Annotated in this window: 44 protein-coding genes (2 of these 44 only partly in view); 24 read left to right on the forward strand and 20 right to left on the reverse strand. The window is 75.0% G+C overall.

The window, feature by feature from the left end:
- Positions 1-700, forward strand: partial view of a cytochrome P450 gene (locus tag KPF22_RS07540; RefSeq protein ID WP_224401571.1) — the 3' portion only. Its footprint begins 545 nt before the window's first position; 700 of the gene's 1,245 nt are visible here — the last part of the coding sequence; the start codon falls outside the window, past its left edge; its stop codon occupies positions 698-700.
- 58 nt (positions 701-758) lie between these two features.
- On the opposite strand, the gene KPF22_RS07545 is transcribed toward KPF22_RS07540, so the two are convergent.
- Positions 759-1,253 (reverse strand): NUDIX domain-containing protein, encoded by a 495-nt coding sequence (locus tag KPF22_RS07545; protein ID WP_374107486.1) that lies wholly within the window; start codon positions 1,251-1,253, stop codon positions 759-761.
- 87 nt (positions 1,254-1,340) lie between these two features.
- Between KPF22_RS07545 and nucS the strand changes: the two genes are divergently transcribed.
- The 4 genes from nucS to KPF22_RS07565 all read left to right on the forward strand — a co-directional run bounded on the left by nucS (position 1,341) and on the right by KPF22_RS07565 (position 5,873).
- The gene (nucS, locus tag KPF22_RS07550) at positions 1,341-2,000 is read left to right on the forward strand and encodes an endonuclease NucS (RefSeq protein ID WP_208824842.1); all 660 of its coding nucleotides are present in this window, start codon (positions 1,341-1,343) and stop codon (positions 1,998-2,000) included.
- Between the two features lie 62 nt (positions 2,001-2,062).
- Positions 2,063-3,595: an aldehyde dehydrogenase family protein gene (locus KPF22_RS07555; RefSeq protein ID WP_373324022.1), complete on the forward strand. Its 1,533-nt coding sequence runs from the start codon at positions 2,063-2,065 to the stop codon at positions 3,593-3,595.
- Between the two features lie 144 nt (positions 3,596-3,739).
- Positions 3,740-5,524, forward strand: a complete 1,785-nt coding sequence (locus KPF22_RS07560; RefSeq protein WP_224401573.1) for a 3-hydroxyacyl-CoA dehydrogenase family protein — start codon at positions 3,740-3,742, stop codon at positions 5,522-5,524.
- A 31-nt stretch (positions 5,525-5,555) separates the two neighbouring features.
- Positions 5,556-5,873 (forward strand): hypothetical protein, encoded by a 318-nt coding sequence (locus KPF22_RS07565; protein ID WP_062397326.1) that lies wholly within the window; start codon positions 5,556-5,558, stop codon positions 5,871-5,873.
- Positions 5,874-5,955: 82 nt separating this feature from the next.
- Here KPF22_RS07565 and KPF22_RS07570 read toward each other — a convergent pair whose 3' ends face one another.
- From KPF22_RS07570 to mce, 3 genes are all read right to left on the reverse strand, one after another.
- Positions 5,956-7,302, reverse strand: coding sequence for a hypothetical protein (locus KPF22_RS07570; protein WP_224401574.1), 1,347 nt, complete (start codon positions 7,300-7,302; stop codon positions 5,956-5,958).
- Between the two features lie 130 nt (positions 7,303-7,432).
- Positions 7,433-8,764, reverse strand: a complete 1,332-nt coding sequence (ccrA, locus tag KPF22_RS07575) for a crotonyl-CoA carboxylase/reductase (protein ID WP_208824848.1) — start codon at positions 8,762-8,764, stop codon at positions 7,433-7,435.
- 189 nt (positions 8,765-8,953) lie between these two features.
- Entirely contained in the window at positions 8,954-9,412 is a 459-nt protein-coding gene (gene mce / locus KPF22_RS07580; RefSeq protein ID WP_208824850.1) for a methylmalonyl-CoA epimerase, read from the reverse strand.
- A 138-nt stretch (positions 9,413-9,550) separates the two neighbouring features.
- Between mce and KPF22_RS07585 the strand changes: the two genes are divergently transcribed.
- Together KPF22_RS07585 and meaB are read left to right on the forward strand one after the other, a co-directional pair.
- Entirely contained in the window at positions 9,551-10,738 is a 1,188-nt protein-coding gene (locus tag KPF22_RS07585; RefSeq protein ID WP_208824852.1) for an acetyl-CoA C-acetyltransferase, read from the forward strand.
- A gap of 75 nt (positions 10,739-10,813) precedes the next feature.
- Positions 10,814-11,773, forward strand: a complete 960-nt coding sequence (gene meaB, locus KPF22_RS07590; protein WP_208824855.1) for a methylmalonyl Co-A mutase-associated GTPase MeaB — start codon at positions 10,814-10,816, stop codon at positions 11,771-11,773.
- A gap of 13 nt (positions 11,774-11,786) precedes the next feature.
- Here meaB and KPF22_RS07595 read toward each other — a convergent pair whose 3' ends face one another.
- Positions 11,787-12,908: a helix-turn-helix transcriptional regulator gene (locus KPF22_RS07595; protein WP_208824857.1), complete on the reverse strand. Its 1,122-nt coding sequence runs from the start codon at positions 12,906-12,908 to the stop codon at positions 11,787-11,789.
- Between the two features lie 83 nt (positions 12,909-12,991).
- Between KPF22_RS07595 and KPF22_RS07600 the strand changes: the two genes are divergently transcribed.
- A complete protein-coding gene (locus KPF22_RS07600) occupies positions 12,992-13,186 on the forward strand; it encodes a hypothetical protein (protein WP_145983083.1) in 195 nt (64 codons plus the stop codon).
- A 10-nt stretch (positions 13,187-13,196) separates the two neighbouring features.
- Here KPF22_RS07600 and KPF22_RS07605 read toward each other — a convergent pair whose 3' ends face one another.
- Positions 13,197-13,700: a MarR family winged helix-turn-helix transcriptional regulator gene (locus KPF22_RS07605; protein WP_062397315.1), complete on the reverse strand. Its 504-nt coding sequence runs from the start codon at positions 13,698-13,700 to the stop codon at positions 13,197-13,199.
- A 64-nt stretch (positions 13,701-13,764) separates the two neighbouring features.
- On the opposite strand from KPF22_RS07605, the gene KPF22_RS07610 reads away from it, so the two are divergent.
- The gene (locus tag KPF22_RS07610) at positions 13,765-14,079 is read left to right on the forward strand and encodes a thiamine-binding protein (protein ID WP_224401575.1); all 315 of its coding nucleotides are present in this window, start codon (positions 13,765-13,767) and stop codon (positions 14,077-14,079) included.
- Positions 14,076-14,879, forward strand: coding sequence for an alpha/beta fold hydrolase (locus KPF22_RS07615; protein ID WP_224401576.1), 804 nt, complete (start codon positions 14,076-14,078; stop codon positions 14,877-14,879). The genes KPF22_RS07610 and KPF22_RS07615 overlap by 4 nt, the downstream gene beginning before the upstream one ends.
- A gap of 163 nt (positions 14,880-15,042) precedes the next feature.
- On the opposite strand, the gene KPF22_RS07620 is transcribed toward KPF22_RS07615, so the two are convergent.
- The gene (locus tag KPF22_RS07620; protein ID WP_062397308.1) at positions 15,043-15,288 is read right to left on the reverse strand and encodes a hypothetical protein; all 246 of its coding nucleotides are present in this window, start codon (positions 15,286-15,288) and stop codon (positions 15,043-15,045) included.
- Positions 15,289-15,758: 470 nt separating this feature from the next.
- Between KPF22_RS07620 and KPF22_RS07625 the strand changes: the two genes are divergently transcribed.
- The 3 genes from KPF22_RS07625 to KPF22_RS07635 all read left to right on the forward strand — a co-directional run bounded on the left by KPF22_RS07625 (position 15,759) and on the right by KPF22_RS07635 (position 19,443).
- On the forward strand, positions 15,759-16,706 hold the full coding sequence (locus KPF22_RS07625; protein WP_224401577.1) for a tetratricopeptide repeat protein: 948 nt from the start codon (positions 15,759-15,761) through the stop codon (positions 16,704-16,706).
- 117 nt (positions 16,707-16,823) lie between these two features.
- Positions 16,824-18,143 carry a glycosyltransferase family 87 protein gene (locus KPF22_RS07630; protein ID WP_224401578.1) on the forward strand — a complete coding sequence of 440 codons (1,320 nt, stop codon included), beginning with the start codon at positions 16,824-16,826 and terminating at the stop codon, positions 18,141-18,143.
- 43 nt (positions 18,144-18,186) lie between these two features.
- The gene (locus tag KPF22_RS07635) at positions 18,187-19,443 is read left to right on the forward strand and encodes an aromatic acid/H+ symport family MFS transporter (RefSeq protein WP_208823517.1); all 1,257 of its coding nucleotides are present in this window, start codon (positions 18,187-18,189) and stop codon (positions 19,441-19,443) included.
- A gap of 262 nt (positions 19,444-19,705) precedes the next feature.
- On the opposite strand, the gene glgB is transcribed toward KPF22_RS07635, so the two are convergent.
- The 6 genes from glgB to KPF22_RS07665 form a co-directional block, all read right to left on the reverse strand.
- Entirely contained in the window at positions 19,706-22,294 is a 2,589-nt protein-coding gene (gene glgB / locus KPF22_RS07640; protein ID WP_224401579.1) for a 1,4-alpha-glucan branching protein GlgB, read from the reverse strand.
- A gap of 86 nt (positions 22,295-22,380) precedes the next feature.
- Positions 22,381-23,481, reverse strand: coding sequence for a glycosyltransferase family 1 protein (locus tag KPF22_RS07645; RefSeq protein WP_208823512.1), 1,101 nt, complete (start codon positions 23,479-23,481; stop codon positions 22,381-22,383).
- Positions 23,478-24,341, reverse strand: coding sequence for an alpha/beta fold hydrolase (locus KPF22_RS07650; protein WP_208823510.1), 864 nt, complete (start codon positions 24,339-24,341; stop codon positions 23,478-23,480). The genes KPF22_RS07645 and KPF22_RS07650 overlap by 4 nt, the downstream gene beginning before the upstream one ends.
- Positions 24,338-25,585, reverse strand: coding sequence for a glycosyltransferase (locus tag KPF22_RS07655; RefSeq protein ID WP_224401580.1), 1,248 nt, complete (start codon positions 25,583-25,585; stop codon positions 24,338-24,340). The genes KPF22_RS07650 and KPF22_RS07655 overlap by 4 nt, the downstream gene beginning before the upstream one ends.
- Positions 25,573-26,220, reverse strand: coding sequence for a hypothetical protein (locus KPF22_RS07660; RefSeq protein ID WP_208823506.1), 648 nt, complete (start codon positions 26,218-26,220; stop codon positions 25,573-25,575). The genes KPF22_RS07655 and KPF22_RS07660 overlap by 13 nt, the downstream gene beginning before the upstream one ends.
- Before the next feature lie 168 nt (positions 26,221-26,388).
- Positions 26,389-27,744, reverse strand: coding sequence for an aminoglycoside phosphotransferase (locus KPF22_RS07665; protein ID WP_224401581.1), 1,356 nt, complete (start codon positions 27,742-27,744; stop codon positions 26,389-26,391).
- Between the two features lie 394 nt (positions 27,745-28,138).
- Here KPF22_RS07665 and treS point away from each other — a divergent pair, with 394 nt between their 5' ends.
- Positions 28,139-30,457 (forward strand): maltose alpha-D-glucosyltransferase, encoded by a 2,319-nt coding sequence (treS, locus tag KPF22_RS07670; RefSeq protein ID WP_224401582.1) that lies wholly within the window; start codon positions 28,139-28,141, stop codon positions 30,455-30,457.
- 88 nt (positions 30,458-30,545) lie between these two features.
- On the opposite strand, the gene KPF22_RS07675 is transcribed toward treS, so the two are convergent.
- Complete coding sequence (locus KPF22_RS07675) at positions 30,546-32,537, reverse strand: alpha-1,4-glucan--maltose-1-phosphate maltosyltransferase (RefSeq protein ID WP_224401583.1); 1,992 nt, start codon at positions 32,535-32,537, stop codon at positions 30,546-30,548.
- 257 nt (positions 32,538-32,794) lie between these two features.
- On the opposite strand from KPF22_RS07675, the gene glgP reads away from it, so the two are divergent.
- The gene (glgP, locus tag KPF22_RS07680) at positions 32,795-35,368 is read left to right on the forward strand and encodes an alpha-glucan family phosphorylase (RefSeq protein ID WP_224401584.1); all 2,574 of its coding nucleotides are present in this window, start codon (positions 32,795-32,797) and stop codon (positions 35,366-35,368) included.
- Here the strand turns inward: glgP and KPF22_RS07685 are convergent.
- The 4 genes from KPF22_RS07685 to glgX form a co-directional block, all read right to left on the reverse strand.
- Positions 35,365-36,075, reverse strand: a complete 711-nt coding sequence (locus KPF22_RS07685) for a fibronectin type III domain-containing protein (RefSeq protein WP_224401585.1) — start codon at positions 36,073-36,075, stop codon at positions 35,365-35,367. The two genes, glgP and KPF22_RS07685, sit on opposite strands and share 4 nt — an antisense overlap.
- 110 nt (positions 36,076-36,185) lie before the next feature.
- The gene (locus tag KPF22_RS07690) at positions 36,186-36,686 is read right to left on the reverse strand and encodes a hypothetical protein (protein WP_224401586.1); all 501 of its coding nucleotides are present in this window, start codon (positions 36,684-36,686) and stop codon (positions 36,186-36,188) included.
- A gap of 90 nt (positions 36,687-36,776) precedes the next feature.
- Positions 36,777-37,004, reverse strand: coding sequence for a zinc ribbon domain-containing protein (locus KPF22_RS07695; protein ID WP_060713047.1), 228 nt, complete (start codon positions 37,002-37,004; stop codon positions 36,777-36,779).
- Between the two features lie 64 nt (positions 37,005-37,068).
- A complete protein-coding gene (glgX, locus tag KPF22_RS07700) occupies positions 37,069-39,090 on the reverse strand; it encodes a glycogen debranching protein GlgX (protein ID WP_224401587.1) in 2,022 nt (673 codons plus the stop codon).
- 100 nt (positions 39,091-39,190) lie between these two features.
- Between glgX and KPF22_RS07705 the strand changes: the two genes are divergently transcribed.
- The 5 genes from KPF22_RS07705 to mycP all read left to right on the forward strand — a co-directional run bounded on the left by KPF22_RS07705 (position 39,191) and on the right by mycP (position 47,728).
- Positions 39,191-39,961, forward strand: a complete 771-nt coding sequence (locus KPF22_RS07705; RefSeq protein ID WP_178376480.1) for an ABC transporter ATP-binding protein — start codon at positions 39,191-39,193, stop codon at positions 39,959-39,961.
- Between the two features lie 190 nt (positions 39,962-40,151).
- The gene (locus tag KPF22_RS07710; protein ID WP_224401588.1) at positions 40,152-42,035 is read left to right on the forward strand and encodes a hypothetical protein; all 1,884 of its coding nucleotides are present in this window, start codon (positions 40,152-40,154) and stop codon (positions 42,033-42,035) included.
- Positions 42,036-42,051: 16 nt separating this feature from the next.
- On the forward strand, positions 42,052-43,920 hold the full coding sequence (locus KPF22_RS33005) for a MinD/ParA family protein (RefSeq protein WP_224401589.1): 1,869 nt from the start codon (positions 42,052-42,054) through the stop codon (positions 43,918-43,920).
- Between the two features lie 125 nt (positions 43,921-44,045).
- Entirely contained in the window at positions 44,046-46,436 is a 2,391-nt protein-coding gene (locus KPF22_RS07720) for a hypothetical protein (protein ID WP_224401590.1), read from the forward strand.
- Positions 46,433-47,728, forward strand: coding sequence for a type VII secretion-associated serine protease mycosin (gene mycP, locus KPF22_RS07725; RefSeq protein WP_224401591.1), 1,296 nt, complete (start codon positions 46,433-46,435; stop codon positions 47,726-47,728). Before KPF22_RS07720 ends, mycP begins: the two co-directional genes overlap by 4 nt.
- Positions 47,729-47,811: 83 nt before the next feature.
- On the opposite strand, the gene KPF22_RS07730 is transcribed toward mycP, so the two are convergent.
- Entirely contained in the window at positions 47,812-49,245 is a 1,434-nt protein-coding gene (locus KPF22_RS07730) for an aspartate ammonia-lyase (RefSeq protein WP_224402393.1), read from the reverse strand.
- Between the two features lie 116 nt (positions 49,246-49,361).
- On the opposite strand from KPF22_RS07730, the gene KPF22_RS07735 reads away from it, so the two are divergent.
- Genes KPF22_RS07735 through KPF22_RS07745 form a run of 3 tightly spaced genes read left to right on the forward strand, consistent with a single transcriptional unit; the run spans position 49,362 to position 52,365 of the window.
- The gene (locus KPF22_RS07735; protein ID WP_224401592.1) at positions 49,362-50,882 is read left to right on the forward strand and encodes a dicarboxylate/amino acid:cation symporter; all 1,521 of its coding nucleotides are present in this window, start codon (positions 49,362-49,364) and stop codon (positions 50,880-50,882) included.
- Positions 50,882-51,670 carry an aspartate/glutamate racemase family protein gene (locus tag KPF22_RS07740; RefSeq protein ID WP_208823491.1) on the forward strand — a complete coding sequence of 263 codons (789 nt, stop codon included), beginning with the start codon at positions 50,882-50,884 and terminating at the stop codon, positions 51,668-51,670. The genes KPF22_RS07735 and KPF22_RS07740 overlap by 1 nt, the downstream gene beginning before the upstream one ends.
- Before the next feature lie 26 nt (positions 51,671-51,696).
- Positions 51,697-52,365, forward strand: coding sequence for a GntR family transcriptional regulator (locus tag KPF22_RS07745; RefSeq protein WP_178376228.1), 669 nt, complete (start codon positions 51,697-51,699; stop codon positions 52,363-52,365).
- Positions 52,366-52,407: 42 nt separating this feature from the next.
- On the opposite strand, the gene eccCa is transcribed toward KPF22_RS07745, so the two are convergent.
- A complete protein-coding gene (gene eccCa / locus KPF22_RS07750) occupies positions 52,408-56,379 on the reverse strand; it encodes a type VII secretion protein EccCa (RefSeq protein ID WP_224401593.1) in 3,972 nt (1,323 codons plus the stop codon).
- A gap of 137 nt (positions 56,380-56,516) precedes the next feature.
- On the opposite strand from eccCa, the gene eccD reads away from it, so the two are divergent.
- Positions 56,517-57,671: the 5' portion of a type VII secretion integral membrane protein EccD gene (gene eccD / locus KPF22_RS07755; RefSeq protein WP_208823487.1), read on the forward strand. 246 nt of this gene lie beyond the right edge of the window; the window shows 1,155 of its 1,401 coding nt (coding positions 1-1,155); its start codon is at positions 56,517-56,519; its stop codon lies off the right edge, out of view.

Raw genomic sequence — 57,671 nt, forward strand, 5'->3', positions numbered from 1 at the left:
GGTGCTGACCACGATGGACCGCGAGCGGACCGGGCCCGCGCTGCGGGCGGCGATCGCCCACGTGCACGCCCTCATCGACGCCCGCCGGGCCGAGCCCGCCGACGACCTGGTGAGCGCTCTGATCTCCGCCCAGGACGACGACGGCGACCGCCTCTCGGACCGTGAGATGGTCACGATGATCTTCGCGATCGTCATGGCCGGGCACGAGACGACGGCGCACCTGGTCACCAACGGCGTGCTGGCGCTGCTGGGCGCCCCGGACCAGCTCGCCGCGCTGCGGGCCGACCCGGCGGGCTGGCCGGGCGCGGTGCACGAGCTGATGCGCGCCCGCGGCCCGGTGCAGTTCACCCAGTTCCGGTACCCGACCGTCGACGTCGAGCTGGGCGGCACCGTCGTGCCCGCCGGGACCCCGGTCATCGCCGGGCTGCTGCCGGCCAACCACGACCCGCGCGCCTACGACCGGCCCGACGAGCTCGACGTCGCCCGGGAGACCGGGCGGGGCGAGGGACACCTCGGGTTCGGGCAGGGCGCGCACTACTGCCTGGGCGCCGCGCTGGCCCGGCAGGAGGGCGAGGTGGCCTTCCGGATGCTGTTCGAACGCTTCCCCGGCCTGCGGCTCGCCGTGCCGGCCGCGGAGGTCACCTGGCTGCCCCGTCCCGGGTTCAGCCGGGTGGCGGCGCTGCCCGTGCTCACCGGGTGATCGGCAGGAGTGGAGCGCCGGGGGCAGTGCACTGTGTCCTGCGCTCCACTCACGCCGATCATGCCCGCGCGTCGTGCAGGGCCAGCAGTGCCCAGGCGGCGAGCGACTGGGCGTCGGTCAGCTCGCCGCGGCGGACCATCGCCTCGAACCCGTCCGCGGTGAACCAGGCGGCGCGCATGTCCTGCTCGGAGTGCTCGCGGCGCGGCGGGCCCGCGGTCAGCCCGGTCGCGAGGTAGACGTGACCGCGCTGGCTGGACATGCCCGGCGCGCAGTCCAGCGTGCCGAGCAGGGTCATCCGCGCCGCGGCCAGCCCGGTCTCCTCGACGAGCTCGCGCACCGCCAGCTCGGCCGGGTCCACGTCGGCCCGGTCGGGCGCGGTGCCCGCCGGGAACTCCCACCGGCGGCCGCCCACCGGGTAGCGGTACTGCTCGACCAGGTGCAGACGGCCGTCGTCGTCGCGGGGGATCACCAGGGCGTAGGTGGGCTTGTCGACGACGCCGTAGATCCCCCGGGTGCCGTCGGCACGCCGGATGCCGTCCTCCCGGACGGTCATCCAGTCGTTGGCGTACACCTGGCGGCTCGAGGTCTGCTCGATCACCCGCCCAGGATGATCCATCCACCCGGCCTTACAGTGAGCCGGGTGCGTCTCGTCATCGCCCGCTGCCAGGTGGACTACGTCGGACGGCTGACCGCCCACCTGCCCATGGCCCTCCGTCTGCTGCTGGTCAAGCGGGACGGCTCGGTGAGCATCCACGCCGACGACCGCGCCTACAAGCCGCTCAACTGGATGTCGCCACCGTGCTGGCTCACCGAGGAGCCCGGCGTGTGGACGGTGCGGAACAAGGCCGACGAGTCGCTGGTCATCACCATCGACGAGGTGCTGCACGACTCCAGCCACGAACTCGGTGTCGACCCCGGACTGGTCAAGGACGGCGTCGAGGCGCACCTGCAGGAGCTGCTCGCCGCGCACCCGGAGACCTTCGGGGAGGGCCACACGCTGGTCCGCCGTGAGTACATGACCGCCGTCGGCCCGGTCGACCTGCTGCTGCGCGACGGGGACGGCGCGCACGTCGCGGTCGAGGTGAAGCGCCGCGGCGAGATCGACGGCGTCGAGCAGCTCACCCGGTACCTGGAGCTGATGAACCGCGACCCGCTGCTCGCGCCGGTGCACGGGGTGTTCGCGGCCCAGCAGATCAAGCCGCAGGCCCGCACGCTGGCCGTCGACCGCGGGATCCGCTGCGTGACCGTCGACTACGACGCGCTGCGCGGGATGGCGCGCGACGACCTGCTCCTGTTCTGAGGCGGCCCCGCCGGGCCAGCGCGGGCCCGGCCGGGCCCTGCCACGGCGTCTAGCCTGACCACGTGAGTGCCACCGCCGCTGACTCCGCCCCCACGACCGCCGCCGTGCCCGCCTCGGGGGACTTCGCGTCCCTGTCCCCGCGCACCGGGGAGGAGCTCGCCCGCTACCCCGTCCACGACGGCGAGCACGTGCGGGCCGCCGTCCGCGACGCCGGCGAGGCCGGGGTGTGGTGGGACGGGCTCGGGTTCGCCGAGCGCCGTCGCCGGCTCGCGGCCTGGAAGAAGGTGCTGGTCGCGCAGCTCGACCGGGTCGCCGGTGTCGTCGCCGCCGAGACCGGCAAGCCGCTCGACGACGCCCGCCTCGAGGTGGTGCTCGCCATCGACCACCTGGACTGGGCCTCGGCCAACGCCGCGAAGGTGCTCGGGAAGCGTTCGGTGTCCCCGGGCCTGCTGATGGCGAACCAGGCGGCATCGGTGGCGTACCGGCCGCTGGGCGTCGTCGGCGTCATCGGGCCGTGGAACTACCCGATCTTCACGCCGATGGGCTCGATCGCCTACGCGCTGGCCGCCGGCAACACCGTGGTGTTCAAGCCCTCGGAGCTGACCCCGGGCGTCGGGCACGAGATCGCCCGCACGCTCGCCGAGGCCGTTCCCGAGGTGGGCCGCCACCCGCTGCTGACGGTCGTCACCGGGTTCGGGCCGACCGGCGCCGAGCTGTGCCGCGCCCCCGGCGTCGGCAAGATCGCGTTCACCGGGTCCGCCGCGACCGGCCGCCGGGTGATGGCCTCCTGCGCGGAGAACCTGGTGCCGGTGCTCATGGAGTGCGGCGGAAAGGACCCGCTGATCGTCGACGCCGACGCCGACCTCGACGCCGCCGCGGACGCCGCCGTCTGGGGCGGGATGTCCAACGCGGGCCAGACCTGCGTCGGGGTGGAGCGGGTCTACGTCGTCGAGTCCGTCGCGGGCCGGTTCCTGGAGAAGGTGCGGGCCTCGGCGTCGAAGCTGCAGGTCGGCACGGCCACGAACGAGGGTGACCTCGGGCCGATGACGATGCCGTCGCAGACCGAGATCGTGCGCCGGCACGTCACCGACGCCCTGGAGCGCGGCGGCCGCGCGATCGTCGGCGGCGCCGACTCGGTGCCCGCCCAGGGCGGGTCGATCTCGCCGGTCGTCATCGCCGACGTGCCCGAGGACTCCGTCGCGGTCACCGAGGAGACCTTCGGCCCGCTGGTCGTGGTCAACCGGGTGCCCGACGTCGACGAGGCGGTCCGCCGCGCCAACGCCACCGGCTACGGCCTCGGCGCGACCGTGTTCTCCGCGAAGCACGGCGAGCAGATCGCCGAGCGGCTCCGCTGCGGGATGGTCTCGATCAACGGCGTGATCTCCTTCGCCGGGATCCCGTCGTTGCCCTTCGGCGGGGTGGGGGAGTCCGGCTTCGGACGCATCCACGGCGCCGACGGTCTGCGCGAGTTCACCCGCGCCCAGTCGATCGCCCGGCAGCGGTTCGGGATGCCGATCGTGGTCACCAGCTTCCGGCGGACCGCGCGCACGATGCAGACGCTCGTCGGCATCGTGAAGGCCCGGCACGGGCGCTGACAGGCCCCTCCCTCACCCGACGACCAGGACCGTTCCCGCACGTCGGGGTGGTCCTGGTCGCATGTTACCCACTGGTAGCACCTCTGGATGACAGGATGCGCGACGACGCGGAAGACAGGGTTGTCGAATCCAGGAGGTTGCAGCGTGGCACGTGAGTTCCGGACCGTCGGAGTGGTCGGCCTCGGCACGATGGGGGCGGGCATCGTCGAGGTCTTCGCCCGCAACGGTCTCGAGGTGGTCGCCGTCGAGGTGGACGAGGCGTCGGGAGAGCGCGGCCGGGCCCACCTGGCGGCCTCGACCGACCGCGCCATCGAGCGCGGCAAGCTCACCCGGGAGCAGGCGGACGAGCTCCTCGGTCGCATCACCGTCACCACCACCCTGGCCGACCTGGCGCCGGCGCAGCTGGTCGTCGAGGCCATCCCGGAGAGCCTGGACGCCAAGACCGCCCTGCTGGCCGAGGTCGACAAGGTCGTCGCCGAGGACACCATCCTCGCCTCGAACACCTCGTCGCTGTCGGTCACCGAGCTGGCCGTGCGCACCACCCGCCCCGGCAAGGTCGTCGGGATGCACTTCTTCAACCCGGCACCGGTGCAGAAGCTGGTCGAGGTCGTGCGGACCGTCGTCACCGAGCCCGACGTCATCTCCGACGTCCAGGCGTTCGCCGACTCCCTCGGCAAGGTCCCGGTCGTCATCGGCGACCGCGCCGGCTTCATCGCCAACGCGCTGCTGTTCGGCTACCTGAACCACGCGGCGAAGATGTACGCCGAGCGCTACGCCAGCCGCGAGGACCTCGACGCCGGCATGCGCTACGGCTGCGGCTACCCGATGGGTCCGCTGGCCCTGCTCGACCTCATCGGCCTGGACACCGCCTACGAGATCCTCGAGACGATGTACGGCGAGTCGCGCAACCTGATGCACGCGCCGAACCCGGTGTTCAAGCAGATGATCACCGCCGGGCTGCTCGGCCGGAAGACCGGGCGCGGCTTCTACACCTACTCCGCCCCGCACAGCTCCACCGTCGTCGCCGACGGCGAGACCCCGGCCTCGGCCGTGCCCGACGACGTGACCCTGCGCGACGTTCAGCGGGTCGGCGTGATCGGCACCGGCACCATGGCCTCGGGCATCGTCGAGGTGTTCGCCAAGGCCGGCTACGACGTCGTCGTCCGCGGGCGCAGCGACTCCAAGGTCGAGGGCTCGGTCGCGCTGGTGCGCAAGTCCCTGGACAAGGCGGTCGCCCGCGGCAAGCTGGACGAGGCGGGCCGCGACGCCGTCCTCGCCCGGATCAGCGGCACCACCGCGCTGGAGGACATGGCCGAGGTCGACCTCGTCGTCGAGGCCGTCGCCGAGGAGCTCGACGTCAAGCGGGCGATGTTCGGCGCGCTCGACGAGATCTGCAAGCCGGGCGCGATCCTGGCGACGACGACGTCCTCGCTGCCCGTCGTCGAGTGCGCCGCGGTCACGAGCCGCCCCGGCGACGTGATCGGCATGCACTTCTTCAACCCCGCACCGGTGATGAAGCTGGTCGAGGTGGTGTCCACGATCGGCACCTCGCGCGATGTGGCCGCCACGATCCTCGACGTGTGCCAGAAGCTGAAGAAGGTCCCGGTCAGCTGCGGTGACCGGGCCGGGTTCATCGTCAACGCGCTGCTGTTCCCGTACCTGAACGACGCGGTCAAGATGCTGGAGGCGCACTACGCGACCGCCGACGACATCGACGCCGCCATGAAGACCGGCTGCGCGCTGCCGATGGGCCCGTTCGAGCTGCTCGACGTCGTCGGGCTCGACGTGTCGCTGGCGATCGAGAAGTCCCTGTACGCCGAGTTCCACCAGGCCGGGTTCGCCCCCGCGCCGCTGCTGGAGCACCTGGTCACCGCGGGACGGCTCGGGCGCAAGACCGGTCACGGGTTCCGGGACTACACCAAGCGCTGAGGGATCCCGGCACCCCTGGGACACTGGGGGCATGGCAGGACGGCGTGCGCGACGGCCCCGCCCCTCGGAACGGGGGCGGGGCCGTCCCGTCGCGCCGCCGCTGGGCAGCGGCATGACGACCGACCTGGAGAGCGGCCGCGACGGCGAGCACTACGTCCGCCGGGTGCCGGGCGGCACCACCGTGAAGCACTACCGGTGCCCCGGCTGCGACCAGCTGCTGCCCTCGGGGATGCCGCACGTGGTGACCTGGCCCGCCGAGGACGGCCGCGGGGTCGAGGAGCGGCGGCACTGGCACCTGCCGTGCTGGAACGCGCGCGACCGTCGGCGGGCGGGCTTCCGGCGGCACTGAGCGGCGCGGTGCCGGTTCCCGGCGGCCCCGCGCCGCGCGGTGCCGGTTCCCGGCCGTACCGCGCCGCGCGGACGGGTCCCGCTCAGCGGGTGCGTGCGGTGCGCTTGCTGCCGCCGTAGCTGCTGCGGGCCCGCGGCGAGGGCCGGGGGCGGCCGGATCCGGAGCTCCCGCTGCCCGTCGGCCCGGCCGGGGGCTCCGGCTCGCTCCCCGCGGCGGCGGGTCGGCGCTCCGTCGCCGCGACGGCCTCCTCGACCGTGCGGGGCCTGCTCGCGGGGGTGTCGGCCGCGCCCGGCTCCGCGGGAGCCACGGTGGTCGGCGGCTCGGCGATCCCGGCCGCGGGCTGCTCGACGGGGGCCTGCCCCGCGGGCGGCTCGTCGGCGGGCAGGTCGGCTAGGGCCGGGCCCGCATCGAGGTCGTCGACGCCGGACTCGATGAGCGACCGCGCGCCACGCAGCTGCTCGGCGACCCGGGCGCGCAGCCCGATGAGCTGCTCGACGCGGCGCTGGGCGGCGGAGGTGGTCTCCTCGGCGTCCCGGCGGGCGTCGGACCGGATCTTCTCGCCGTCGGTGCGGGCCTGGTCCAGGTCGCGGCGGATCCGCTCCGCGGCCTCGCGCTCACGGCGCGAGATGTCGGCCTCGAGCGCGTCGCGCTCGGCGAACAGCGAGGTCAGCGCCTCGGTACGGCGCTGGTCCATCGCGATCCGGAAGTCGTGCTCGACCTGCTCGCGGTTCTCCCGGGCCTCGGTGTCGGCGCGGGTGATCCGGGCGGTGACGGTGCGCTCGGCCTCGGTGAGCTCGCGCTCGGTGGTGCTGCGCTGCTCGGCGAGCTCGCGCTCGGTCGTCGCGCGCTGCTCGGCCAGTTCGGCCTCGGTGACGCGTCGCCGCTCGGCGAGCTCGGCCTCGGTGCGCTCACGCAGCGCGGCCAGCTCCCGCTCGACGCGGGACTGCTTCTCCTCGGCGGCGCGCTCCCGCTCGGCGGACCGGTGCGCGGCCTCCGCGGCCGTGGCCTCGGCCTGCGCGACCGTCTGCTCGGCCCGGACGCGCGCGTCCTCGACGACGGTGCGGGCGTGCTCCTCGGCCTGGCGGCGCATCTCGGCGATCTCGCGGTTCGCCGCGGCGTGCATCTCGGCGACCTCGTCCTCGGCGAGACGCAGCATCGACCGGAGCCGCTCGCTCATGCCCTGCACGCTCTGCGGCGGGCCGGCGAGCCGGTTGACCTGCTGCTGCATGGCCTCGGCGCGGGTGCGGGCGTCGTCGAGCTCGCGGCTCAGCCGGGTGTTCTGGGCGACCGCCGCGTCACGGTCGGCCGCCAGCATGCGTACCTCGGCGTCGAGCCGGCGCAGGTGGCTGTCGACCTGCGCCTGGTCGTAGCCGCGGCGCGCGATCGAGAAACCGGTCCGGGGTACGGGCACATCGTGGTCACCGGCCATGTCGTTCACCGTACCGTCGCCGACGTTCCACAGCCGTGAGTTCGCACCGAGGGTCACGGGGTTCACCCCGCTATGGACAGAGGCCCCGTCCGTGTGACACGGACGGGGCCTCCGGAGGACCGAACGGGGGTCAGACGCCCCGGAACCGGTTGATACCGGACAGGTGCTTCTCGCGCTTCTCCGGGTTCGTGACGCCGAGTCCCTCCTCGGGAGCCAGCGCGAGCACGCCGACCTTGCCCTGGTGCAGGTTCTGCTTGACGTCGTTGGCGGCCTGGCCGGTCTCGGTCAGCGGGTACACCCGCGACAGCGTCGGATGGATCATGCCCTTGGCGACGAGCCGGTTGGCCTCGTAGGCCTCGCGGTAGTTCGCGAAGTGCGAGCCGACGATCCGCTTGAGGTTCATCCACAGGTAGCGGTTGTCGAACTCGTGCATGTAGCCCGAGGTCGAGGCGCAGGTGACGATCTGGCCGCCCTTGCGGGTGACGTAGACCGAGGCGCCGAAGGTCTCGCGGCCCGGGTGCTCGAAGACGATGTCGGGGTCCTCACCGCCGGTGAGCTCGCGGATCTTCGCGCCGAGCCGCTTCCACTCCTTCGGGTCCTGGGTGGTCTCGTCCTTCCAGAACTTGTAGCCCTCGGCGTTGCGGTCGATGACCAGCTCCGCGCCCATGTCGCGGCAGATCTGGGCCTTCTCCTCCGAGGAGACGACGCAGATCGGGGTGGCGCCGCCGTTGAGGGCGAACTGGGTGGCGTAGGAGCCGAGGCCGCCGGAGGCGCCCCAGATCAGCACGACGTCGCCCTGCTTCATGTCGGCGCCGTTCTTCGACACCAGCTGGCGGTAGGCGGTGGAGTTGACCAGGCCCGGGGACGCGGCCTCCTCCCAGGTGAGGTGGTCCGGCTTCGGCATCAGCTGGTTGGACTTGACCAGGGCCAGCTCGGCGAGGCCGCCGAAGTTGGTCTCGAAGCCCCAGATGCGCTGCTCCGGGTCCATCATCGTGTCGGAGTGCCCGTCCGGGCTCTCCAGCTCGACCGAGAGGCAGTGCGCGACGACCTGGTCGCCCGGCTTCCAGCTGTTCACGCCCGGCCCGGTCCGCACGACGACGCCGGCGAGGTCGGAGCCGACCACGTGGTAGGGCAGGTCGTGCCGCTTGGCCAGCGGCGAGAGCTTGCCGTAGCGCTTGAGGAAGCTGAACGTCGAGACCGGCTCGAAGATCGAGGTCCAGACGGTGTTGTAGTTGATCGCACTGGCCATGACGGCCACGAGCGCCTCACCGGGGCCGAGCTCGGGGACCGGGACGTCCTCGACGCGCAGGCTCTTGCGCGGGTCCTTCTCCTTGGTGGTCAGACCCTCGAACATGTTCGCGTCCTCGGCGCGGACGGTGACGCCCTGGTAGTGCTCGGGCACCTCCAGGCCTCCGACGTCGGTGAACCGTCCGGCGAGGATGGCGTCGCGGATGTCCTTCACTGCTGGCCTCCGATGGCGACGTTGTCAGGGGAGTCGGGTGGGCTCACCCGATGATGCTTGGGATACCACAAGTTACTGCGTAGTATCTTAACCGTAGGTCGCCGGTGAGGGTGATACCCGAAGTGCGCTTCGTGATGCACCCCACCGGACGTCCGTACTGTCCTTCGGGACGGGGTCGTGCGTCGTCCGTCAGTGCGCTTCCGCGGCCGGTTCGACGAGCTCGACCAGCACCCCGCCGGCGTCCTTCGGGTGCACGAAGTTGACCTTCGAGTTCGACGTGCCGCGGCGCGGGGCGTCGTAGAGCAGGCGCAGGCCCTTCGCTCGCAGCGCGTCCGCCGCGGCGGCGACGTCGGTGACCCGGTAGGCGACCTGCTGCAGTCCCGGGCCGTTGCGGCCGATGAACTTCGCGATCGTCGAGTCCTCGTTCAGCGGGGCGAGCAGCTGCACCTTCGTGGCGCCGGCCGCCTCGCCGGGCGCCCCGAGCATGGCTTCGCGCACGCCCTGCTCGGTGTTGGTCTCGGTGTGCACCGCGACCAGGCCCAGGTTCTCCGCGTACCAGCGGATGGCCTCGTCCAGGTCGGGCACCGCGATGCCCACGTGGTCCACGGCCACGACCAGCGGCGACAGGGCGTCCTCGGTTGTCGTCATGGGGGCAGAAGCTACCGGTTCTACTCGTCGGTAGGTGCCTGTGCCACTGGTCACCCCCACCGTTCGGTGCGTCCGGACGGGTCGTGGCCGTGGGTATGGTGGCGGCCCACCTGACAACGAAGCCTGATGGAGGACCCCGTGTCCGGAACCGTGATCGTCGCCGGCGCCCGCACCCCGATGGGCCGTCTGCTCGGCTCCCTGAAGGGCTTCTCCGGGGCCCAGCTGGGCGGCGTGGCCATCAAGGCCGCGCTCGAGCGCGCCGGTGTGGCCCCCGACCAGGTCCAGTACACGATCATGGGGCAGGTCCTCACCGCCGGCGCGGGACAGATCCCGGCGCGTCAGGCCGCCGTCGAGGCCGGCATCCCGATGGACGTCCCGGCGCTGACCATCAACAAGGTCTGCCTGTCCGGTGTCGACGCCATCGCGCTGGCCGACCAGCTCATCCGCGCCGGCGAGTTCGACATCGTCGTCGCCGGTGGCCAGGAGTCGATGACCCAGGCCCCGCACCTGCTCACCAAGTCCCGCGAGGGCACCAAGTTCGGTGACGCCACCCTCACCGACCACATGGCCTACGACGGTCTGTTCTGCGCGTTCGACCAGGTCGCGATGGGTGCCTCCACCGAGAAGTACAACGAGCGCTACGGCCTGACCCGCGAGGAGCAGGACGCCTTCTCCGCCCGCTCGCACCAGCGCGCCGCCCGCGCCGCGCAGGACGGCACGTTCGACCAGGAGATCGCCCCGGTCGAGATCCCGCAGCGCAAGGGCGACCCGGTCGTCTTCTCGACCGACGAGGGCGTGCGCGGCGACACCACCGCCGAGGGCCTGGGCAAGCTCCGCCCCGCCTTCGCCGCCGACGGCACCATCACCGCGGGGTCGGCCTCGCAGATCTCCGACGGCGCGGCCGCCGTGGTCGTGATGAGCAAGGCCAAGGCCGAGGAGCTGGGCCTGGACTGGATCGCCGAGATCGGCGCGCACGGCGTCGTCGCCGGTCCGGACGCCTCGCTGCACGAGCAGCCGGCCAACGCCATCGCCAAGGCGTGCGAGAAGGAGGGCATCCAGCCCGCCGACCTCGACCTGATCGAGATCAACGAGGCGTTCGCCGCGGTCGGCATCGTCTCCGCCCGCAAGCTCGGGATCGACGAGGAGAAGGTGAACGTCGACGGCGGCGCCATCGCCCTCGGTCACCCGATCGGCATGTCCGGCGCGCGGATCGCGCTGCACCTGGCGCTCGCGCTCAAGGCGCGCGGCGGCGGCGTCGGTGCGGCCGCGCTGTGCGGCGGCGGTGGCCAGGGCGACGCGCTGATCGTGCGCGTCCCCAAGGCCTGATCTCCGTGTAGTCCACGTCGGCCCCCGCCTCGGCGGGGGCCGACGTGCATCCGCCCCCCGACAAGGAGGCCGACCGTGCCCGGACCGCCGGACCCCCGCGAGCTGGTGGAACGCGCCCGCCGCGGCGAACAGCTCGCCGTCGCCCGGCTCATCTCGATGGTGGAGAACGCCGGCCCGCAGCTGCGGGAGGTGTCGGCGGCGCTGTCGCCGCACACCGGGCGCGCGCACGTCGTCGGGCTGACCGGGTCCCCGGGGGTGGGCAAGTCGACGTCGACGTCGGCGCTGGTCACCGAGCTGCGGACGCGCGGACGCCGGGTCGGGGTGCTGGCGGTGGACCCGTCCTCACCGTTCAGCGGCGGGGCGCTGCTGGGCGACCGGGTGCGGATGGGCGACCACGCCGACGACGACGGCGTCTTCATCCGGTCGATGGCCACCCGCGGGCACCTGGGCGGGCTGTCCTGGGCGACGCCGCAGGCCCTGCGGGTACTCGACGCCGCGGGCTGCGACGTCGTGCTGATCGAGACCGTCGGTGTCGGGCAGTCCGAGGTGGAGATCGTCGGGCTCGCCGACAGCACCGTCGTGCTGCTCGCGCCCGGGATGGGCGACGGCATCCAGGCGGCCAAGGCCGGGATCCTGGAGATCGGCGACGTCTTCGTGGTCAACAAGGCCGACCGCGAGGGGGCCCGCCGCACGGTGCGCGAGCTGCGGAACATGCTGCACCTGCGCACGCCGGACGGTGCCGAGCCGTGGGAGCCGCCGGTGCTCTCGACGGTCGCGTCCCGCTCGGAGGGGATCGGGGCCGTCGCCGACGCCCTCGACGAGCACCTCGCCTGGGCCGAGAAGTCCGGTGAACGGGAACGGCGGCGCCGCGAGCGGGCGCGTCGCGAGATCGAGGGCATCGGGATGGAACAGGTCCGGGCCCGGATGGAACGGGTGCGTGGCGGCGACGCGCTCGACACCCTCACCGAGCGGGTGCTGGGCGGCGAGCTGGACCCGTGGGCCGCCGCCGACGAGCTGCTGGAACAGTCGGGCTGAGCCGGTACCCCGGTCAGGGGGGCGTGGCCCCGGGCAGCGTCGCGAGCCGGTCGAGGACGCGCTGCGACCCGCTGCGCAGGGCGAGTGCCCGGGCCCGGGCGTGGGCGGCCCGCGCGGCGGGGCCGTCGCCGTCGCGCAGGGCGGTGAGCACCTCGTCCAGGGCGAGGTCGGTGCGCTCGCGGACCGGCCTCTGCGGCGCGCCGTCGGCGACGGTGAGCCACGCGGGCGCGGTGTGGACGTCGATGGTCGGGCGGGGCCCGGGGCCGGCCCGACCGGTCTCGCCGCTGTCCCCGGTCTCGCCGCTGCGCCCGGTCTCGTCGCTGTGCCCGGCCTCGTCCCCGGGGGCGGCCTCCCCGGGCCCGGCGGCGCCCGTCGAGGCGGTCGCGCGCCGTCCGGTGGCGCCGTGCGGTCCGGCCGGATCCGGAGCGCCGTCCTGCGCGTCCACGGCCGGCAGCTCGGCCAGCAGCCGCTCCCGCCGGAGCCGGGCCTCGTCCGCGGTGCCCGGGTCACCGGCTCGCAGGGCGGCGGACTCCGCCTCGACGTAGGCCGCCCACGCCCGGTCCGGGGCGGCACGGTCGCGTTCCTGGTCCCCGAGCCGCAGCGCGGCCGCGGCGAGCAGCCCGGTGAGCGCCCGCACCCGGCGCGGGTCCCGCGCGTGCGCGGCCGGCTCGCGCAGCTGGGCGACCACGGCGGCCACCGCGTCGTGGGCGGCGGCCGTGCCCAGCCGGTCGTCCAGCGCGGTGGTGGCGGCCCACTGGGCGCGCAGCAGGTCCAGCTCCTCCTCGCCGACTGCGGCGGCCCGCTCCAGCGCCGCACGCAGCCGCGCCGCCCCGTCGAGGGTGTCCGGTCCGGTCGCGTCGGCGAGGCCGAGCCCGGCGGGGGTGCTGTCGTACAGCTCGGCCAGGAGTGCGCGGTGCGCGGCGTCCGGGACGGCGTGGCCGTTCTCCCAGCGCGACAGCTGGGTCTTCAGGCTCGCCGCCCGCGCGGTGCCGCCGCTCCCGGCGACGAGCGCGGCCAGCGCGCGGGCCGCCTCGGACTGGGACCAGCCCCGCCGGTCGCGCGCCGCCCGCAGCGTCGCGCCGGTACCGGGCCGGGCGGGGGAGGGCCGGTCGGTGGAGGGCGGTGGAGCGTGCACGCGACCGATTCTGTCGGTGCCCCGTCGTAGGGTCAACACCGTTGACGCACCCCGCGTCACCACCACCCCGAATCCTCCGGAGCGTGCCCGTGGACCTCATCGACTACCTGGCGTGCGTGGGTCTGTCCGGCCTCAGTGGAGCGCTGGCCGGGCGGGCCGCGGTGCGGCGGATGCTGTGGCCCCGGCCGCCCCGCGGATCGGTGATGCGCAGCTGGCGCGGCCCGGGACACGGCGGTCCGCCACCGGGCGGGCCGCGACGGCGGAGACGGGCCGGCTGAGGTGCGCGGGTCAGGCGAAGTCGCCGGCGGCGCGGCGCACCGAGCGCAGCAGCGCGGTCAGCTGCTCCTCCTCGGCCGGGTCCAGCCCGGACAGGCCGAAGTCGATGCCGGTCACCGCGGCCGTGGCCTTCTCCAGCCGGGCGCGCCCCTCGGTGGTCAGCTCGACCAGGGTGGCGCGGCGGTCGGTGGGGTGCGGCATCCGCCGGACGAGGTCGTCGCCCTGCAGCCGGTCGACGATGTTGGTCACGCTCGTCGGGTGCAGCTGCAGGCGCTCGCCCATCACCCGCATCGGGAGGCTGCCGCGGCGCGCGAAGTCCAGCAGCACCAGGGCCTCGTAGCGGGCGAAGGTCAGCCCGTGCGGCCGCAGCGCCGCGTCGACGGCGGAGAGCAGGATCTGCTGCACCCGCATCACGCTGGTGACCGTCGCCATCGTGCGCGCGGGGCCGACCCGCTCCTCCCAGAGCTCGGCCGCACGCTGGATCGGGTCGAAGGGGAGCGACCCGCGGGATGCCATGGCCCGACGCTAGCAAGTGCCTGACCGGATCCGTTCCGTATGCCGGGCGTGGCACGGTGTCGGCATGCTCTTCGCCTTCAGCATCGCCCCGTCCGGATCGGACTCCGAGGACGGCAGCGTCGGTGCGGCCGTCGCCGAGGCCGTCCGGGTGGTCCGCGAATCCGGCCTGCCGAACGAGACCACCTCGATGTTCACCACGATCGAGTCCGAGACCTGGGACGAGGGGATGGCGGTGGTCAAGCGCGCCGTCGAGGCCGTCACCGCCGTGTCGCCGCGGGTCAGCCTGGTCCTCAAGGCCGACATCCGGCCCGGGTACCAGGGGCAGCTGCAGGCCAAGGTGGAGCGGGTCGAGGAGCACCTGCGCGGGGGCGGCGCGTGACCGCCCCGGCCGCCCCGGGGGCCGGGGGACCCGGTCCGGCACGGGTCGTGCTGGTCCACGGCGCCTGGCACCGCGGGGTGTCGTGGGCGCCGGTGGCCGAGGCACTGGCGGCCCGGGGTGTGGCGGCGGTCGCGCCGGACCTCCCGTCCGACGAGCCGGGGGTCGGCCACGCCGAGCTCGTCGGCGCGGTCCTGTCCGGGGCCGGCGACGGACCGGGCGGGCCCGGTCCCCGGGGCGACGGTCCGCCGGTCGTGCTGGTCGGCCACTCGCTCGGCGGCCTCGTGGCCACCGCGGCCGCCGGCCGGATCGCCGACCGGGTCCGGGCGCTGGTCCTGGTCGCGGCGCTCGTCCCCGAGCCGGGTCGTCCCTACCGGGACCGGATGCGTGCCGAGCGCGACCTGATGGTCGCCGGCTACGACGCCGAGGTCCGTCGCGGCCCGGGGGTCAGCACGTACTGGCCGGACGCGCGGGCGGTCGCCGACGGGCTCTACCGGGGCGTCGCCGACGAGCTCGACGCGGCGGGGCGCGACGGGCGGGCCGTGGTCGCGGACGCGGCGGCGCAGCTCCGCCCGCAGGACTGGTCGCTGCTCGCCGAGCCGTGCCCGGTGTCGTCGTGGCCCGCGGTGCCGACGGTGTCGGTGGTGTGCACGGAGGACCGGGTCGTCAGCCCCGCCGCGGGACGGCGGGAGGCGGACCGGGTCGGGGCGCGGCTCGTGGAGCTCGCGGGCGGGCACTTCCCGATGCTCACCCGGCCGGAGGAGACGGCGGAGCTGCTGGCCGGGCTCGCCGCGCCGGCCTGACGACGGGCCCTGCCGGTCGCCGCGCACCGGGGCGGGGTCACCGGAGCGCCGAGGGCCGGGACGACGACGGTCGGTGACGGGAGACCCGTCACCGGCCGTCGGGCGTCCGGACCGGGTCCGGAGGCCGTGTCGTCGTCGCGGCGTACCGCGAGGAGAGCCGTCGTCAGCCCGCCATGATCGTCGAGAAGTAGTACACGCCGGCGAGGATGCCGACGAAGCTGACGGTCATGCCGATCTGGGCGAGCTTGGCCATGCCCGGCTTGCGGTAGGCGAGGAAGCCGGTGACCAGGCCCGCGGCACCCAGGATCCAGGCGGCGATCGGGACGAGGAACGCGGCGATCGCGATGATGCCCAGCGCCAGCGACGCGTAGGCCAGGGTCGGCTTGTCGGTCGTCTGCATGTTGCTCATCGGGTTGGAGCCCTCCGTTGTGCGCCGGGGTGCCGGCGGTCGTTCTGTCGGGGAAGGGAACCGCGGGGTGGGGCAACCGGGGGAACGCCCCGCCGCGATCACGCAGAGTCAGCATCGAGTCCCTGCAGGGTGTTCAACGAGTGACGACGCCCGGTGTTGCTCCGCCGGTCCGGTGATCGTGGGCGCGCCGTCGTCCCCGCCGTCGGCCGTGCGGCCCTGTACCGGGGGCCGGACCGGCGACCGAACGGCGCAGGGCCGGACGGAGCAGCGTCGCCCGCGGGGTGGGGAGGGGACGGGCCGGGAGCGGACGGGGCCCGAGTCGGCGAGGGGATGACGCCGACCGGCCGAGGCGCACGCGTCGCGCGGGGGCGCGTGTCACCGGGCGGGGCGTGTCACGCCGTACACGCGGACGTGCCAGGATGGACGGCGTGTCTCGCCCAGATCCTCGTCAGGCGGCCCAGCGTGCGGCGATGTCCTCGGCCATGGCCGGGGCGGTCGACCTCTCCGGGCTGAAGGCCCGTGCCGATGCGGCGAACCGTCCCGCCCCGTCCGGCGGTGCCGCGGGTGGTCCGCCCGCGGCCGGTGGGGGCGAGGGCTCCTGGGTCGTCGACGCGACCGAGCAGGGCTTCCAGAGCGAGGTCCTCGAGCCGTCGCTGCAGGTCCCGGTCGTCGTCGAGCTGTGGGCCAGCCGCTACCCGCGCGAGGAGCAGCTGTCGGCCGAGCTGGAGCGGCTCGCGTCGACCGGCGGCGGCGCCTGGCGCCTGGCCCGGGTCGACATCGACACCCAGCCCCGGGTCGCCCAGGCCTTCGGCGTGCAGCAGGTCCCGATGCTGGTCGTGCTCGTCGGCGGTCAGCCGGTCGACGCGGTCAACGGCGCGATCCCGGAGGACCGTGTCGCCGAGTGGGTGACGTCCCTGCTCGACGCGCTGCGCGACCGGATGCCCGCCATCGCCGAGGGTGAGCGCCGGGCGGCCGCGGCCGGTTCGGACGAGCCCGTCGAGGAGCCCGAGGACCCGCGCTTCACCGCCGCCGAGGACGCCCTGGAACAGGGTGACTACGCCGCCGCCGAGGCCGCCTACACCGCGATCCTCGACACCGAGCCCGCCAACGAGCAGGCGAAGGCGGCGCTGGCGCAGGTCCGCTTCCTCGCCCGCGCCGAGCAGGCCGACCCGTCGTCGATCGAGCGGGCCGACGCCGCGCCCGACGACGTCGACGCCCAGCTCGCCGCGGCCGACGCCGAGCTGGCCGCCGACCGGGTTGAGGCCGCCTTCACCCGGCTGGTCGGCACGGTCGCCCGGACCGGGGGCGAGGACCGTGACCGGGCCCGCGGGCACCTCGTCGGGCTCTTCGAGCTCTTCCCGGCCGACGACCCGCGGGTCGCCACGGCCCGGCGCGCGCTCGCCCGCGCCCTGTTCTGAGCCGGACCCCGCCCCGATGACCCACCGGCCGCCGGAGGTCCACCCGCGGACCCCGCGGCCGCCGGATCCGGTGCCCCCGAGGACCGGGGCGGCATCGGCCGGTCAGCGGGACACGCGGTGACCGCGGACCTCCGGTCTGGCCCCGCCGCGGCGGACCACGTGCGGACGGGGTGGACCGGGCGGACGGCGCGGCGGGCGCGCGCGGTGCGCGACGCCGTGCACCGCCTCGCCCGTCCGGTGGCGCCGGTCGTCGCCGTCGCCGCGGTGGTGACCACGGTACTGCTGTTCCTGCTGGGCGGCCCGCCGTTGCTGCGCTGGATCCCGGCGACCGACATCGCGCGGATGCACGTCGACTTCGACACCTTCCGCGCCTCGGCGCACGCGCTGGTCCGGCACGGCCCGGGCAGCGCCGCGATCTACGACACCGGCGCCCGCCTGCACAACCTCAACCCGCCGCTGCTGTCGGTGCTGCTCGCGCCGCTGGCCCTGCCCGACCCGGTCACCGGCTACCGGCTGCTGACGGCGCTGTCGGTGCTGCTCGTCGCCGGGTCGGTGCTGCTGGTCTGCCGGGAGCTGCGGCCGGGCCGCCGCTGGACGACCGGCGCGCTCGTGGTGGTGCTGGCGTCGTCCCCGCTGCACGGGACGCTGCTGCTGGGCCAGATCTATCCGCTGCTGCTGGCCGGGTTGACCGCGGGCTGGGTCGCCGAACGGCGCGGGCACCCGCTGCTGGCCGCCGCCTGCTACGGCGTGACGGTCGCCCTCAAGCCCTCGCTCGCGCCGGTGCTGCTGCTCCCCGCCGTGCAGGCCCGGTGGCGGCCGTTCGCGGCCGGGATCGCCGCCGCGGCGGTCGCGACGCTCGTCGGCGTCGCCGTCGCCGGGTGGCCGACGGCGTTCCAGTGGCTGGCGATGGCGCTGGCCGAGCCGGTCGGCCCCACCCCGGACAACGCCTCGCTCCCGGGCCAGGCGCTGCGCTGGGGGATCCCGACCGTCGTCGGGACCCTCGTGGGCGCGGGGGTCGCGGTCGGCACGCTCGTCCACCTCGGACGGCGTACCCGCCGGTACGGAGCCGGCCCGGCCGCGGGCACCGACCCGGGCGGGACGGCGCTGTTCGCGGTGCTCGCCACCGGTCTGCTGGCCGCGCCGATCGCCTGGCACAACTACCTGCTGCTGCTCGTGCCCGGGCTGCTGGCGCTCGTCGCCTCCGGGGAGGCGGGGGACACCCGCCGCCGGGTCGTCGTCGCGATCGGGTGTCTCGCCGTCGTCCCGGTGAGCTGGTCGGACCTGTGGGCCGACGGCGGCTGGGCGACCCCGCTCGGGCGGGCGCTCTACACGGCGGTGCTCCTGGTGACCTGGTGGTCGCTGCTGCGTCCGGCGACCGGACCGGTTCCCGGCGGGCCCTTCCGCTCTGCGGAAGAGACGGCCCGCGCACCGGCCTGACGGTCCAGACTCCGCGTCACCCGAGACGCAAGGAGGCTCCCGGATGGCGCAGACGTCACGGCCCGATCCCGCCCGCGGACCCACCACCGCCCCCGACGCCGTCCGCCACGGGGGCTGGGTGGCCCCACTGTGCTGGGCGGCGGTGGCGCTCGAGGGCTTCGACCTGGTGGTGCTCGGCGTCGTGCTGCCGTCGCTGCTGGAGGAGCCCGCCTGGGGCCTGACCCCGGCGACGGCGTCGCTGGTGTCCACCGCCGGGCTGCTCGGGGTGATGGCCGGCGCCCTCTCGGCGGGCCCGCTCGCCGACCTCGTCGGACGGCGCCGGGCGATGCTGGCGACCGTCGTCGCGTTCTCCGTGCTGACGCTGCTGTGCGCGGTCGCGACCGGCCCGTGGACGTTCGGCGCGCTGCGCTTCCTGGCCGGGCTCGGCCTGGGCGGAGTGCTGCCGGTGGCGCTGGCGATGGTGAACGAGCACAGCCGGCCCGGGCGCGGCGGCAGCGCGACAACGACCCTGATGACCGGCTACCACGTCGGCGCCGTCGCGACCTCGCTGCTCGGGATCCTGGTCATCCCGGTCTGGGGCTGGCGGCCCATGTTCGTGCTCGGTGCGCTCCCGGCGATCGTGCTGGTCCCGCTGCTGGCCCGGTACCTGCCGGACACGCTGCCCGCCGAGGCCCGCGCGACGGCCGCACCGGCCGGGCCGCGGTCGCGCAACCCGGTCGCCCAGCTCGTCCGCGACGGCTACCTGCGCTCGTCGGTGGCGTTCTGGGTCGCCTCGTTCATGGGGCTGCTGCTGGTCTACGGCCTCAACACCTGGCTGCCGCAGATCATGCGGGTCGCCGGGTACGGGCTCGACGCGGCGCTGGCCCAGCTGCTCGTGCTGAACGTCGGCGCGATCGTCGGTCTGCTCGTCGCGGGCCGGGTCGCCGACCGGATCGGGCTGCGCACGGCCACGGTCGGCTGGTTCGTCGCGGGCGCGGTCTTCCTGGCGCTGCTCGCGGTGCCGCTGCCCGGCGGCGGGATCTACGTGAGCGTCCTGCTCGCGGGCGTGTTCGTGTTCAGCTCGCAGGTGCTGGTCTACGCGTTCGTCAGCCGGCACTACCCGGACCACGCCCGGGCCTCGGCGCTCGGGGCGGCCAGCGGGATCGGCCGGCTCGGCGCGATCTGCGGGCCCCTCCTCGGCGGTGTGCTGCTCACCGCGGGCCTCGCCTACCCGTGGGGCTTCTTCGCGTTCGGGGCGGTCGCCGCGCTGGGGGCCCTGGCGGTACTGGCGGTACCCGGTGAGCGGCGCGTGACGGGGTGAGCCGATGGCACGCGTGTGGATCGGCCCCGACGACGAACCGTCCCGCAGGTCGCCGGCCCGGGGCGACCGTCCGCCGGTGGACGACACGGTGACGGGACGGCCGGGCCCGGCGCGGCCGACCCCGGCCGCCCCCCACCGCTCCGGTGCGGAGGTGCGCCACACCCGCCACCGCGCCGACCCGTACCGGACCGGCGGAGGACCCCGCACGACCGACCGCTGACCGCGACCGGCCCGGCGAGGGGCTGGTCGCGGTCAGCGGAGGTCAGTCGCCGGCGGTGGTCCCGGTGTCCGACGCGCCCGTCCCGGAGCTCCCGTTGACGAACGTGCCGGTGCGCACCGCCCGGACACCGACGGTGCCGGGCGCGGGCGCGACCGAGGTGGAGACCGGATCGGCGCCCGGGACGTCCTCGGAGTCGTCCGGCCCCGGGTCGACGAGGCCGGTCGGGTCCGCCGGGGCGGCGGAGACCCGCAGGTCGTCGTCCGGGGTCACCGGTGCCTCGACATCGGTGTCCTCCGGCTCGTCGGGCAGCGCGGCGGCCGGCAGTCGCGGCGGGACCGTCGCGGCCGGGGCCGCCTCCTGCGCCGGGGCGGACAGCACCGGGCCGCCGGTCTCCTCCGGCACGAGCCACAGCACACCCGACGGCGGGAGCCGCAGCACCGCCGACGCGGGCTGGCCGTGCCACATGACCTGCTCGCCCCTGACCCGCCCGAGGTTGCCCACCCCGGACCCGCCGTAGGCCGACGCGTCGGTGTTGACGACCTCGGTCCAGTTCCCGGCGAACGGCAGCCCCACCCGGTAGTCCTCGCGGGGGGAGCCGGAGAAGTTCGCGACGCAGGCCAGTACGGTGGCGCGGCCCTCGGCGTCGACGCCGTGGCGCAGGAACGAGAACACGTTGCCCTGCGCGTCGTTGGCGTCGATCCAGCCGAAGCCGTCCGGGGTGGTGTCGCGCGACCACAGCGCGGACTGCGCGCGGTAGGTCCGGTTCAGGTCCCCGACGAGGGTGGTGATCCCGCCGTGCAGCGGGTCGTCGCTCTGCAGGTGCCAGTCCAGCGACCGCTGCTCGGACCACTCGCGCGGTTGCCCGAACTCGCCGCCCATGAACAGCAGCTGCTTGCCCGGGTGCGCCCACATGTAGGCCAGCAGTGCGCGGACCCCGGCGGCCTTGTTCCAGTCGTCGCCGGGCATCCGGGTCCACAGCGACCCCTTGCCGTGCACGACCTCGTCGTGGCTGATCGGCAGCACGTAGTTCTCGCTGAACGCGTACATCAGCGAGAAGGTCATCTGGTTGTGGTGGTAGCTGCGGTGGATGGGGTCGCGCCCGGTGTAGTCGAGCGTGTCGTGCATCCAGCCCATGTTCCACTTGAGCCCGAACCCGAGACCGCCCATGTAGGTGGGCCGGGTGACGCCCGGCCAGGCGGTGGACTCCTCGGCGATCGTGACGACACCCGGGTGCTCCCGGTAGACGGTCGCGTTCATCTCCTGCAGGAACGCCACCGCGTCGAGGTTCTCCCGGCCACCGTGGACGTTGGGCAGCCACTGGCCGTCGGCGCGGGAGTAGTCCAGGTAGAGCATCGAGGCGACCGCGTCGACGCGCAGGCCGTCGATGTGGAACGACTCGAGCCAGTACAGCGCGTTCGCGACGAGGAAGTTGCGCACCTCGTTGCGGCCGAAGTCGAACACGAGCGTGCCCCAGTCGGGCTGCTCGCCGCGGCGCGGGTCGGCATGCTCGTAGCAGGCCGTGCCGTCGAAGCGGGCCAGCGCCCACTCGTCGCGCGGGAAGTGCGCGGGCACCCAGTCGACGATCACGCCGTAGCCCGCGCGGTGCAGCCGGTCGACGAAGTACCGGAAGTCGTCGGGCGTGCCGAACCGCGAGGTCGGGGCGAAGTACGAGGTCACCTGGTAGCCCCAGGACCCGCCGAACGGGTGCTCGGCCACCGGCAGCAGCTCGACGTGGGTGAACCCGGTGGTGTCCAGGTAGGCCACCAGCCGCTCGGCGATCTCGCGGTAGTCCAGCCCCGGCACCCAGGAGCCGAGGTGCATCTCGTAGACGCTCATCGGTTCCGCGTGCGGGCGGCGCCGGGCGCGGTCGGCCATCCACGCGTCGTCGGTCCACTCGTGGACGTCGCGGGTCACGACCGACGCCGTCTGCGGCGGGATCTCGGTGGCGAAGGCCATCGGGTCGGCCTTGTCCCGCCACCGGCCGTCGGGGCCCAGGATCCGGAACTTGTAGCGGTCGCCGACGCCGACGCCGGGCAGGAACACCTCCCAGACGCCGGAGCTGCCCAGCGAGCGCATCGGCAGCGCCCAACCGGCCCAGCCGTCGAAGTCACCGGTGACCCGCACACCGCGGGCGTTCGGCGCCCAGACGGCGAAGCTGGTCCCGGCGACCGGGCCGGAGGGGGTGTCGTAGTCCCGGACGTGTGCGCCGAGGACGTCCCACAGGCGTTCGTGCCGTCCCTCGCCGATGAGGTGCAGGTCCATGTCGCCGAGCGTCGGCAGCCAGCGGTACGGGTCGTCGACCGTCTGCTCGGTCGTGCCGCCGGCGCCGTCGCCGTAGGTCACGAGCAGCCGGTAGTCGCCGCCGGAGCCGGGGACGAGGCCGGAGAACAGTCCGGCGTCGTGCACCATGGTCAGCTCGCAGGCCTGCGCGCGGTCACCGTCGGGCAGCACCGCCACCGAGACGGCGTGCGGCCGCAGGACACGGACCACGGTGCCGTCGACGTGCGGATGCGCGCCGAGCACCGAGTGGGGGTCGTGGTGGGCACCGCCCAGGAGCCGGTCGGTCGTCGCCTGGTCCGGTGCGAACGCATCGGTCTCGGAGCGGGTCGCTCGGGTCTCCTCGGAGGTCACTGCGGAACCGTACTGCGGGTGACGAACGTCCGCCGCGCGCGGTCGCACAGTGTTGCCGGATCGCAGTCGAGCGTGAGCGGGGCGCGTCATCCCCGCCCGCGCCGGCGCCGGTGACGGGCCAGCGCCCGTTCCAGGACCGCCTGCAGCGCGCCGGCGGCGCCGTCCCAGGTCTGCTCGGCGGCCCGGGCGCGCACCGCGTCGGAGCGCTGCGTCCACGTCGTGTCCAGCGCGCGCACGGCGGCGGCGAACCCGGCGTCGTCGCCCGGCGCGACGAACACCCCGGCGTCGCCCGCGACCTCGCGGAAGGCCGGGATGTCGGTGACGACGACGGGGCAGCCCCGCGCCATGGCCTCCAGCACCGGGAGCCCGAACCCCTCGTCGCGGGAGGCGGAGACCAGCGCGGTGGCGCCGTCGAGCAGGGCGCGGTAGCCGTCGTCGTCGACGCCGTCGTGGAACACCGGCCGGGCCGGCGCGGCGAGCCGCTCCAGCTCCGCGCGCACCCCGGGCGGGACGGGGGAGACCAGGTGGAGCTCGTGGCCGGGCAGCCGGGCCGCGGCCCGGGCCAGGGTCGCGACGTCCTTGTAGGGCATGAACGACCCGGCGTAGACGATCCGGTTCCCCGGCGGCCGGGACCGCGTCGGCGTGCCGGGCGGCAGGTGGAAGTCGGTGGCGTCCGGGACGACGGCGACCTCCCGGCGGGACAGCCGGTGCGCCGCGACCAGGCCCGCGGTCGCGCCGGACACGCACGCGACGGCGTCGGCGCCGGCGAGCAGCAGCCGCTGCGGCCACCACGACAGGTGGTAGGCCCGCCACACCGCCCGCACCGTCGCGGGCAGCCACGGCGGCGGCGCCGGGTGCCGGTAGTAGATGAGGTCGTGCACGGTGAGCACCACCGCGTAGCGGCGCCCGAGCGTGCCCATCGTCTGCATCGGGCTGAAGACGACCGCATCGGGTGACCCGGCGACGATCCGGTTCACCCGCCGCGCGACCAGCGGCTCCCCGGCCCCGGTCGGGGCGGGCAGGGTGTGCGCGGGCCGGTCGGGCAGCCCGTCGCGCTGGCGCGGGTCGGACACCAGCAGCTCCACCGGGGCGATCCGGTCCAGCGCGCGGACCAGCCCGGTGGTGTAGCGGCCGATGCCGTCCGGGCGTCCGGGACGGATGTAGCGGCAGTCGACGAGCACCCTCACCGCGCCACGAAACCCCGGATCTCGCGGGCCGCCCACGCCGGGGCCTCGTAGTGCACGAGGTGGCCGGTGCGCGGCAGCAGGACCAGCCGGGCGTCGGCGAAGGCGGCGGCGAGCGCGTGCTGCCCGGCCGGTGGGGCGACCCGGTCGCGGGCCCCGGCCAGCAGCAGTGTCGGCACCGTGATCCGGGGCGCCCAGGGCCGCACCGAGCCGGAACCGGCGGCGCGGAGGCACTCCAGCAGCGACGCCGTCGTGGCGAAGGTGCCGAAGTGGGCGCGGTGCTCGTCGGAGATCCAGTGACGCAGCAGCGGGTCGCGGGTGGTGGTCATGGAGACGGTCGCGGCGTCGGCGAGCAGCCGGTGGCGCAGCAGGCCGTCGAGGCCGAGCCGGGCGGCACCGGAGTGCAGCAGCGCGGTGGCGGCCGTCCCGAGGCCGGTGACGCCGCCGGCGCCCGAGGCGGGCTCGGCGATCGGGTTGACCAGGACCAGCGCCCGCGGGGTGGTCGCGGCGGCGGCGCAGACGGCCGCGGCCACGATCGACCCGAACGAGTGCCCCAGCAGCACCGTGTCCGGGCCGAGCTCGGCGAGCAGCGCCGAGGCCCAGCGGGCGTAGCCGTCGACGTCGTGGGAGCGGTCGGTGAACGGCGGCGACGCCCCGAACCCGGGCAGGTCCGGCACGACGACGCGGTACCCGGCCAGTCGCGACGCCAGCGGCGCGAGCCCGTGGTGGCTGCCGCGCAACCCGTGCAGCGCCAGCACCGGCGCCCCGTCCGGGTCCCCGAGGGTGTGGACGACGGTGGGCGCGCCGTCGACGACGTGCACGGGAGAGGCCACCGCGACGGCGGGCGCCGACGTCGCGGTCACCGCCGGGTGTCCGCGTGCCGGCGGGCGCGGCGCGCCGAGCGGAACGCGCGCACCGGCACGACCGGGCGGGCCTTCGTCCGGTACAGCTCCTCGAAGGTGTCCACCGTGGCCGCCAGTGAGTGCTCGGAGGCGATCTGCAGGCTCGCGGCCCCCAGCTCGGCCGCGCCGTCGGGGTCGTCGAGCACCCGGGCCAGCCGGTCGGCGAGCGCGGCGACGTCGCCGTGCGGGTAGCGCCACCCGTTCACGCCGGGACGGGCCAGGTGCGGCAGCGCACCCGCGTCGACGGCGACGACCGGCTTCCCGGTCGCCATCGCCTCCAGCGTCACCAGGCTCTGCAGCTCGGCGGTGCCGGCGTTCACGAACACGTCCAGGGCCGGGTAGACGTCGGGGATCTCGTCGTCGGTGAGCCGGCCGGTGAAGGTGACCGCGTGCTCCAGGTGCTCGGCGCGGACCAGGGCGCCCAACCGGGCCCGCTCCTCGCCGTCGCCGACGACGACCAGCTGCGCGTCGGGCACGGCACCGGCGCGCAGCAGCGCGGTGGCGCGGACCAGCTCGTCGACGTGCTTCTCCCGGTCCAGCCGCCCGACGAAGCCGACCAGCGGCACGCCCTCGGCGATGCCGTGCCGGGCGCGGAACGCGGGCCCGCGACCGGTGGTGTCGGGCCGGAAGCGGCCCAGGTCCAGGCCGTTGGACACGGGCAGCACCGGGCCGGGGACGCCGCCCTGCTCGGCCATCGACGCGGCCAGCGGGGTGGGCGCGGTGACCAGCCCGGCCCGGCTGAGCACGCGCACCGCGTCCCACCAGAACAGCTTCTTGAGCCCGGACTCCGGCAGGTGCAGGAAGCTGATCGCCGGGATGATGTTCTCCGGGATCATGTGCGTGGTCGCCATCGACGGGATCCCGAGGTCGGCGGCCGCGGTGAGCAGCATCCGGCCAAGCACCATGTGGCTCTGCACGTGCACGACGTCGGGCCGGACCCGGCGCAGGATCGCTCGGCAGGTCCTGCGCAGCCCGGGCGGCGGGCAGAGCCGGAAGTCCGGCGGCTTGGGGACGCGGCAGGAGCGGACCCGGTGTTCGGTCACCGGCCCGACCCGGCGCGGCGGGAGGCTGCGCAGGCCGCGCGACGGCGCGACCACGTGCACCTCGTGCCCGCGGGCGGCGAGTTCGGCCGCCAGCCGCTGTCCGGCGTAGCTGGCCCCGTTGACGTCCGGTGCCCAGGTGTCGGCCCCGATCAGGACGCGCACACGTTCTCCTTCCGCGAGGTCCTGGCACGCACCCACAGCGCGCGCCCGGCCACGAGCACCAGGCCCACGCCCAGCCCCACCGCCACGATGATCCACGGCCGGTCGGCCAGCTCCGCGGCGAACCGGCCCCCGACCACCCAGCCGATCCCGACCAGCAGTGCCGAACGCACCGCCGTCAGCGGGACCACCCAGGCCACGAATCGCCGGTACGACACCCCGGCCAGGCCGATGGCCAGGAACGCGGGGATCGCGCCGACGTCCACCAGTTTCGCGCCCAGCACCAACCGGCCCGGACGGCCCCCCACCTTCGCGCGCAGGGCGTCCCAGCGACGCTCGGTCAGACCCAGCCGGACCAGCAGCGGAGCGACGGCCGGGCGGCGCCCGCCGCGGCCGAGGACGTAGAAGGCGGTGTCGGCGACGACGTCGGCGGCGAACGCCACCAGCCACACCACCCACCAGTCGAGCAGACCGGCGCCCGCGAGCGAGCCCGCGACGACGCTGACGACCGGCCCCTCCACCAGCACACCGAGGAAGAGCACGGCCAGCGTCACGCCGAGCGTGGGCCCGTCGGGGCGCTGGACGAGGCCCAGGACGCCGTCCAGACCGTCCACACCGAGCAGACCGGCCGGGGTCACGACAGGTCCTCGGGCCGGGTGGGGGGTGGTCGTCTCACGGTGGGTGTCCTCCTGGTCGGGGAGGATTCCACGATCCCGCGCCGGGCCGCCCGGGGCGTCGGGCGTCGCCCCGGCGTCGACGGCGGGAAGGTCCGGTGACCACCGGGTGTCGCCGACGGCCCGGACGTGCTACGCGGTGCCGCGCGCGATCGCGGTGAGCGGGATCGGCAGCCAGGTAGGACGGCTGCGGGTCTCGTAGAGCACCTGGTAGACGGCCTTGTCCAACTCGTAGGCGCGCAGCAGTGCGGCGTGCGCGCGCGGGTCCTCACCGGCGCGGGCGGCGTAGCCGGCGCAGAACGCGTCACGGTTCGCGGCCGACCAGTCGTGAGCGAGGCGTGCCTCGGTGGTGTCCGAACCGAGACCTGCCCCGGGCGTGTCGGACCGGGTCAGCAGGTGGTGGAAGGCGGCGTAGTCGAAGGAGAACAGCATCCCGACGACGTCGCGCACCGCGGAGTCCGGCGCGCGCCGCTCCTCCGGCGAGGCGGCCGGCTCGCCCTCGAAGTCGATGACCAGCCAGCGGCCGTCCGGGCGGCGCAGCGTCTGCCCGAGGTGCAGGTCGCCGTGCACCCGCTGCACGACGACGGGCGCGCCCAGCGCGGCCACCTCGTCGTAGACGGCGCGGATCGCGGGCACGTGCGGGGCGAGCACCGGCACCTGGTCGGCGACCTCGGCGCACCGCCGGGTCCAGTACGCCGCCAGCTCGCGCGGGTCGGCCTCGGAGGTGCCGAGCTCGGCGCGCAGCGCGACGTGCACGTCGGCGAGCGCCTCACCGAGCGCGCGGGCGTCGCCGGTGAAGTCGGTCCGGTCGCGGACCGCCGCGGTCGCCCGCTCCCAGCCGTCGTGCGATCCGGCCGCGAACTCCTGCAGCAGCGCGAAGGTGGCGGGCTCGCCGTCGAGGACACCCTCGATCCCGCCCTGCAGCGCCGCGACCGACGTCGACCCGGCCGCGCGCAGCGCCCGGTGCAGCTCCAGGTCGGGGTTCAGACCGGGGGACAGGCGCCGGTAGACCTTGAGGATGGAGCGCTCGCCCCAGCGGACGGAGGTGTTGGACTGCTCGGCGTCGACGACGCGGCCGGTCTCGGTCAGCGGCAGGTCCGCGCCCGGCTCGGGCACGAACGACAGGTCACCGACGGTCGTGCGCTCGGCGATCAGCCGCAGCAGCAGCGCGGTGACGCGCCCGTCGTGCAGGCCGTCGTAGAGGACCTGCCCGTCGTGGTCGCCGATCGGGGCGGCCCCGGCCGGGGCGTGCGGGGCGCGGGCCAGGAGCAGCTGGTAGTGCCGGTCCGGACCGTCGGCGAAGGACACCGCGAGGACCAGCACCTCGAGCCCGGTGACACCCGCGGCGGCGGGCAGCGGGTGCCGCGACGCGACGGCGACGCCGGTCAGCGGACGCCCCTTCTCGGCGAACCAGCGACGCCCGGGCAGCCAGTCACGCAACAGGCCCGGGAGCGCCGTCAGGTCCTCGGAAGCTCCGGTCGGCCGCACGCGTCGTCCCCCTCCTGCCGGGCGTCCGCCCGGCCTGTGAACACCACCGCGGACCGGTCGCGGCCACCGCCCGCACCACGTGGGGGTACCGGTCGGTGCCACCCGGGCCCGCAGGCGAAAACCCTAACCGGGACAGGCCGACCCGGCCGGGTCAGGAGGTCGGGTGGGCGGTACTGTCCGTGTCGGATCGACCACCCGTTGGTCACGGGCGGTGATCACGTTTCTGCCCGGCATCCCCGTGCCGGGAAACCCATACTGGACGTGGTGCCCGCGGGTACCCCGCGATGGTGCGCACGCGCCCGCGTGCGGATCGCCGTCGCAGGGCGCACCGTGGGCCGGACATGCCCAGAACCTGCCCTGACCTGCCCCCCACAGCGACCGGAGGACCGGCGGCGTGACCGAGCGAGAGCCGAAGGCCGACATCCCCCCGACGATCCCGGAGACCCAGGCCCGGATCGCACCGGCCGATCCGCTCGCCGCCGTCGAACCGGTGCCCGCCGAGGCCGAGCACGTCCCGGAGCCTCCGGACGTGAACTTCGCCGAGTACTACCACGAGGCGCGTCCGCGCACGCTGCGTCACCGCGCCCGGGTGCGGTCCACGGTGCGGCGCCGGTCGGTGTCGCAGGACGGCCCGGCGTCGGGGGAGAACCCGGTCTACGTGTCGTGGCTGCTGTCCCAGTCGATGCTCGGCCACGCCGACGAGCTGGCCCGCCAGTTCTCCGGGCAGGGCTCGATGTGGCAGAACCCCTACGCCAGCCCCGGCCCGCGGCACGCGGTCGAGACGGCGTCGGTGTGGTTCACCGCCTACCCGATCTCGCTGATCACCGCCTCCGGCGAGTCGTTCCTGGCGGCGCTGGGCGACGAGGAGCTGTGGCAGGCGTTCGAGACGATCGGCATCGAGGGCGTCCACACCGGGCCGGTGAAGAAGGCGGGCGGACTCTCGGGCTGGCAGCCCACCCCGAGCGTCGACGGCCACTTCGACCGCATCTCCAACGAGCTCGACCCGGCCTTCGGCACCGAGGACGAGTTCCGCGCGATGTGCGCGACCGCCACCTGGCACGGCGGCACGATCATCGACGACATCGTCCCCGGCCACACCGGCAAGGGCCCGGACTTCCGGCTCGCCGAGCTCGCCTACGGCGACTACCCGGGCATCTACCACATGGTCGAGATCGAGCAGTCCGACTGGGGGATGCTGCCGGACGTGCCGCCGGGGAAGGACTCGGCCAACCTCGACGCCGCGACCGAGGAGGCACTGGAGAAGGCCGGCTACATCGTCGGCCGGCTGCAGCGGGTCATCTTCTACCGCGAGGGCGTGAAGGAGACCAACTGGTCGGCGACCGGCGAGGTCACCGGCGTCGACGGCGTCGTGCGGCGCTGGGTGTACCTGCACTACTTCAAGGACGGCCAGCCGTCGGTCAACTGGCTGGACCCGACCTTCGCGGGCATGCGGATGGTCATCGGCGACGCCCTGCACTCGCTGGCCGACCTCGGCTCGGGTGCGCTGCGCCTGGACGCGAACGGCTTCCTCGGCGTGGAGAAGGCGGGCTCCGGGAACCCCGGCTGGTCCGAGGGACACCCGCTGTCGGAGGCCGCGAACCACCTCATCGCGAGCATGGTGCGCAAGGTCGGCGGGTTCACCTTCCAGGAGCTGAACCTGACCGTCGACGACATCAAGGTCACCTCCGAGGCGGGCGCGGACCTGTCCTACGACTTCATCAACCGCCCCGCCTACCACCACGCGCTCGCGACCTCGGACACCGAGTTCCTGCGGCTGACCCTGCGCACCGCGCTGGACCTGGGCGTCGACCCGGCGTCGCTGGTGCACGCGCTGCAGAACCACGACGAGCTGACCTACGAGCTCGTGCACTGGACCGCGGGCCACACCGACGAGCTCTTCCACTTCCGCGGCGAGGACATGCGCGGCGGGGACCTGGCCGACACGATCCGCCGCGACCTGTGCGACGTCCTCACCGGACCGGACGCGCCCTACAACCTGATCTTCACGACGAACGGGATCGCCTGCACCACCGCGACCGTCATCGCCGCCTCGCTCGGCATCTCCGCGCTCGACGACATCGGCCCCGACGACGTCGAGCGCATCCGGCGGGTGCACCTGCTGCTGGTCATGTTCAACGCCTTCCAGCCCGGGGTGTTCGCGCTGTCGGGCTGGGACCTGCTCGGCATGCTGACGCTGCCGCCGGACTCGGTCTCGGACCTGCTGAACTCCGGGGACACCCGGTGGATCTCGCGGCCGGCGCACGACCTGATGGGGCACCGGCCGGACGCCGAGCGGTCCTCGTCGGGGATGCCCCGCGGGCGCAGTCTCTACGGGTCGCTGCCCGACCAGCTGACCGAGGAGACCAGCTTCGTCCGCCAGATGCAGGCGATCCTGGCCGTGCGCAAGCGCTCCGGGGTGGCGACGGCCCGCCAGGTCGACGTGCCGGACGTGTCGCACCGCGGCCTGCTGGTGATGGTGCACCTGCTCGACGACGACCGGACCAGCGTGACCGTCCTGAACTTCGCCGACGAGCAGGTGGACGCGTTCGTGCGGTCCGAGCACCTGGCGCCGGGCGCGACGGTCACCGACCTGTTCTCCGGCGAGACCGTCGGCACCGTCGACGACCTCAACGGGTTCCGGATCGGGATGGCCCCGTTCCGGGCGACCGCCGTGGTCCTGGAGCCCCCGGCGGACGACGCCGACGAGGACTGAGCGTCCACACCCGTCCGCCGCCGTCCACACCCGTCGCGACGGGTGTGGACGCCCGGCAGGGGGTGTGGACGGCGGCGGCCGGGGCGGGTCAGAGCAGCGGGGCCTGCGCGGGCAGCGTGATCACGTGCGCGACGTGGTCGGTCGGGACCAGCCGCACGAAGTTGTACTCGCCCCAGCGGTAGGACTCGCCCGACACCTCGTCGTGCACCTCGACGACGTCGGTGTACCGCAGCCCCAGCGCCGGCATGTCCAGCTTCAGGGTGCCCTGCTGCGGCGCGTGCGAGTCCAGCGTGCACACCACCAGCACCTGGTCGCCGGTGGACGGGTCCAGCTTGGAGAACGCGATGATGTTGGTGTTGTCCACCTCGTGGAAGTGGATCTCGCGCAGCTGCTGGAGCGCCGGGTGGGCGCGGCGGATCTCGTTGAGCCGGGTCAGGTACGGCTCCAGCGAGCGCCCCTGGTTCAGGGCGGACTCGAAGTCCCGCGGACGCAGCTCGTACTTCTCCGAGTCCAGGTACTCCTCGCTGCCCGGCTTGACCGGGGTGCCCTCGTACAGCTCGAAGCCGGAGTAGACGCCCCAGGTGGGCGACATCGTCGCGGCCAGGGTCGCCCGGATCGCGAACATCGCCGGGCCGCCGGTCTGCAGCGACTCGTGGAGGATGTCCGGGGTGTTGGTGAACAGGTTGGGGCGGCACTCGTCGGCGTGCTCGGCGTGCATCGTCGCGAAGTCGGCGAGCTCCTCGGCCTCGGTCCGCCACGTGAAGTACGTGTAGGACTGGGTGAAGCCCAGCCGCGCCAGCCCGAACAGGCGGGCCGGGCGGGTGAACGCCTCGGCCAGGAACAGCACCTCCGGGTGGGTCCGCTTGACCTCCCAGATCAGCCAGTGCCAGAAGTTCGGCGGCTTGGTGTGCGGGTTGTCGACCCGGAAGATCTTCACCCCGTGCTCGACCCACTTCAGCACCACGCGCAGGCACTCGGCGTAAATGCCGGCCGGGTCGCGGTCGAAGTTCAGCGGGTAGATGTCCTGGTAGCGCTTCGGCGGGTTCTCCGCGTAGGCGATCGTCCCGTCCGGGCGCACGGTGAACCACTCCGGGTGCTCGGTGACCCAGGGGTGGTCGGGCGCGCACTGCAGCGCCAGGTCGAGCGCGACCTCCATGCCGAGCTCGTTCGCCCGCGCGACGAACGCGTCGAAGTCGTCGAAGTCGCCCAGCTCCGGGTCGATCGCGTCGTGCCCGCCCGCGGCGGAGCCGATCGCCCACGGGGAGCCGACGTCGCCCGGCTCGGCATGGGTGGAGTTGTTGCGGCCCTTGCGGTGCACCGTGCCGACCGGGTGGATCGGCGGCAGGTAGACGACGTCGAAGCCCATCCGCGCGACGCGGTCGAGCTCCTTCGACGACGTCGCGAACGTGCCGTGCACCGGGCGGCCGGTCTCGTCGCGCCCGCCGGTGGAGCGGGGGAAGAACTCGTACCAGGACCCGTACAGCGCGCGGGGCCGGTCGACGAAGATCGTCCGCTCGGGGCCGCGGGTGATGAGCTCCCGGACGGGACGCTCGACCATGATCGCGACGACGGCGTCGAACAGGGCGGGGGCGACCCGGGCGCGCAGCGGCAGCGCGGTGTCCCGCAGCGTGTTCGCGGCGCCGAGCAGCAGGTCGCGGCTGTCCTTCTCGGCCGGGCGACGCCCCACCCTGGCGAGCAGCCGGGCGCCGACCTCGAGGTCGTTGGCCAGCTCCTCGGCCGTCTGGCCCGCGGCGATCTTCTTCTCCACGCCCGAGCGCCAGGTCGCCCACGGGTCGCTCCACGCGTCGACGCGGAAGGTCCAGCGACCCTCGGCGTCGGGGCGGACCCAGGCCACGAAGCGGTCGGTGCCCACCCCGTCGGGCTGCATCCGCACGTACTGCGCGTCGCCCGGCGTCCCGTCGGCCGACAGCGGGGTGAACACGACGTTCGCCGCGACGGCGTCGTGTCCCTCCCGCCACACGGTCGCCCGGATCGGGACGACCTCGCCGACCACGGCCTTGGCCGGGTCTCCGCTCTCCACGAACGGGGTCACGTCGTCGATTCCGAGCCGACCGGTCATCGGCTGCACCCCCAGGAAATTGTCACCGTCGGTAGAAGTCCCACCAGAGTCGAGACGGTCAGTCTGACGCCGCCACGTCACCTGTCGCCACACCCGCGGGACCATCGGCGTGAACGGATCGGAACGGATGTGGACGGAACCGATTCGACGTGCACGGACCCACCGGTCCCGCGGCAGTGCGACCCTACCGGTGGGACCCCGTCCCGGCCGGGCGGGACACCGCGTGCGTGTCGGGGTTCCCGGCTACCCTCGCGGCCGTGAGAGCCCTCCGCCGTTTCACCGTCCGTGCCCAGCTCCCCGCTCCGCTCGCGCCGCTGCAGACACTGGCGACGAACCTGCGGTGGACCTGGCACGCGCCGACCCGGGACCTGTTCGCCTCGCTCGACCCCGCCGCCTGGGACGCGAGCGGGCAGGACCCGGTCCGCCTGCTCGGCGAGATCCCCACCGGGCGGCTGGCCGAGCTCGCCGCGGACGACGCGGTCGCCGCCGAGGTCGCCGAGCGGGCCGCGGAGCTGGAGACCTACCTGTCCGAGCCGCGCTGGTACGACGAGGCCGACGGCGCGGGCAGGCCGTCGGCCGTCGCCTACTTCTCGATGGAGTTCGGCGTCTCGGAGGTGCTGCCCAACTACTCCGGCGGTCTCGGCGTGCTCGCCGGCGACCACCTGAAGGCCGCCTCGGACCTGGGTGTCCCGCTCGTCGCGGTGGGGCTGCTGTACCGGTCGGGGTACTTCCGTCAGTCCCTGTCGCTCGACGGCTGGCAGCTCGAGCACTACCCGGCGATCGACCCGCAGGGGTTGCCGCTGCAGCTGCTCACCGACCCCTCCGGCGAGCCGGAGCTCGTCGAGGTCGCGATGCCGGGGGACCGCACGCTGCACGCGCGGATCTGGCAGGCCGCGGTCGGGCGGGTCCCGCTGCTGCTGCTCGACACCGACATCGAGGAGAACGCCGGTTCCGACGGCGGGGCCGACCTGCGCGGGGTCACCGACCGGCTCTACGGCGGCGACCAGAACCACCGCATCCAGCAGGAGATCCTGATCGGTGTCGGCGGGGTCCGCGCGGTCCGCGCGTTCTGCCGGCTCACCGGGCACCCGACACCGGAGGTCTTCCACACCAACGAGGGCCACGCCGGGTTCCTCGGCTGCGAGCGGATCCGCGAGCTGTGCACCGGCTCGGCGGTGTCGTCCAACGGCGCGGGACCGGCGACGGCGTCCGCGTCGTCCGGCGGGCTGGACTTCGACGAGGCGCTCGCCGCCGTCCGCGCGGGCACGGTGTTCACCACCCACACCCCGGTGCCCGCCGGGATCGACCGGTTCGGCCTGGACCTCGTGCGGCACTACCTCACCGACCGGCTGCTGCCGGGCCTGCCGACCGACCGGCTCCTCGCGCTCGGCGCGGAGGAGGATCCGGAGACGTTCAACATGGCGCACATGGGGCTGCGCCTGGCCCAGCGCGCCAACGGTGTCTCCCGGCTGCACGGGACGGTGTCGCGGGAGATGTTCGGCGGGCTGTGGGCCGGGTTCGACCGCGAGGAGGTGCCGATCGGCTCGGTCACCAACGGCGTGCACGGCCCCACCTGGGAGGCCCACCAGGTCACCGAGCTGCTCGGGGAGCCCGGCGGCAGCACCGCCGAGGTGTCCGACGCCGACGTGTGGGGCCTGCGCAACACGCTGCGGTCCCGGCTGGTCGACGAGGTCCGCCGCCGGGTGCGCGCCGCGTGGCTGGAGCGGGGTGCGTCCGAGCCGGAGCTGGGCTGGACCGACCACGTCTTCGACCGCGACGTGCTCACCGTCGGCTTCGCCCGCCGGGTCCCGACCTACAAGCGGCTCACGCTGATGCTGCGCGACGCCGACCGGCTCCGCAGCCTGCTGCTCGACCCGCACCGGCCGGTGCAGCTCGTCGTCGCGGGGAAGTCGCACCCCGCCGACGACGGCGGCAAGGCGCTCATCCAGCAGATCGTGCGCTTCGCCGACGACGCCGGCGTGCGCCACCGCATCGTCTTCCTGCCCGACTACGACATGTCGATGGCCCGCTACCTCTACTGGGGCTGCGACGTCTGGCTGAACAACCCGCTGCGCCCGCTGGAGGCCTGCGGCACCTCCGGCATGAAGTCCGCTCTCAACGGCGGGCTGAACCTGTCCATCCGCGACGGCTGGTGGGACGAGTTCTACGACGGCGCCAACGGCTGGGCCATCCCCACCGCCGACGGCGTCGAGGACCCGACCCGGCGTGACGACCTCGAGGCCAACGCCCTCTACGAGCTCATCGCCACCCAGGTCGGCCCGGCGTTCTACGACCGCGTCGACGGCGTCCCGCACCGCTGGGTCGAGATGGTCCGCCACACCCTCACCACCCTGCGGCCGAAGGTGCAGGCCACCCGGATGGTGCGGGAGTACGTGCAGGACTGGTACACCCCGGCCGCCCGTGCCGCCGCGGACGCGGCCGCGTCGGACTACGCCGTCGCCCGCGACATCGCGCAGTTCCGGGCCCGGCTGAACAAGGCGTGGAACCACGTCCGGATCACCGGTGTGGACGCGTCCGGGCTGCCCGACACCCCGGTCGTGGGGTCGCCGATGACGGTCCGGGCGGGGGTGGACCTGGCCGGGCTGGACCCGTCGGACGTGACGGTCGAGGCCGTCGTCGGGCGGGTCGACTCCTCCGACGAGCTGGCGGACCCGGTGACCGTCGCGATGGAGCACCGCGGCGACGGATCCTGGGAGGTCGCCGTGCCGCTGCCGCACGCGGGGCTGACCGGGTACACGGTGCGGGTGCTGCCGCACCACCCGCACCTGGCGTCGTCGGTCGAGCTGGGGCGGATCGTCCTGGCGGGCTAGCGCAGCGTGGTCCGGCTCGTGGTGTGCTCACCCCGCGGGTTGACGGTGGTCAGCGCGAGCTCCCGCGGTCCCGGTGGCAGCGCGCCGACCACGATGTCCTGGGTGGTGGCGTAGCCGCCGCAGGTACCCGACCAGAGCACCCGGCCGTCCGTCGCGAGCGTGCAGGGCCCGGAGACGTACGGGTCGACCGGGGCCTCGCGGTTGGCGCGTACGTGCACGGTGCCGTCGGCGGCGCGGGCCGCGGTGATCGACATCGTGAGGGCGCACGGGGCCTGCTCGCCGAACGTGGTGAGGACGGCGGGCCCCGGCTCGGACCGGCTCTCGTCGACGTCGCGGGTCACCGCGCGCACCGACACCGTGAACGGCGCGAGGCAGTAGTCGCCGTACACCGGTGCGCTGGTGGTGGTCTCGGTCGAGGCGGAGTGGAGGACGGCGCCCGCGTCGTCGCGGACCTCGACGTCGTAGTGGGTGCGCAGGGCGCCCTCGTTCCGGACGGGCGGCGACCAGGACACCTGCAGACCGAGGCCGCGGGCGCCGCCGCCGGGCACGGGGGAGACCTGCAGGGCCTGCACCGGGCCGGGCGCCGGGAGCGCCTCGGCCGGCGGCGACGGCGGGGCGGGGGTCGCCGCCGTCGTGAGCAGGGCGGTGGTGGCCACGGCGGCGACGGCGGTGGCGGCACGGACGAGACGGGGGAGCGCTCGGGGCACGTGGACTCCAGTTCCACGGGGACAGATGCACTCGGCGTATCGGAGCAGTGATGAGATACGTCACACGACGGTGCGGAGTACGCCCGTTCGGCCCAGCAACGGTGTGCCGGTCAGTCGCCGCAGACGGGCAGCGGGGTGTGGGCCCCGGGGACCTCGCCGTGCTGGGGGAAGTACCAGGTCAGCGTGCGGTAGGCCGGGCGCCCGGCGCAGGTGCCCGGGTCGGCCGCGACCACCGTCGCCCGTTCCCGGGTCGCGGCGGCGAGCGGCTGCCCGGGGGCGGCGTAGGCCGCCGTCCCGGTGCCGGTGGCGGTCGGGCCGCCCCAGCTCTGCCACGTCAGGTCCTCGACGATGCCGGTGGAGCTCGCCCCGCCGAGGTCGACCAGCGACGGCCGCGCGGTCCCGAGACCGCGGGCCTGCGGCCGGTCCGGGCTGCCGAGCACGATCGTCACCGGCGGCCCGGTGCCGGTCGACGCGGAGTCCGACGGTGCGGCGACGTCGGACGCGCTCGGGCCCGCCGCGGTCTCCGCGCCGCGGGTCGGGGCGAGCGGGGAGGGAACCGCACAGCCCGCGCCCAGGACACCGACCAGCAGGACGGCCGGGAGCAGCACCACACGCGGGGCCGTCCGTGACGTCCCACCGCCCGCCGGACCACCTCCCGCCGGACCGCGGTCCGAGGGGGCGGGACCCGTCGTCGGCACGGGTCAGCCGCCGCAGCACCCGCCGCCGCAGCAGCCCCCGCCGCCACCGGCCGGGGCCATCGCGGGCCGGGGCGCGGCACCGGACCGGCCGCCGAGCGCGATCGTCGAGAGCAGCTTGACGGTGTCCGCGTGCCCGTGCGGGCAGTCCGCCGGGTCCGACGACGCGGCCATCGGCCGGTCGACCTCGAACGTCGTGGCGCACTCGCGGCAGCGGAACTCGTAGCGCGGCATGCGCGGAGCCTACGCCGCCCGGCCCGCCGGACCCAGCTCCCGGAACCCGGCGGGCCGGGGCCGGTCAGCGGCTGCGCAGCAGGCGTACCGAGCGGGGCGGGAGGACGACCGTCGCCCCGGCGTCGAGCGGGGTGGTGTCGGCGGGGGTGCCGTCGGGCGCGGTCGAGTCCAGGACCGGGTCGAATCCGTGGTCGCTGGGCAGCACGCAGTCGGCGGGCTCGTCGCCGGCGTGCAGGATCAGCAGCCAGTAGTCGGCCAGCAGCAGCGCGAGGGTGCGGCGGCCGCCGTCGTGCCAGTCCCCGGGCTCCATCGGCCGCCCGGACGGGTCCCACCAGAGGACCTCGCCGTCGACGTAGAACTGGTCGCGGTGCAGCACCGGGGACTCGCGGCGCAGCGCGGCGACCTTGGCGGTGAACGCCTCCATCGCCGTGGTCTCGTCGGTGCGGGTCCAGTCCACCCAGGACGTCTCGTCGTCGCGGCAGTAGGCGTTGTTGTTGCCGCCCTGGGTGCGCCAGCGCTCGTCGCCGCCGGTGATCATCGGGGTGCCGATCGACAGCAGCAGCGTGGCCATCATCGCCCGGGCCGTGGCCTGCCGGGCGGCGCGGATGCCGGCGTCGTCGGTCGGGCCCTCGACGCCGTGGTTCTGCGAGCGGTTGTCGTCGGTGCCGTCGCGGTTGTTCTCGCCGTTGCCCTCGTTGTGCTTGCGCTCGTAGGACACGAGGTCGCGCAGGGTGAAGCCGTCGTGGGCGGTGACGAAGTTGACCGAGGCCCACGGGCGACGCCCGGAGAGCTGGTAGATGTCGGAGCTGCCGGTCAGCCGCGACGCCAGCTCGGCGACGCCGCCGTGGCCGCGCCAGAAGTCGCGCACCGCGTCGCGGTAACGGCCGTTCCACTCCGACCACGCCACACCGAACCCGCCGACGCGGTAGCCCTCGCCGGTCGCGTCCCACGGCTCGGCGATCAACTTGGTCGTCGACAGGGTCGGGTCCTGGGCGATCGCGGTGAGCAGTGCGGAGTCCGGGGAGAAGGGGCCCGACCGCGGGCGGCCGAGCACCGAGGCGAGGTCGATCCGGAACCCGTCGACGCCGTAGGCGTGCACCCAGTGCCGCATGGCGTCGCAGACCAGCCGGATCACCGTGGGGGAGCCGGCGTCGAGGGTGTTGCCGGTGCCGGTGATGTCGGCGTCGTGTCCGGACCCGCCCAGCGAGTAGTACGCCGGAGCGTCCAGCCCGCGGTAGGACAGCGTGGTGCCGCCGACCCCGCCCTCGCAGGTGTGGTTGGGGACGATGTCGAGGATGACCTCGATCCCGGCCGCGTGCAGGGTGTCGACGAGATAGCGGAACTCCGCGACCTCGTTGCCGGGGTCCGAGGCGTAGCCGGCGTGCGGGGCGAGGAAGCCCAGCGTGGCGTAGCCCCAGTAGTTCGACGCGCCGCGCTCCAGCAGCGGCGGCTCGGGGGCGTTGGCCTGCACCGGGAGCAGCTCGACGGCCGTCACCCCGGTCCGCTGCAGCTGCGCGATCACCGCCGGGTGGGCCAGCCCCAGGTAGGTGCCACGGTGGGCCTCGGGCACCTCGGGGTGGAGCTTCGTCCAGCCGCGCACGTGGATCTCCGAGATCACCGTCTCCGACCACGGCACGTCCGGGCGGGGCGGGCGCGGTGCGGCGTCGGTGGCGGTGACGACCGACAGCGGCACCGAGCCGAGCGAGTCGACGGTGCTGGGCCGCCCGGACATCGGGTCGCCGTCCCACCCGCGGGCGGCGACGACGTCGGTCACCAGGCCGGTGATCCGGGCCGCGTAGGGGTCGACGAGGATCTTGTGCGGGTTCGCGCGGAGTCCCTCGAACGGCCGGTAGGGGCCGTGTACCCGGTAGCCGTAGCGCTGGCCGGGCCGCACCCCGGGCACGTGGCCGTGCCACACGCCGAAGGTGTGCTCGCGCAGCTCGACGCGCCGCTCGGCGAGACCACCGCCCTCACCGTCGGCGGCGCCGTCGATCAGGCACACCTCGACGGTCTCGGCGCTGGTGGTGGCGACCGCGAAGCGGGTCCCGTGGTCGTCGGGGTGGGCACCGAGGGGGAAGACAGGCACGATCGGCCAGGATAGGGGGGTGACTTCGCCCCGAACCCCGTCCGCGCCCGGTGTCACACCCGTTTCCACCCCGATCGACGACGAGGACGTGGTCGTCGGGATGGACGGCGCCACCGTCCGCCGCGGCGACACCACCCTGCTCGATGCCGTCGACTGGCGGGTGGAACTCGACGAGCGCTGGGTCGTCCTCGGCCCGAACGGCGCCGGCAAGACGACCCTGCTCCGTCTCGCCGGTGCCGAGCTGCACCCGACCTCCGGCACCGTCCACGTGCTCGGTGAGCGCATGGGCCGGGTCAACGTCTTCGAGCTCCGCACCCGGATCGGTCTCACCTCGGCGAACCTGGGCGTCCGGATCCCGGGCGACGAGATCGTCTCCGACGTCGTCGTCTCCGCGGGCTACGCGGTCCTCGGGCGCTGGCGCGAGGAGTACGAGCGCGACGACACCGGCCGCGCCGAGCAGCTGCTGGGCCAGCTCGGCATGGCGGGGTTCGCCGGGCGCGCGTACGGCACGCTCTCCGAGGGCGAGCGCAAGCGGACCCTGATCGCCCGCGCGTTGATGACCGACCCGGAGCTGCTGCTGCTCGACGAGCCCGCCGCCGGGCTGGACCTCGGCGGCCGCGAGGACCTCGTCACCCGGCTCGCCGACCTCGCCGACGACCCGTACGCCCCGGCGTCGGTGCTGGTCACCCACCACGTCGAGGAGATCCCGCCGAACTACAGCCACGGGCTGCTGCTGCGTGAGGGGCGTGTGGTCGCCGCGGGGCTCCTGGACGAGGTCATGACCTCCGAGCCGCTGTCGGAGACGTTCGGGCTGCCGCTGACCGTCGAGCGCCGCCGCAACGGACGGTTCACCGCCTACCGACGCGGCTGACGCCGGGGCCCGTGGGCCGTCCGGCCCAGCCGGGAGCAGTCGTCCGCGCCGCCGGTTGGCGAGGGATCCCCCTCGGATGGGCTGTCCGCCGCCTTCGCGACGTACGTCCGGGCCGGTCGCACGCGATGGTCGTGATCAGCTGTGGGCCGGAGAACCCGGCCGGCACGACGACCGGACGGAAGGTGCACCGATGTCGGCTCCCCGACGCGACGACCCCACGCGGCCCCAGCGCCGCTCTGCGGCCCCGCGGCAGTCACTGGTCGCAGGACTGACCGCGCTCACCGCCGTCGGGGTGTTCGGGGCGGCCATGGCCGGTGCGCCGGCCGGGAAGGCCACCGACTCCACCGAGGAGTGGGCCGCCTGGGCCGCGGGTCAGCGGAACGAGGCGCGGCAGCCGGACGACGCGGAGATCCTGGCAGCGCGCGACGCCGCCCCGGCGTCCGCGCCGGAGCCCGCCCCGTCCCCGTCGGCTACGGCCGGGCCGAAGCTGCCGTCGCTCGACGGCGTCGGCGTGGACGAGCCGGAGGTCGTGGCCCCCGAGGCGCTGCTGCCGGCGGTGCCCCCGGCGCCGTCCGTGCTCGGTCCGGTCGTGGCGGCCGCACCGGTGCCCGTGGCCCCCGTCGCGCTGCCGGCACCCGTGGCGTCGGCCCCGGTCTCGCTGCCGGTGCCCGCCGCCCCCGTGCGGGAGGTCGTGACTCCGGTGGCCGAGTCGGCCGGAGCGGCCACCGACACCGTCGGCCGGTCCGTCGCGACGACGCTCGAGCGGCCCGTGGAGACCGTGGACTCCGCCGCCGCGCCCGTCACGTCCCTGGTCGCCGGGGACCGGCCGTCCGACGCGTCCGGTCCCGCGACCTCCGAAGGCGCCGCCGACCTGCCGACCCGCACCGACCGGCAGGAGGAGGTCGCCGAGGCCCTCACGGCGCTGGGTGTGCTGGCCCCGGCCGAGACCCCGGCGTCGAGCGGCCCCGCGCAGCAGACGGAGGAGCTCGTGGCCGAGGGCACGCAGCAGTCCGGACCGGCGCAGACGGCGCCCGAGCAGCAGACGGCCCCCGAGCAGACGGCGCCCGAGCAGACGGCCCCCGAGCAGACGGCCCCCGAGCAGACGGCCCCCGAGCAGACGGCGCCCGAGCAGACCGCGCCGACGCCGTCCGCACCGGCGGTAGAGGGGGCGCTCGCCGCCGAGGGCACACCGCAGTCCGCTCCGGTGGCCGCCGCTCCGGAAGGGGTCTCCGAGCGGGAGGCGCTCTCGCTCGCCGACCAGTGGATCGCACGGATGACGACCGGGGCGACCGAGCGCGGGCGGCTGCCCGAGCTGCTCGCGCAGGCGCCGTCCCGCGGGACGGCCGTCGCCGGGCAGCCCGAGCGCCGTCCCGGCGCCGAGGACACGTCCGCCCGGACCGCCACCGGCTCCGCCGCGGGCGACGCGACGCCGAGCCGGACCGTCCCGGAGGAGACCACCCGGGACACGACCGGCCGGGACGGATCCGACCTCCCCCGTGCCGAGGAGGCGTCGGACGGCGCGATCGAGCAGCGGGCGGCCGAGTTCATGGCGGCCCGGCAGCAGGTGGCCGAGCAGCAGGTGGCCGAGCAGCAGGCCGCGGAGCGGAAGGCGGCCGAGCGGCAGGCCGCGGAGCGGAAGGCGGCCGAGCAGCAGGCGGCCGAGCGGAAGGCCGCGGAGCGGAAGGCGGCCGAGCAGGAAGCCGCCGAGCGCCGGGCCGAGCAGCGAGCGGCGGAGCGGAAGGCGGCCGAGCAGCGGGCGACCGAACGGCGGGCGGCCGCGGAGCGTGCCGAGCGGCAGCAGGCCGAGGAGGAGCAGAAGGCGTCGGAGCAGTGCTCGACCGACGCGTCGTCGCTGTCGGTCTCGGTGAAGCAGAACGACGAGGGCCAGGTGACGGCCGTTCGCATCTCCGGCTTCGACGAGCACTGCTCGGGCCGGACCGCCCACGTCAGCGTGAACACCGAGGACGGCGGCACGTCCGCGACGAAGACGATCAGCGGTTCCTCGGTGACCGTCTCCCTGGACGAGCCGGTCGACCCCTCGTCGGTGAGGTCGACCGAGGTGTCGGTCGGCTGAGGACGGAGGCCGGACTGTGCAGGACCGGACGTCGCAGGACCCGGCGACGGGTGACACCACCGACGAGTGGGTCCCCGTCGACTGGACGGTGACCTGGGATGCGGGGCGCTCGGAGGGGTCCACCGGGGACGCCGGGCGGCCCCACCGCCCGGCAGCGGCGACCGGTCCGGAGCCGGAGCCGCCGGCGTCGGTCCCCACGCCACCGGCCCGCGACCGGGGGGACGCCGCCGACACCGCGGCGCCGGCCCGGGACACCGCCGCGACGGCCGGGTCCGCCGGGCCGCCGGGACCCGCGGGCGCGGCCGACCCCGAGACCCGCGCCCTGCGGGTGACCCGGCCGGCGGCACCCGCGGCGCCCACCGAGCGGGTGGGGCGGGCGACCGGGGAGGCCACCGGTGCGCCGCAGGGCGTCGCCGGCACGACCGGTACCGGACCCGCGCCGTCGTCCGACGACCGGCCGGCGTCCGACGGCCCGGACACGTCCGACGGAGCCGGGACCGGGACCACCGCGAGGTCCGGGACGACCGGGGTCACCGGGGCGACCGGGACCGCCGGGGGGACCGCACCCCCGGCCACGACGGCGATCCCGGTGGTCACGGGCCGTCCCGCCCCGGCCGCCGGGAAGCCCGCCCCACCGGTGGGCACCGGCTCCGCGACCGGTCCGGTGCCCCGCGGCGGAGCCGACCGACCGGCTCCGCCCCGCGGGCGGGGGCACCCGCCGTCCCGGCCACCCGCCTCGCCGTCGGGCGGGCCTCCGCCCGGACCGGGCGCCGGACGACCGCCCGCCGTGCCGCAGCACCCGGACGCGCCGCAGCACCCGGACGCGCCGCAGCACGCGGACGCGCCGCAGCACGCGGACGCCCCGCAGCACCCGGACGCTCCGCTGCGCCCGGACGCTCCGCGCCGGCAGCGACGGTCCGCACCGCCCGCCGGCCCGCGGCCCGCACCGGTCCCGCTGCCGGTCGAGCGCGCCGGCCCGGTCCGGCCCGTCGCACCGAACGCGCCCATCCGCTACGCCGGGGACCAACCGATGCACGGCTGGCGGCGCGGCGTCTACGCCGTCACCGCGGGCCGCTACAACCCCGGGCCGTCCCCGGCCCAGCTCGCCCGCCAGGAGCTCATCCAGCAGATCCGCCGACCGCTGGCCGGGGTCCGGAGGATCGCGGTCGCCTCGATCAAGGGCGGCGTCGGCAAGACCACCGTGTCGGCGTTGCTGGGGCTGGTCCTGGCCGAGAACCGCGGCGACCGGATCGTCGCCCTCGACGCCAACCCCGACGCGGGCACCCTGGCCGACCGGCTCACCGGCGACACGTCCGCGACGGTCCGCGAGCTGCTCGCGGGCGCCGCGCACGCGTCGTCGGTCCACGATCTCGACCGCTTCAGCAGCCTGGCCGGACGCCTGCGGGTCATCGCCTCGGAGCAGGACCCGGCGGCGGGGGAGTCGTTCAGCCGGGAGGAGTACGAGGCGGTCTGCGGGCTGATCGGCCGGTTCGCCAACGTGCTCGTCACCGACTCGGGGACCGGCCTCGTGCACTCGGCGATGGAGGGGACGCTGACGCTGGCGGACGCGCTGGTCGTCGTCGGGACTCCGACCGTCGACGGGGCGACCCGGGCGTCGAGGACCCTGGACTGGCTGCACGGGCACGGGTTCTCCGCCCTCGCCGAGCAGGCCGTCGTCGTCCTGTCCCAGGACCGGTGGAGCCGGGAGATCGACCGGGATGTGGTCCGCAGGCACTTCGAGTCCCGTGTCCGCGCCGTCGTGGAGCTGCCGTTCGACCAGCACCTCGCGCACGGTGGCCGGATCGACCTGTCCCGGCTGGCGCCGGCCACCGTCGACGCGGTTCTCCTGCTCGCCGCCCGGATCACCGACGGTTTCGACGGCTGATCCCCGCGGCCGACGGGGGAAACCCCCGTGTTCGGTGTGCGCACGGCGCGCGGAGGGACACCGGCTGCCCGGCGCGGCCATGATCGTCGGTGGATCGGGCCCGTCCCGCCGGGGGCGGTGGACGCGTGCCCGAGGAGAGCGAGGTGGGAGCGGTGACCGACGCCCGGGCCGAGTCCGTCATGGCCCCCCTGGTCGCAACCCCGGTCGGGCCGCACGTCCTGATCGCCGACGGGACGGAGGCGTCCCGGGAGCGCGGGTTCCTGTCCAGCCTGGGCTCGTCGGGTCCGCCGGTCGCCATGCTGGTCGGGACTGCCTACCGCAGGCCGGGACTCGCGGCGGAGCTCCTCCGGCTGCTGCACGAGGTGGTGACCGGCCCCGCGGGCGCCGACGGCGAGCTGTGGCTCGCCGTCACCGACATCGCCGCCCTGGGCGCCAGGCTGCAGCAGGTCGCCGACGCCACCGGCGTCGCGCTCGTCGCCCCGTCGGGGGCCATGCGGTTCTCCGTCGGCTCCGGCATCCTCACCGGACCCACGGTCGGCGGGACCGGCTGGGTGCGCTTCGCGCCGGGATCACCACCGCAGGCACACGGCACGCGCTTCCCGCGCCCGGACTGGGAGGGGGCGCTGCCCGACGAGCCCGCGGTCGTCGGGGGAGCGGCCGTCGAGCCGGTCCCGGCCGGACTCGCGGTCCGCGGTCTGCCCGCCCCGGAGGAGGGCACGGAGAACGACGACGTGGCGCTGCGTGCCGTTCTCGACCGTCGCTTCGTGCAGCTGCTGGTCGGCGGCACCGGCCCCGTCCCGACGCCGGACGCGATCGCCGGCGCCGCCCGGACGATCACCTCCGGGTGCCCCGTGCTGGTCGCGCCGCTCACCCCCGCGGCGCTCTCCGACGGGTTCCCGGCGGCCCTCGGCGAGGCGATCGGCGCGGACTTCGCCCTGGGCACCGGTGTCGCCCTGCGGACGGCGTCGGGGGTGGAGACCTTCGTGGTCGAACCCGGGCGGGAGACCCGGATGCGTCCGTTCCCGACGGTGCTGCGCCAGCGCCCCGACGGGGGGCAGGACGTGTTGTCGGTGGGCCTCCCACCGGCCGGGTGGGACGCGCGGGGGTGCAGCTACGTCCGCGACGACGTCGTCGCCACCGTCGTCCCGTCGGGTCTGGTCCTCGGCGCCGGGGACGCCGGGCCGGTGCCGCCCGACCCGTACGACCCGGCGGTCTGGACCCTCCACCTCGGTCACGACGGCGAGCCCGTCGGGGCCGCACTCCTGGCCGCCGCCCGCTCGCTCGTCGACTCCCTCGACGACGAGCGCCGTGCCCGTCACCGGGTCCGGCTCCGCGGGGTCTGGGCCACTCCGGAGGACGCCGAGCGCGCCGTGTCGCTCGGGCTGCTGCCCCGGCCGGCCCCGGCGAGCTGGGACACCACCGTGCCGGACCTGCGGGTCGAGTCGGCGGTGCCCGCGATGCCGGTCCCGGCCGTCGCGGAGCCGCCCACCCCCGGGGAGCATCCGGCCGCCGACCCCGCACCGGAGGCCGGGGACCCCGCCGACGGCCCGACCGGCGGTGCGGTCCCGGCGCCGGACGCCGACGTCACCCCGCCGGGACCGGCTGCCGACGCCGGGCCGGTCGGCCCCGTCACCGGGGACCACGGCCCCGGGGACACGGATCCCGCGGCCACCACGGGGGCCACGGACGCGCGCCCGCCGCTCGTCGTCGACGACCGGCCCAGCACGGGCAGGGAACGCGAACGGTTCGTCGCCGCCGCCGGGGACCTGTACACCGAGGCCCTCGCGACGGTCAACGCGGCGCTGGCCTCCTGGCCGTCGCTGCGCACCGGGGACACGTCCGGGGTGAAGACCGATCTGGCCGCGGTGTGCCTGCACCTCGGCGACGGCGAGCGTGGCGGCGGCCCGGTCAACGAGGGCGTCCGGTCCGGCAGCCGCGACCTGCCGGAGGGGCAGCTGGCCTGTCTGGTCTCCGGGCTGCGTCGCCTCCCGACGCACCGTCGACCGGTGCTGCGTCAGGGGCGGGCGCCGGAACCGCCCTCGGACCACACCGTGGTGGGCGGGACACTCGCCGAGCCGGGCTTCCTCAGCGCGGCCGGCGAGCTCGACGTCACCGTCCCCGACGCCGGCTACGACGTCCTGATCTGGCCGATGACGGCCCGCCGCACGAGCGAGCTCGTCGCGGGCCGCCCCGTCGCGGAGGTCGTCTTCCCGGCCGGTACCCGGTTCCGGACGATCGGTGTGCGGGATGCGCCCGCGCCCGAGGACGTCGACGGCGGGCCGGTGGCGCCGCGTCTCGCCCTGCTCGTCCGGGAGCTCGGCGCCGACGAGGGCGAGGGCTCCGGTGGGCTCGGCGAACGCGACCAGGCGGCACTGGCGAGGCTGGAACGGGCCCTGGAGCGGCGACGCCGGATGGTGCTGCGGACGGTGGAGGACCCGGACGTCGTCCGGCGCCTCACCGTCCCGCTCCTCACGGTCGACGCGGGCGCGACCGGCGACTCGGCCGCCGCGTCGTGAGACGGGCGAGGTGCCGCGCCGCCGGGCGGGCCGTGGCGCTCGGTGCGGCCGCGCTCGTCACGCTGCTGACGGCCGCCCCACCGGCGCTCGCCGCCCCGGCGGTCCCGCCGGGCTGCCTGCCCCCGCCCACGGTGACCGAACCGACGCTGCCCTGGGCACAGCGCCAGCTCGCGCCGCAGCGGGTGTGGCCGGTGACCCGGGGTGCGGGGGTGGTCGTCGCCGTCGTCGACACCGGGGTCGACGCCCGGACCCCGCAGCTCGCGGGCGCGCACGTGCTCCCGGGTGCCGACGTCGTGTCGGACGGCCCGGCGGACGGCGACTGCTACGGCCACGGGACCTTCGTCGGCGGCATCATCGCCGCGCAGCCGGTCGAGGGCAGCGGGTTCGCCGGGATCGCCCCCGACGCGACCCTGTTGCCGATCAGGGTCACGGTCCCGGACGCGGACGGCGACGCCGGCCGGGTGACCGCCGCATCCCTGACCGCGGGCATCCGCCGCGCCGTGGACGAGGGCGCCCGCGTGATCAACGTGTCGGCCAGCACCAGCATCCCGGACGCCGGGCTCGCCGAGGCGGTGGCGTACGCCGCCTCCCGCGACGTCGTCGTGGTCGCCTCGGCCGCCAACGGGGCGCGCACGGGTGATCCCGTCACCTACCCGGCCTCCTACCCGACGGTCATCGCGGTCGGTGCCGTCGACGCCGAGGGCGGGCGTGCCGACTTCTCCCAGACCGGCCCGTACCTGTCGCTGGTCGGCCCGGGCAGCGACGTCGTCAGCATCGGCCCGGGCGGACCGGGACACTGGCAGGGCAGCGGCACCAGCTACGCGGCGCCGTTCGTGGCGGGTACCGCCGCCCTGGTCCGCGCCTACCGGCCCGATCTGCGGGCCGACCAGGTCAAGCACCGGCTGGAGGCGACCGCGACGCACCCCGCGGTCCCGCTCCCCGACCCGGCACTCGGCTGGGGCACCGTGAACCCGGTCGACGCCGTCACCGCGGTGCTGCCCGAGGAGGGGACGGGGCGGGAGGCCGCCGTCGTCGCTCCGCCGGTCCGTGCCCCCGCGCCGGTCGCCCCGTCGTGGGGGCCGCTGACGGCGGTGCTCAGCGTGCTCGCCGCCGCCGGCACGGCCGCGGTGGTCGTGCTGCTGGTCCGGCTGGGCCCGGCCGGGCACCGGCGCGGGTGGTCCCCACCCCGGCGGGTCGAGATCCGCGGGCCCACCCCGGCCGAGGGTGTCGCGGGCGCCGCGACGGACGACGGCCGTGTGCCGGAGCGGCCCTCCGGCATCCGGGCCGGATGAACCGGTCCCGGGCCGTCCCGGGACGACGGGGGCCCCGGCGCCCGGTCGTCGACCGCGCACCGGGGCCCGTGCCGGAGCGGCCGTCAGTGCAGGGCGGCGTCCAGGTCGCGTGGCAGCGACCGGGCCGGAGCGGCCAGCCCGGTGAGCGCGGCGGGGGAGAGCAGCTCGTCGACCCGCGTGGCGTCGAGCAGACCCCGGGCCACCGCGATGTCGCCGACCGGGCGCCCGGTGGCCAGCGACTCCTTCGCGATCTCCGCGCTCGTGGCGTACCCCAGCGCGGGGGACAGCGCCGTGACGATCCCGACCGATCCGCGCACGCCCTGCTCCAGGTGCTCACGGTTCGCGGTGATCCCGTCGACGCAGCGGTCCGCCAGCGTCCGCGCCGCGGCCTGCAGGTGCGAGGTCGACCGCATCAGCCCGTAGACGATGATCGGTTCGAAGGCGTTGAGCTGCAGCTGCCCGGCCTCGGCGGCCATGGTGACGGTCAGGTCGTTGCCGATGACCTCGAACGCCACCTGGTTGACCATCTCGGGGATGACCGGGTTGACCTTCCCCGGCATGATCGACGATCCGGCCTGGGCCGGCGGCAGGTTGATCTCGGCCAACCCGACCGACGGGCCCGACGAGGTCAGGCGCAGGTCGTTGCAGACCTTGGACAGCTTCACCGCGACCCGCTTCAGGACGCCGGAGACCTGCACGAACGCCCCGCAGTCCTGGGTCGCCTCGATGGGGTCGCCCGCCGGGACCACCTCCTCGCCGGTGATGTCGCGCAGGTGCGCGCAGGCCACCCGGGCGTAGTCGGGGTGGCCGTTGATGCCGGTCCCGATCGCCGTGCCGCCGAGGTTGCTCTCGCACAGCAGGGCGGCCGCCTCACGCAGCCGCGCACAGTCCTCGCGCAGCATCGTGGTGTAGGTGTGGAACTCCTGGCCCAGCGTCATCGGGACCGCGTCCTGGAGCTGGGTGCGCCCCATCTTGACGACGTCGTGGAACTCCTCGGACTTGCGCGCGAACGCCGCGGCGAGGTGCTCCAGACCGGCGACCAGCTCGTGCAGGTGGGTCAGGACGCAGAGCCGGATCGCCGTCGGGTAGACGTCGTTGGTCGACTGGCCCAGGTTGACGTGCGTCAGCGGGTCCAGCTCGGCGTAGTCGCCCCGCGCGTGCCCGAGCAGCTCCAGGGCCCGGTTCGCGACGACCTCGTTGGCGTTCATGTTGGTCGAGGTCCCCGCCCCGCCCTGGATCGGGTCGATCGGGAACTGGTCGGCCAGCGCGCCCGCGCGCAGCTCCCGGCAGGCCGCGACGATCGCGTCGGCCCGGCGCCCGTCCAGCCGCCCGAGGTCCCGGTTGGCCAGGGCGGCCGCCTCCTTCACCGCGGCCAGGGCGTGCACCAGCCGGGGGAAACCGCCGACCGTCTCGCCGGTGACGGCGAAGTTGGCGACCGCCCGTGCGGTGTGCACCCCCCAGTAGGCGTCCGCGGGCACCTCGACCGTGCCGAGGGAATCCCCCTCCGTACGCGTCATCGCGTTCATGGCTGCTCCCCACTCTTGACAACGGCTGCCAGACTACTCAATGTTGGATGCGAAGCGCAAAGTCCAGAGTGCAATATATTGCACGCACACAGCAGCGAGGAGTCACAATGGCCGTGTCCCCGACGCCGTCGGCGCCCCCGGAACCACCGCAGCCACCCGCCGGCCGCGGCTCCGTGGCCGCACGCCTGCACTGGCGGTTCTGGCGCTACCCGATCGGTGTCCAGTCGCTGGTCGCGGTCGCCCTCGGAGCGGCGGTCGGCTGGGCGTTCCCCGTCGTCGGCGAAGGGTTGAAGATCCTCGGTGACGCGTTCCTGAACGCGGTCCAGATGGTCGTCGTCCCCCTGGTGTTCCCGCTGATCGTGCTGGGCATCTCCCGGATGGAGTCGGTCAAGAAGGTCGGCCGCATCGCCGGCAAGTCGATCCTCTACTTCGAGATCGTCACCACGGTCATCCTGCTGATCGCGGTCGGCCTGGCGAAGGCGTTCGACCTCGGTGTCGGCGCCCCGACCTCGGGCGGCGACGCGGCCGCGGTGGGCAACCTCCAGCAGGGCGTGGACTTCCACGAGCTGCTCCTGCACGCGATCCCCAAGAACGTGTTCCAGGCGTTCGCCGAGGGCAACCTGCTCGGCGTCATCGTGTTCGCGACGCTGGTGGGCATCGCGCTGGCCGCGCTCGGGGAGAAGGCACGTCCGGTCAACGACGTCCTCGACTCCTTCGCCGGGGCCATGTTCAAGGTCGTCGGCTACGTCATCGCGTTCGCGCCGCTGGGCGTGCTCGGGTTCATCGCCTACGACGTCGCGCACTACGGCTTCGGCAACCTGGTGAGCCTGCTCGGCTTCGTGGGCGTGGTCTACCTGGGGCTGATCCTCGTCCTCGGTGTCGTCTTCCCGGTCATCGCGGCGATCTACGGCGTCCGCTACGTCGCGATGCTGCGCTCGATCGGCGACCTGGCCGGGCTGGCGTTCGTCACCCGAAGCTCGGAGGCGGTGCTGGCGCCCCTGCTGGGCCGGCTCGAGAAGTTCGGGGTGAGCCGCTCGACCTCGTCGTTCGTGGTCCCGCTGGGCTACTCCTTCAACACCGACGGCTCCGTGCTCTACCAGGCCGTCGCCCTCGTGTTCATCGCGAACGCCTTCGGTCTCGACACCTCCTGGGGCAGCCTGCTGCTGATGGTCGGTGTGCTCGTCGTGCTGTCGAAGGGCATGGCCGGGGTCGCCTCCGCGTCGGTGGTCGTGCTGCTCGCCGCGAGCACGACGATCGGGCTGCCGCCCGAGGGCGTGGCACTCCTGCTGGGCGTCGACTTCATCGTCGACATGGCCCGCACCGGGGTGAACGTCGTCGGCAACTCGCTCGCCGCCGCCGTCATCGACAGGTCGGAGATCCGGGGCGCCCGCCGCCGCGGTGAGCCGCTGCCCGCCGACCTCGACGCGGCCGCCGCGGCCGCCGCGGCCGACGCCGACCCGGCCGGCGGCGCCGGGGCCGACGGGTCCCCCGGGGCCGCGGCCGGCGGACCCGCACCGTCGGCACCGGCCGGGGCCGACGAGGGGCACCCGTCGCCGGTCACGGCGGACCGTGCGGGGGCACCCGCCCCGGACGAGCGGGTCGACGCGACCCAGGGGTCGCAGCGCTGATGATCGCCCCGGAACGCGCCCCGCGCGCGACCGGCCCGGGGACCGCCCCGGCTCCGGTCGCGGCGCGGGGCCCGGCCGGGCCCGGCGCACCGGACGTCCCGGTGATCGGGATCCTGGGCGGCATGGGCCCCGCGGCCACCGCGGACTTCTACACCAAGCTCGTGGACGCGACGCCCGCGTCGCGGGACCAGGAGCACCGTCGGGTCGTCATCTGGTCCGACCCGACGGTGCCCGACCGGACCGAGAGCCTGCAGGGGCGCGGCCCCGACCCGCTGCCCTGGCTGCGCGCGGGCGCGGAGAAGCTCCGGGAGGCCGGCGCGACGCACATCGCCATCCCGTGCAACACCGCCCACGCGTTCGTGCCGGCGCTGCTGCAGTACGTCGACGTCCCGGTCGTCCACATGATCGACGAGGTCGCCCGGTCCCTGGCCGGCGCGGCGCCACCCGTCCGGTGCGCGGGCCTGCTCGCGACCGACGGGACCGTCGGGACCGGGCTCTACCAGGACTGGCTGCACCGCAGGGGGGTCGAGGTGATCGTGCCCGACGCCCGCGACCAGCGGGCCGTGATGACGGCGATCCTGTCGATCAAGGCCGGTCGTCGCGGTGCGGCCGAGACCGCGGCCCTGGCCGCGGTCGCCGACCGGCTCGCCCGGGCCGGTGCGGAGGCGGTCGTGGCCGGGTGCACGGAGATCCCGCTGTGCCTGGCCACGACCGACGTCACGGTGCCGCTGCTGGACCCGGCACGGATCCTGGCCCGGGCGATGGTGGCGCTGACCGCACCGATTTAACGTGTCGTTGATATATCGTGTGCTGCATGCAGATCGTTCCCGTCCCGCGGCGCCTGCTCAGTGACGAGGTGTTCGCGCGGCTGCGCGACGCCATCGTCCACTTCGAGCTGGCGCCGGGGGAGAAGGTCCGCGACACCGAGCTCGCCGAGCGGTTCGGCCTGAGCCGGACCCCGGTGCGGGAGGCGCTCAACCGGTTGGCCGACACCGGGCTGGTCGAGGCCAAGCCCGGTGTCTACACCCGCATCACCCCGCTGGACCGGACCGACGCCGAGCGCGCGCTGGCGGTGCTGCGGGCGCTGGACACCCTGGCCGTCGGCACGGCGGTGCCCCGGATGACCGCGGCCGACCTCGAGGAGATGCGCGCCGCCAACCGCGACTTCGAGCGCGCGGTGGACACCGACGACACCGACGCCGCCCTCGATGCCGACGACCGCTTCCACGGCGTGCCGCTGCGCGTCGCGGACAACCCGACGCTGACCCGGATCGTCGAGCAGCTGCACCCGCAGATCCACCGGATCCTCTACCGGAAGTTCTCCACGCTGCTGGGCGGCCGGAACACCATCGAGCACCACGACGCGTTCGTGGACCTCTGCGCCTCCGGCGACGGCGCGGCCGCCGCGGCCTCGTCGGGACAGCACTGGGAGCGGCTCGGCGGCCACATCACGGAGCTGTTCGCGACCAACCAGCTCGGCTGACCCGGTGCCGGCGCGGTACCCGCCACGCCGGCGCCGGGCCGGTCACCCGCCGTCGGTGCGGGGTGTCTGCACCAGGCGCACCGAGCGCCTGCGGTCGACGAACTGACCCCGCCCGGGCGGCAGGGTGCGCGGCCGCACCGTCCCCAGGAAGCGCCCCTCCTCGCGCGGGCAGGACAGCAGCAGCGCGGGGGAACCCAGCTCCCACATGCGCCGGATCCCGGCGTTCATCATCGACCGCGACGCGCCGCCGGTGCTGCGGGCGATCACCAGGTGCAGGCCGATGTCGGCGCCCTGGGCGAGCAGCGGCACCAGCGGCTCGAGCGCGCCGGCACCCATCCCGCCCTCCATCAGCTCGAAGTCGTCGACCAGCACGTAGTAGCGCGGGCCGGTCCACCAGTCCCGGCGCGGCAGCCGGTCCGGGGTGATGTCCGGTCCGGGGACCCGGGCCCGCAGCGTCTCCCCGACCGTCCGCAGCGCCGTGGTCAGGGCGTCGACGCCGACCGAGTAGTCCTGCTGGTACTCCTGCCCGACCGCGTCGTAGAGCTCGCGGCGCACGTCGCCGAACACGATCCGGACGTCGTCGGGGGTGTGGTGGGCGGCGACGCTGCGCGCGATGTGGCGCAGCAGACCCGTCTTCCCGGTCTCGGTGTCGCCGTAGACCAGCAGGTGCGGGCTGGTGTCGAGGTCCCACCACTGCACACCGAGCCGGGTCTCCTCGACGCCCAGCGCCATCCGCATCTCGGCGGTGGCGCCGGCCGCCGTCGGTGCGGGCAGGTCCGCGGGCGCGAGCCGCCCGGGCAGCAGCCGTACCGGCGGGGCGACCGGTGCCCGGGGCGTGGTGAGGGCCTCGGTGAGCTCGACGGTCGCTTCGGACAGGTCGTCCGTGGCGCCGGACCCGTCGATACGGGGCAGCGCGGCCAGGAAGTGCAGGCGGTCGCGGGTGAGGCCGCGCCCCGGCCGTCCCTCCGGGACGGTCGCCGCCACCCGGCTCCCGACCTCGGAGTCGACCGGGTCACCGAGACGCAGCTCGAAGCGGGTGCCGAGGACGTCGCGCAGCCAGGGCCGCATCTCCGCCCACCGGTTGGAGGCGATGATCAGGTGGATGCCGAAGCCGAGCCCGCGCGCGGCCAGCTCCTGGAACCGCTCCTCCAGCTCGTCGTAGTCCTGACGGACCGTGTACCAGCCGTCGACGACGAGCATGACGTCGCCGTAGGGGTCCTCGTCGAGGAAGCGGCCCGCGCGCCGGGCCCGCCGGTAGGTCGCCATGGAGTCGATGTTGTGCTCGGCGAACAGGGCCTCCCGCCGGGCCAGCAGGTTGGTCACCTCCAGCACCGTGCGGGTGACCCGGTCCCGGTCGAGCCGGTTCGCGACCGAGCCCATGTGCGGCAGCCCGGACAGCGACGACAGCGTGCCGCCGAAGTCGAGGCAGTAGAACTGCACCTGCGCGGCGGAGTGGGTCAGCGCCAGCGACGAGATCACCGTGCGCAGCAGGGTGGACTTGCCGGTCTGCGGCCCGCCGACGACGCCGACGTTGCCGCCGGCCCCGGACAGGTCGGCGGTCAGCAGCTCGCGCCGCTGCTGGGCCGGCAGGTCGATCAGCCCGACCGGGGCGCGCAGGGTGCCCGAGTCCAGGGCGCCGACGGCGCGCAGCCCCAGCTCCGGGTCGTCGACCAGCGGGGGGAGCAGCTGGTCCAGCGCGGCCGGGACGACGAGCGGCGGCAGCCACACCTGGTGGGCCCGCGGCCCGATACCGGTCAGCCGCCCCAGCAGCACGTCGATCATGGCGCGGGTCTCGGTGGGCTCCTCGGGCTCCGGTTCGTCGGCCTCCGGGAGGGCCGGCGGCGGGAGGTACTCGGTACCGAAGGCCACCACCTGCTGCTCGACGTCGTCGCGGCGCCGGCGCCGCCGGGCCGGGCGGTAGGTCGCCGAGGAGTAGGCGCCCTTGAACCGCAGCAGGGTCTGGGTGTCCGGACGCAGGTAGCCGTTGCCGGGGGCCGACGGCAGCTCGTAGGCGTCCGGGACGCCGATGATGCTGCGGCTGTCCCCGGCGGAGAAGGTGCGCAGGCCGATCCGGTAGGACAGGTGCGTCTCGACCTTGGAGATCCTGCCCTCGTCGAGGCGCTGGCTGGCCAGCAGCAGGTGCACCCCGAGGCTGCGGCCCAGCCGTCCGATCATGGCGAACACGTCGACGAACTCCGGCTTGGAGGACAGCATCTCGCTGAACTCGTCGACGACGACGAGCAGCGCGGGCATCGGCTCCAGCGGCGCCCCGGCGGCGCGGGCGGCCTCGTAGTCGCGACGCGAGGCGTACTCGAACCGGCGCAGGTGCTCCTGGCGGCGGTTCAGCTCACCGGTCAGCGCGTCCTGCATCCGGTCGACGAGCTCCAGCTCGTCCTCGAGGTTCGTGATCACCGCGGAGGTGTGGGGCAGCGCGTCGAACCCGAGGAACGCGGCACCGCCCTTGAAGTCGACGAGCACGAAGTTGAGGTCCTCGGAGGTGTGCGTCGTCGCCAGCGCGAGCACCAGCGTCCGCAGCAGCTCGGACTTGCCCGACCCGGTCGCGCCGATGCACATGCCGTGCGGGCCCATGCCGTCCTCGGCGGACTCCTTGAGGTCCAGCTCGAGCGGCGCACCGGCGGCGGAGATGCCGATCGGCACCCGCAGCCGTCGCTTGGCGCCCGCCCGGCCGCTGCGGTAGCGGACCGGGTCGAAGGTCCGGACGTCGCCGAGCCCGAGCAGCGCGGCGAGGTCGTAGTCCGAGGCCAGCGGCTCCTCGGTCGTCCCGGTCGCGGTCCCGATCCGGAACCGGGCCACGGTGCGGGCCAGTGCCGCGGCCCCGGCCGGTCCCAGCCGGTCCGGGCGGCAGAGCGGCCGCGGCCGCGGGCGGCCGAGCCGGTCGAAGACCACGGTGCGGACCTCGTCCGGGTCGACCTCCAGGAACAGCGCGTCGGCGCGCTGGGTCCACGGCAGCGACCCGCCGACGTCCAGGAGCACCGTGTTGCGGTAACCCTCCAGCACGCAGCGGTGCTCCGGGTGCACGCCGACCCCGTCGAGGACCAGCACGACCAGCGGCTCGGTCGCGGTGACCGGGGACCCCGCCTCGAACCGCGGGCGGCCGGCGAACGCCGGACCGCCGAGCAGGTCCTCCGCCTCGGCCAGGCTGTCGGTCACGATCCGCCGAGCACCGGCGGCGTCGGGGGCGTCGGGGTCCTGGCCGTGCGGCAGCCACTTGCACCAGTCCCAGCGGTGCCGGTTCTCGTCGCTGCAGGCCACCGCGACCCGCAGGTCGGCGGGTCCGTGCGCGGTGACGAGCTGGGCCAGCAGGGCCCGGGCCAGGCCGAGGACGGCCTCCTCGTCGCCGGTCATCTGGATCTGGGCGAACCCGCGGACGTAGACGGCGATCGGGGCGTTGGGGACGGTCGAGTAGGCGCGCAGGAAGCGGCGGAGCGCGTGCGCCGACAGCGGTTCCAGGTCCTCCACGGGCTTGGTCTCCGGCGGCTTGAGCGCCAGCGACGAGCGCCGGGTCCCCAACCCGATGCGGATCTCGCCGAAGTCGTCGTGCGAGGGACGGCGCTCCCACAGCCGGTAGCCCAGCGCGATCGACCACAGCGAGCGCGGATCGGGGTGCAGCCACTTCGCGGCCGTCTGCTGGGCGGCCAGCGAGCGGCGGACCCGGCCACGCAGCTGGGTGAGGTAGCGGACGTAGTCGCGGCGCAGCCCGTGCAGCTTCTGCTTGTGGTTGACGGAGTTGCGCAGCAACCCGACCAGCATCATGCCCATGGCGGAGAGCACCATCAGGCCGCCGCCGACGTAGATCAGCGGACCGCCGCCGGGGCGGACGAACATCATCACCATGGCCAGCGAGCCGAGCCCCATCGGCGCGTACATGAGCGCCGAGCTCATGCCCCCGCCCGACTCCTCGGGGACCGCGGGCGGCTCCTGGATCTCGACGGTCTCGTCGGGCACAGGGGGCTTCTGACGGCGCGCCCGTCGGGCGAACAGTTCGGTGCTCACGCGCTTCCCCTTCGTGGGTGATCTCCCCTGGAAAGCCCGGGCGGGGCCGCGGCGCCGCACGCGTGCGTGGGGGCGGACCTAGCGTTCCGGGCGGTTCGCGGTGGTCGACACCCTGGCAGGAGAGGACCCGAGGAACCGTGACGCAAGAGCAGATCCAGCATCGCACACGCAGCTCGGCCCGGCTACGTTTCGTCCTCGGTGAGAAGTCCGCGGACATCACGGTGCCGGCCGAGGTGCCGCTCGCCGACCTGCTGCCCGCGGTGCTGCCGCACTTCGGTGGCGAGGCGATCGAGCAGGGCGCCGAGCACGAGGGCTGGGTCCTGCAACGGCTGGGTGACCCGCCGTTCGACGAGGAACGCACGACCGGCGAGCTGGGCCTGCGCGACGGGGAGGTGGTGCACGTCCGGCCACGGGCCGACGGGCTGGCCCCCATCGACTACGACGACGTCGTGGACGGCGTGGGCGAGCAGGTCCGCACCCATCCCTGGTCGTGGAACGACAGCCGGACCCGGGCGATGTTGAGGCTCCTGGCGGCACTCGCACTGCTGACCGGGGTCCCGCTGGTCCTGCAGGTCACCGTCCCGGCGCTGGCGCTCGCGCTGGCCGGGGCCATCGCGGTGGTGCTGCTGGGGGCGGCGGGGCTGGTCGCGCGCAGCGGCGTCGGGACGGTGCCCGCGGCCGGCCTGGCGGGCGTCGCCGTCTGCTACGCCGCCACCGCCGGTGTGCTGCTGATCCGCCTCATCGAGCCGTCCGCACCGGTGATGACCGTGGTCGCCTGCGCGGCCGCGCTGGGCCTGATGGCGCTCGCCGTCGGGACGGCGCTCGTCGCGGACGGTGCGCTGCTGTTCGTCGGGGCCGCGACGGCGGGCCTGGTCACGGCCGCGGCGGGCCTGGCCGGGGCGCTGGGCGGGGTGTCCGCGCCCAAGGCCGCGGCGATCGCGGTGGTGCTGTCGCTGGTGGCCGGGGTGTTCGTCCCGTCCACCGCCTTCCGGCTGTCCGGCCTGCAGCTGCCGCTGCTGCCCGGGGAGCCCGAGCAGCTCTCCGACGACGTCGAGCCGGTGCCCTACGCGCTCGTCGTCGAGCGGGGGACCGCGACGGTCGGGTACACCGCGGCCCTGCACGTCGGGCTGGGGGCGGCGCAGCTCGTGCTGCTGCCCCTGGTGCTCGTCGAGGGCACCGTCTGGGCGGTGGTGTTCGTGCTCGTCGTCGCGGCGCTGATGGCACTGCGCGCACGGCACCTGGACTCCGTGGTGGCCCGGTGGGCGGTGCTCGCACCGGTGGTCACCGCGCTG

Source organism: Pseudonocardia sp. ICBG1034, assembly GCF_020131375.1.
GTDB classification, from domain to species: domain Bacteria; phylum Actinomycetota; class Actinomycetes; order Mycobacteriales; family Pseudonocardiaceae; genus Pseudonocardia; species Pseudonocardia alni.

What these genes read in the sequence shown, in the direction of transcription:
- KPF22_RS07545 (WP_374107486.1), bottom strand. Translation starts at nt 1,253, where the DNA reads ATGACCGTCCGGGAGGACGGCATCCGGCGTGCCGACGGCACCCGGGGG.
- KPF22_RS07565 (WP_062397326.1), top strand. Translation starts at nt 5,556, where the DNA reads ATGGCAGGACGGCGTGCGCGACGGCCCCGCCCCTCGGAACGGGGGCGG.
- KPF22_RS07570 (WP_224401574.1), bottom strand. Translation starts at nt 7,302, where the DNA reads ATGGCCGGTGACCACGATGTGCCCGTACCCCGGACCGGTTTCTCGATC.
- mce (WP_208824850.1), bottom strand. Translation starts at nt 9,412, where the DNA reads ATGACGACAACCGAGGACGCCCTGTCGCCGCTGGTCGTGGCCGTGGAC.
- KPF22_RS07605 (WP_062397315.1), bottom strand. Translation starts at nt 13,700, where the DNA reads ATGGCATCCCGCGGGTCGCTCCCCTTCGACCCGATCCAGCGTGCGGCC.
- KPF22_RS07610 (WP_224401575.1), top strand. Translation starts at nt 13,765, where the DNA reads ATGCTCTTCGCCTTCAGCATCGCCCCGTCCGGATCGGACTCCGAGGAC.
- KPF22_RS07620 (WP_062397308.1), bottom strand. Translation starts at nt 15,288, where the DNA reads ATGAGCAACATGCAGACGACCGACAAGCCGACCCTGGCCTACGCGTCG.
- KPF22_RS07625 (WP_224401577.1), top strand. Translation starts at nt 15,759, where the DNA reads ATGTCCTCGGCCATGGCCGGGGCGGTCGACCTCTCCGGGCTGAAGGCC.
- KPF22_RS07635 (WP_208823517.1), top strand. Translation starts at nt 18,187, where the DNA reads ATGGCGCAGACGTCACGGCCCGATCCCGCCCGCGGACCCACCACCGCC.
- KPF22_RS07675 (WP_224401583.1), bottom strand. Translation starts at nt 32,537, where the DNA reads ATGACCGGTCGGCTCGGAATCGACGACGTGACCCCGTTCGTGGAGAGC.
- KPF22_RS07695 (WP_060713047.1), bottom strand. Translation starts at nt 37,004, where the DNA reads ATGCCGCGCTACGAGTTCCGCTGCCGCGAGTGCGCCACGACGTTCGAG.
- KPF22_RS07705 (WP_178376480.1), top strand. Translation starts at nt 39,191, where the DNA reads ATGGACGGCGCCACCGTCCGCCGCGGCGACACCACCCTGCTCGATGCC.
- KPF22_RS07710 (WP_224401588.1), top strand. Translation starts at nt 40,152, where the DNA reads ATGTCGGCTCCCCGACGCGACGACCCCACGCGGCCCCAGCGCCGCTCT.
- KPF22_RS07730 (WP_224402393.1), bottom strand. Translation starts at nt 49,245, where the DNA reads ATGACGCGTACGGAGGGGGATTCCCTCGGCACGGTCGAGGTGCCCGCG.
- KPF22_RS07735 (WP_224401592.1), top strand. Translation starts at nt 49,362, where the DNA reads ATGGCCGTGTCCCCGACGCCGTCGGCGCCCCCGGAACCACCGCAGCCA.
- KPF22_RS07740 (WP_208823491.1), top strand. Translation starts at nt 50,882, where the DNA reads ATGATCGCCCCGGAACGCGCCCCGCGCGCGACCGGCCCGGGGACCGCC.
- KPF22_RS07745 (WP_178376228.1), top strand. Translation starts at nt 51,697, where the DNA reads ATGCAGATCGTTCCCGTCCCGCGGCGCCTGCTCAGTGACGAGGTGTTC.